General features: G+C 62.1%; 45 protein-coding genes (2 of these 45 cut by a window edge). 14 read left to right on the top strand and 31 right to left on the bottom strand.

Going from position 1 to position 57,671, the window contains the following annotated elements; genetic code table 11:
• The 3 genes in view from AC1RZR_RS30090 to AC1RZR_RS30080 are tightly spaced (at most 51 nt apart) and all read left to right on the top strand, a layout consistent with a single transcriptional unit that may run on beyond the window.
• Positions 1-1,431 carry the 3' portion of a hypothetical protein gene (locus AC1RZR_RS30090; RefSeq protein WP_481826892.1) on the top strand. Its footprint begins 1,308 nt before the window's first position, so 1,431 of the gene's 2,739 nt are visible here — the last part of the coding sequence; its start codon lies off the left edge, out of view; its stop codon occupies positions 1,429-1,431.
• Positions 1,428-2,342, top strand: coding sequence for a UbiA family prenyltransferase (locus AC1RZR_RS30085; protein WP_481826891.1), 915 nt, complete (start codon positions 1,428-1,430; stop codon positions 2,340-2,342). The genes AC1RZR_RS30090 and AC1RZR_RS30085 overlap by 4 nt, the downstream gene beginning before the upstream one ends.
• Before the next feature lie 51 nt (positions 2,343-2,393).
• Entirely contained in the window at positions 2,394-3,164 is a 771-nt protein-coding gene (locus tag AC1RZR_RS30080) for a glycosyltransferase family 2 protein (RefSeq protein ID WP_477273315.1), read from the top strand.
• A gap of 82 nt (positions 3,165-3,246) precedes the next feature.
• Here the strand turns inward: AC1RZR_RS30080 and AC1RZR_RS30075 are convergent, their stop codons facing one another.
• Entirely contained in the window at positions 3,247-5,136 is a 1,890-nt protein-coding gene (locus tag AC1RZR_RS30075) for a sulfotransferase family protein (RefSeq protein ID WP_481826890.1), read from the bottom strand.
• Between the two features lie 203 nt (positions 5,137-5,339).
• Here AC1RZR_RS30075 and AC1RZR_RS30070 point away from each other — a divergent pair, with 203 nt between their 5' ends.
• From AC1RZR_RS30070 to AC1RZR_RS30060, 3 genes are all read left to right on the top strand, one after another.
• Positions 5,340-6,053 (top strand): class I SAM-dependent methyltransferase, encoded by a 714-nt coding sequence (locus tag AC1RZR_RS30070; protein ID WP_481826889.1) that lies wholly within the window; start codon positions 5,340-5,342, stop codon positions 6,051-6,053.
• A 164-nt stretch (positions 6,054-6,217) separates the two neighbouring features.
• Entirely contained in the window at positions 6,218-7,327 is a 1,110-nt protein-coding gene (locus AC1RZR_RS30065; protein ID WP_481826888.1) for an OmpA family protein, read from the top strand.
• Positions 7,328-7,346: 19 nt separating this feature from the next.
• The gene (locus AC1RZR_RS30060; protein WP_477273323.1) at positions 7,347-8,591 is read left to right on the top strand and encodes a caspase family protein; all 1,245 of its coding nucleotides are present in this window, start codon (positions 7,347-7,349) and stop codon (positions 8,589-8,591) included.
• 66 nt (positions 8,592-8,657) lie between these two features.
• Here the strand turns inward: AC1RZR_RS30060 and AC1RZR_RS30055 are convergent, their stop codons facing one another.
• Complete coding sequence (locus AC1RZR_RS30055) at positions 8,658-9,233, bottom strand: DUF6931 family protein (protein WP_477273325.1); 576 nt, start codon at positions 9,231-9,233, stop codon at positions 8,658-8,660.
• A gap of 194 nt (positions 9,234-9,427) precedes the next feature.
• On the opposite strand from AC1RZR_RS30055, the gene AC1RZR_RS30050 reads away from it, so the two are divergent.
• A complete protein-coding gene (locus AC1RZR_RS30050) occupies positions 9,428-9,964 on the top strand; it encodes an OmpA family protein (RefSeq protein ID WP_477274103.1) in 537 nt (178 codons plus the stop codon).
• Positions 9,965-10,003: 39 nt separating this feature from the next.
• Here AC1RZR_RS30050 and AC1RZR_RS30045 read toward each other — a convergent pair whose 3' ends face one another.
• The 8 genes from AC1RZR_RS30045 to tagH (AC1RZR_RS30010) form a co-directional block, all read right to left on the bottom strand.
• Positions 10,004-11,650 (bottom strand): caspase family protein, encoded by a 1,647-nt coding sequence (locus AC1RZR_RS30045; RefSeq protein ID WP_481826887.1) that lies wholly within the window; start codon positions 11,648-11,650, stop codon positions 10,004-10,006.
• 214 nt (positions 11,651-11,864) lie between these two features.
• On the bottom strand, positions 11,865-14,195 hold the full coding sequence (locus AC1RZR_RS30040) for a M23 family metallopeptidase (RefSeq protein ID WP_481826886.1): 2,331 nt from the start codon (positions 14,193-14,195) through the stop codon (positions 11,865-11,867).
• Positions 14,192-14,602: a DUF1036 domain-containing protein gene (locus AC1RZR_RS30035; RefSeq protein WP_477273331.1), complete on the bottom strand. Its 411-nt coding sequence runs from the start codon at positions 14,600-14,602 to the stop codon at positions 14,192-14,194. Before AC1RZR_RS30035 ends, AC1RZR_RS30040 begins: the two co-directional genes overlap by 4 nt.
• A gap of 108 nt (positions 14,603-14,710) precedes the next feature.
• A complete protein-coding gene (locus tag AC1RZR_RS30030) occupies positions 14,711-17,146 on the bottom strand; it encodes a serine/threonine-protein kinase (protein ID WP_481826885.1) in 2,436 nt (811 codons plus the stop codon).
• A gap of 5 nt (positions 17,147-17,151) precedes the next feature.
• The gene (locus AC1RZR_RS30025) at positions 17,152-17,925 is read right to left on the bottom strand and encodes a PP2C family protein-serine/threonine phosphatase (protein WP_477273333.1); all 774 of its coding nucleotides are present in this window, start codon (positions 17,923-17,925) and stop codon (positions 17,152-17,154) included.
• A 156-nt stretch (positions 17,926-18,081) separates the two neighbouring features.
• On the bottom strand, positions 18,082-21,645 hold the full coding sequence (gene tssM, locus AC1RZR_RS30020) for a type VI secretion system membrane subunit TssM (RefSeq protein WP_481826884.1): 3,564 nt from the start codon (positions 21,643-21,645) through the stop codon (positions 18,082-18,084).
• A gap of 22 nt (positions 21,646-21,667) precedes the next feature.
• Positions 21,668-23,179: a type VI secretion system protein TssL, long form gene (tssL, locus tag AC1RZR_RS30015; protein ID WP_481826883.1), complete on the bottom strand. Its 1,512-nt coding sequence runs from the start codon at positions 23,177-23,179 to the stop codon at positions 21,668-21,670.
• Positions 23,180-23,482: 303 nt separating this feature from the next.
• The gene (tagH, locus tag AC1RZR_RS30010; RefSeq protein ID WP_481826882.1) at positions 23,483-24,544 is read right to left on the bottom strand and encodes a type VI secretion system-associated FHA domain protein TagH; all 1,062 of its coding nucleotides are present in this window, start codon (positions 24,542-24,544) and stop codon (positions 23,483-23,485) included.
• Between the two features lie 237 nt (positions 24,545-24,781).
• Between tagH (AC1RZR_RS30010) and AC1RZR_RS30005 the strand changes: the two genes are divergently transcribed.
• The 3 genes from AC1RZR_RS30005 to AC1RZR_RS29995 are packed head-to-tail and all read left to right on the top strand — an operon-like array spanning position 24,782 to position 27,892.
• The gene (locus AC1RZR_RS30005) at positions 24,782-27,109 is read left to right on the top strand and encodes a type VI secretion system Vgr family protein (protein ID WP_481826881.1); all 2,328 of its coding nucleotides are present in this window, start codon (positions 24,782-24,784) and stop codon (positions 27,107-27,109) included.
• A 10-nt stretch (positions 27,110-27,119) separates the two neighbouring features.
• Positions 27,120-27,545 (top strand): DUF6484 domain-containing protein, encoded by a 426-nt coding sequence (locus AC1RZR_RS30000; RefSeq protein ID WP_481826880.1) that lies wholly within the window; start codon positions 27,120-27,122, stop codon positions 27,543-27,545.
• Positions 27,542-27,892 carry a hypothetical protein gene (locus AC1RZR_RS29995; RefSeq protein WP_481829147.1) on the top strand — a complete coding sequence of 117 codons (351 nt, stop codon included), beginning with the start codon at positions 27,542-27,544 and terminating at the stop codon, positions 27,890-27,892. Before AC1RZR_RS30000 ends, AC1RZR_RS29995 begins: the two co-directional genes overlap by 4 nt.
• Here the strand turns inward: AC1RZR_RS29995 and AC1RZR_RS29990 are convergent.
• The 17 genes from AC1RZR_RS29990 to tssA are packed head-to-tail and all read right to left on the bottom strand — an operon-like array spanning position 27,885 to position 48,050.
• Positions 27,885-28,934 carry a hypothetical protein gene (locus AC1RZR_RS29990; RefSeq protein ID WP_481826879.1) on the bottom strand — a complete coding sequence of 350 codons (1,050 nt, stop codon included), beginning with the start codon at positions 28,932-28,934 and terminating at the stop codon, positions 27,885-27,887. The genes AC1RZR_RS29995 and AC1RZR_RS29990 overlap by 8 nt on opposite strands.
• A gap of 9 nt (positions 28,935-28,943) precedes the next feature.
• Positions 28,944-29,858, bottom strand: a complete 915-nt coding sequence (locus AC1RZR_RS29985) for a PAAR-like domain-containing protein (RefSeq protein WP_481826878.1) — start codon at positions 29,856-29,858, stop codon at positions 28,944-28,946.
• On the bottom strand, positions 29,855-30,880 hold the full coding sequence (locus tag AC1RZR_RS29980; protein ID WP_481826877.1) for a 3-oxoacyl-ACP synthase: 1,026 nt from the start codon (positions 30,878-30,880) through the stop codon (positions 29,855-29,857). The genes AC1RZR_RS29985 and AC1RZR_RS29980 overlap by 4 nt, the downstream gene beginning before the upstream one ends.
• Positions 30,877-31,983, bottom strand: coding sequence for a DUF2169 family type VI secretion system accessory protein (locus AC1RZR_RS29975; protein ID WP_481829146.1), 1,107 nt, complete (start codon positions 31,981-31,983; stop codon positions 30,877-30,879). Before AC1RZR_RS29975 ends, AC1RZR_RS29980 begins: the two co-directional genes overlap by 4 nt.
• Entirely contained in the window at positions 31,983-32,525 is a 543-nt protein-coding gene (tagF, locus tag AC1RZR_RS29970) for a type VI secretion system-associated protein TagF (RefSeq protein WP_477273355.1), read from the bottom strand. The genes AC1RZR_RS29975 and tagF overlap by 1 nt, the downstream gene beginning before the upstream one ends.
• Positions 32,507-36,043: a type VI secretion system membrane subunit TssM gene (gene tssM, locus AC1RZR_RS29965; RefSeq protein WP_481826876.1), complete on the bottom strand. Its 3,537-nt coding sequence runs from the start codon at positions 36,041-36,043 to the stop codon at positions 32,507-32,509. The genes tagF and tssM (AC1RZR_RS29965) overlap by 19 nt, the downstream gene beginning before the upstream one ends.
• Position 36,044: 1 nt before the next feature.
• Entirely contained in the window at positions 36,045-37,367 is a 1,323-nt protein-coding gene (gene icmH, locus AC1RZR_RS29960; RefSeq protein WP_477273359.1) for a type IVB secretion system protein IcmH/DotU, read from the bottom strand.
• A gap of 4 nt (positions 37,368-37,371) precedes the next feature.
• Complete coding sequence (gene tssK, locus AC1RZR_RS29955; RefSeq protein WP_379092472.1) at positions 37,372-38,706, bottom strand: type VI secretion system baseplate subunit TssK; 1,335 nt, start codon at positions 38,704-38,706, stop codon at positions 37,372-37,374.
• 39 nt (positions 38,707-38,745) lie between these two features.
• Positions 38,746-39,198 carry a type VI secretion system lipoprotein TssJ gene (gene tssJ, locus AC1RZR_RS29950; RefSeq protein WP_379092469.1) on the bottom strand — a complete coding sequence of 151 codons (453 nt, stop codon included), beginning with the start codon at positions 39,196-39,198 and terminating at the stop codon, positions 38,746-38,748.
• Positions 39,199-39,201: 3 nt separating this feature from the next.
• Complete coding sequence (tagH, locus tag AC1RZR_RS29945) at positions 39,202-40,674, bottom strand: type VI secretion system-associated FHA domain protein TagH (RefSeq protein WP_481826875.1); 1,473 nt, start codon at positions 40,672-40,674, stop codon at positions 39,202-39,204.
• Positions 40,671-41,738 (bottom strand): type VI secretion system baseplate subunit TssG, encoded by a 1,068-nt coding sequence (tssG, locus tag AC1RZR_RS29940; RefSeq protein WP_481826874.1) that lies wholly within the window; start codon positions 41,736-41,738, stop codon positions 40,671-40,673. The genes tagH (AC1RZR_RS29945) and tssG overlap by 4 nt, the downstream gene beginning before the upstream one ends.
• A complete protein-coding gene (tssF, locus tag AC1RZR_RS29935) occupies positions 41,702-43,576 on the bottom strand; it encodes a type VI secretion system baseplate subunit TssF (protein ID WP_477273368.1) in 1,875 nt (624 codons plus the stop codon). The genes tssG and tssF overlap by 37 nt, the downstream gene beginning before the upstream one ends.
• 1 nt (position 43,577) lies before the next feature.
• Positions 43,578-44,333, bottom strand: coding sequence for a type VI secretion system baseplate subunit TssE (gene tssE, locus AC1RZR_RS29930; RefSeq protein WP_477274105.1), 756 nt, complete (start codon positions 44,331-44,333; stop codon positions 43,578-43,580).
• On the bottom strand, positions 44,320-44,775 hold the full coding sequence (locus tag AC1RZR_RS29925) for an Hcp family type VI secretion system effector (protein ID WP_379092458.1): 456 nt from the start codon (positions 44,773-44,775) through the stop codon (positions 44,320-44,322). Before AC1RZR_RS29925 ends, tssE begins: the two co-directional genes overlap by 14 nt.
• A gap of 47 nt (positions 44,776-44,822) precedes the next feature.
• Positions 44,823-46,328 carry a type VI secretion system contractile sheath large subunit gene (gene tssC, locus AC1RZR_RS29920; protein WP_379092455.1) on the bottom strand — a complete coding sequence of 502 codons (1,506 nt, stop codon included), beginning with the start codon at positions 46,326-46,328 and terminating at the stop codon, positions 44,823-44,825.
• 3 nt (positions 46,329-46,331) lie between these two features.
• The gene (gene tssB, locus AC1RZR_RS29915; protein ID WP_379092452.1) at positions 46,332-46,871 is read right to left on the bottom strand and encodes a type VI secretion system contractile sheath small subunit; all 540 of its coding nucleotides are present in this window, start codon (positions 46,869-46,871) and stop codon (positions 46,332-46,334) included.
• Between the two features lie 6 nt (positions 46,872-46,877).
• Complete coding sequence (gene tssA, locus AC1RZR_RS29910; RefSeq protein WP_477273371.1) at positions 46,878-48,050, bottom strand: type VI secretion system protein TssA; 1,173 nt, start codon at positions 48,048-48,050, stop codon at positions 46,878-46,880.
• Between the two features lie 334 nt (positions 48,051-48,384).
• Here tssA and tssH point away from each other — a divergent pair, with 334 nt between their 5' ends.
• Positions 48,385-51,195: a type VI secretion system ATPase TssH gene (tssH, locus tag AC1RZR_RS29905; protein ID WP_481826873.1), complete on the top strand. Its 2,811-nt coding sequence runs from the start codon at positions 48,385-48,387 to the stop codon at positions 51,193-51,195.
• Positions 51,196-51,237: 42 nt separating this feature from the next.
• Here tssH and AC1RZR_RS29900 read toward each other — a convergent pair whose 3' ends face one another.
• Genes AC1RZR_RS29900 through AC1RZR_RS29885 form a run of 4 tightly spaced genes read right to left on the bottom strand, consistent with a single transcriptional unit; the run spans position 51,238 to position 53,378 of the window.
• Entirely contained in the window at positions 51,238-51,411 is a 174-nt protein-coding gene (locus AC1RZR_RS29900) for a hypothetical protein (RefSeq protein WP_256750209.1), read from the bottom strand.
• Between the two features lie 29 nt (positions 51,412-51,440).
• Positions 51,441-52,568, bottom strand: coding sequence for a WD40 repeat domain-containing protein (locus AC1RZR_RS29895; protein ID WP_477273376.1), 1,128 nt, complete (start codon positions 52,566-52,568; stop codon positions 51,441-51,443).
• 13 nt (positions 52,569-52,581) lie between these two features.
• Positions 52,582-52,905, bottom strand: coding sequence for a hypothetical protein (locus AC1RZR_RS29890; protein ID WP_481826872.1), 324 nt, complete (start codon positions 52,903-52,905; stop codon positions 52,582-52,584).
• Positions 52,902-53,378 (bottom strand): hypothetical protein, encoded by a 477-nt coding sequence (locus AC1RZR_RS29885; RefSeq protein ID WP_481826871.1) that lies wholly within the window; start codon positions 53,376-53,378, stop codon positions 52,902-52,904. The genes AC1RZR_RS29890 and AC1RZR_RS29885 overlap by 4 nt, the downstream gene beginning before the upstream one ends.
• Positions 53,379-53,933: 555 nt before the next feature.
• On the opposite strand from AC1RZR_RS29885, the gene AC1RZR_RS29880 reads away from it, so the two are divergent.
• The 3 genes in view from AC1RZR_RS29880 to AC1RZR_RS29870 are tightly spaced (at most 54 nt apart) and all read left to right on the top strand, a layout consistent with a single transcriptional unit that may run on beyond the window.
• Positions 53,934-55,607 (top strand): aromatic/alkene/methane monooxygenase hydroxylase/oxygenase subunit alpha, encoded by a 1,674-nt coding sequence (locus tag AC1RZR_RS29880; RefSeq protein WP_481826870.1) that lies wholly within the window; start codon positions 53,934-53,936, stop codon positions 55,605-55,607.
• Between the two features lie 54 nt (positions 55,608-55,661).
• The gene (locus AC1RZR_RS29875) at positions 55,662-56,723 is read left to right on the top strand and encodes an NADH:ubiquinone reductase (Na(+)-transporting) subunit F (protein WP_477273384.1); all 1,062 of its coding nucleotides are present in this window, start codon (positions 55,662-55,664) and stop codon (positions 56,721-56,723) included.
• A 48-nt stretch (positions 56,724-56,771) separates the two neighbouring features.
• On the top strand, positions 56,772-57,671 hold the 5' portion of the coding sequence (locus AC1RZR_RS29870; RefSeq protein WP_481826869.1) for an aromatic/alkene monooxygenase hydroxylase subunit beta. 159 nt of this gene lie beyond the right edge of the window; only the first 900 of its 1,059 coding nucleotides appear in the window; the start codon lies at positions 56,772-56,774; its stop codon lies off the right edge, out of view.

Below are 57,671 nucleotides of genomic sequence, written 5' to 3'. Positions count from 1 at the left end.
CACAACGCAGCCTTTATCGCCGAACTCAGTCACCCGCGTGTCCAAGCCGATCTGATTGTCGATCTGCGTGGCAACATCGATGCCGTAAATGTCCCGCCCATCGGTCAAGGGACCGGCGGCGGGCAGCTTGAGATCCTTGGATGGTCGCTCACCAACGACCACTCTCCCAGCGACGTCGCCGTGCTGATCGATGGCCGGCCGGTCGCTGGAACCAGGGAATTCTTTGCCCGTGCCGATGTCGAGAAGGCGCTCGGCCAGGCGAGCCCGGCCGGGTGGCGCGTCACCATCCCAATCGACCAGGTAAACCCGGGAGAGCATCTGTTGGCGGTGTTGGTGCGCGCCACCGAGGGTGGCGAGCCTCGTCTGCTGAAGCAGACCTCTTTCTTCCTGGCGCCGGACAATGAGGCACTTGAGCATGTGACGGATCTGCCAAGTGCGGCACGGCGCGCCGGGCAGATGCTCGCAGGCCATCAGCAGGCCGGCGGCTATTGGCTGACCTCCTATACGAGCGCAACGCGATTTGAGCAGCCGCGCCAGGAACTCAATACCTACCTCAACGCCATCATGCTTGATGTCGTCAGCCCTGTCGCCGAAGCCGCCGGCGCGAAAGACATGCTTGCAAGGGCACGACAGTTCCTGGCTGCTCAGATCGAACAAACCGGCCTTGTTCGATACCACGGCCGACCAGATGCGCCCACGATCGGCACTCTCGGCTGCGCCATCACGCCCGATTCCGATGACACCGCCCTGGCATGGCGGGTCGCGCCCAGCGAAAAGAGTGAACTGCTGCAACCCGCGCTTGCCACCATAACGCAGTTCAGGCGGCCTGACGGACTCTACCGGACCTGGCTCGCGTCACGTGACAAATATCAATGCCTCGATCCCGGACGCGACCCCAATCCGGCGGATGTCGGGATCCAGATGCATCTATTCCTGTTTCTCGAACAGGTGGACAAACCGGCCGCGCGTTCGCTGTGCGAAGCGCTCGCGAAAAAAGCGGGCGACGACGATATCTGGGTCTACTACGCCGGTGCACCGCTCATGATCACTCTGCGGTTGGCAGACCTGGAAAAGGCCGGCTGCTCGCCGCAGTTTCCCCAAGCGCGACTGCGCACCGAAATTCCTGGACAGGAGATCTGGCTGCGCGCCGCCGACCAGCTTCGGCAGGTGGAAAGCCAAGCCGGCTCATATGCTGCCTACCAGCGTACGACCGACCTGCTGACCGATATCGCCGCGGATGACTTTTCCTTGATGAGCCATACGCCTCCGCTGCTGTATCACAATGACCTCACCGCGACGGTGAAGCGATTCTATTGGTCGCAAGATTTCGGATATGCGCTCTGGTTGCGGCTCTATTTCGAGAACGAACGTATGCTATCAAAGCTTCCTTGTGGTTCCGGCGGCTCGGAACAAAAATGTGGTGAGAAGTGACGCAAATCGCGAGCGAAACAGTCGGTCAAAGTCGCCCCCGGGCGGTACAGCTACTGTTCCGTTGGTTCTCTTGTATCCGTTTCGATGAAGTCGCAGCACTTCAGGCCACTCCGATCATCGGTGCGGTTTTTTCAATCGGAGCGCTGTCGGCGAGCCATGCTCTGACCGTGGCCACGATGATAGCCGGCAATTTCTGCCTGATGGCTCATGTGTTTGTTCTCAACGACTGGTCAGGGATCGACGGAGACCTCAGAGACCCGGACCGAGCCAACCGAACATTCGCGGCAAAAGGTTTGACGCGTACGGAAGTCGGCTATCTTGCCGGCTCATTGCTGGCGATCAGTCTGCTCCTGTTTGGGCTGATAAACATTAGGGCACTCGTTGCTGCAATGGCGATCGCCGGGTTGAGCGCTCTGTATTCCAGCCCCACCCTGCATTTGAAGGGTGCGCCGCTTTTCAACTCGGCCCTGCATTTTTTCGGCGGCTGCGCACATTTCCTGCTCGGCTATGCGGCTTTTGGCGCGATCGACGCACAGGGCCTCGTCGTAAGTTGTTTCTTTGGGTTGGTATTCACCGCCGGCCATTTCACGCATGAGGCGCGCGATTATGACGTTGACCTGCTCAACGGCATACGGACGAACGCTGTGGCGTTTGGCAAGACCAGAAGTTTTGTCGCAGGTCTCGTCCTTTTTATCTCGGCATATGCGTTCGTTGCCGCGTTGGCCGCGCTCGGGTTCGTTCCGCACGTCCTCGTCTTTGCCGCTGTATTCATTCCGGTACATCTGTGGGCTTCCTGCCGCGCCATGCGGGCCGGCCTCACTGCCGACAACCTCCGTCGACTGCAACGGTGTTACCGGGCGCTCTTCGCCATCATTGGCATCGTCATGATCCTGATGGTCGCTTTGTCCTAGCCGGCAGTGTCGGTTCCACCGCAACAGCTGACCCGACGGCCTCGAGGTTCCATGCTTTCCGTAATCGTACCGGTCTTCAACGAAGCAGAGACATTGCCACACGTCTTGGCGATGGTGAGTACGGCACTTCCCGCGGTGGCGAAGGAAATCATCGTCGTCGACGACGGCTCCTCCGACGGCACCCGCGAGTGGCTCAAGGCCAATTTTCCAACCGGTTCCCGCTACGCTACGTCTCTAACCGTCGGCGTCGACGGTGGTCTCGTCTTCGCGGACGAACCGGCGATTGCCCCCGTCACGGTGCGGCTGTTCTATCACGAAAGAAATAGCGGAAAAGGCGCTGCATTGCAGACCGGGCTGGCGGAAGTCAAAGGCGACGTCATAGTCATCCAGGACGCAGACCTTGAATACGATCCCGCGGACTGGACCGTTATGTATGACCTCATTGTCAGGCGAAAAATTGCAGACGTTGTCTACGGCTCACGTTTCTACGGCCGGCCTCATCGCTCGCTCTATTTCCACCACTATCTGGCCAATCGCTTCATCTCCCTGGCGTTTAATCTCCTTTATAATCAGACGCTTACCGACATCGAGTGCTGCTACAAGATGTTCACGCGGGACGTCATGAGCCGGCTGCGCCTGACCTGCAACGACTTTGGTTGTGAAATTCAGCTCAGCGCCCAGATCGCGCGTGCTGGCCGCTGGCGTATCTACGAGATGGGCATCAGCTATTTCGGCCGCACCTACGAGGAAGGCAAGAAGATCGGATGGCGCGATGGCGTCAAGGCAATCTGGTATCTCGCCCGCTTTCGGCTCTTTTCCTGAACCGAACGGCGCCGGCTCGGCTGCGATGGTTGATTGGTCCCGGCCCAATCAAGGCGTGCGGTGAGCGCTGGCCTTTTTGCTGTCAGCTCTCTGCAGCTGAGTTGATTTTCTCCAGTTCTGCCTCAAGCGTCTTGGCATACGCCTCGATCTGGGCCCGCGACTGTTCGAGGCTTTGGGCATATTCGACCGCGGCTTTGTTCGCCTCCCGCAACTGGACCAATGTTTCTTCCAGGGAGCTCGTGTAACGCGCGGCCTCCTCGGCACTCCGCGATCGCTCTTCCAACGTGACCTGCAAGCTGTGCACGTATCGACTAACCTCGCCCTTCAAAGTATCGCCGTCGGCGGCCTCTTCGCTCTGAGCCCGCGACTGTTCGAGGCTTCTGGCGTATTCGGCCGCGGCTTCGTTCGCCTCCCGTAGTCGGACCAGTGTTTCTTCCAGGGAACTGGCGTAACGCGCGGACTCCTCGGCACTTCGCGATCGCTCTTCCAGGGTCACCTGCAAGCTGTGAACATATCGACCCACCTCGCCCTTCAGCGCATTGCTGTTGGCTGCGATGATCGCCTGGGCGGTGCTTCGCTCGAGCGCCATTTTTTCCAGATGCTCGATGCCGATTGTCACCAGGCTCGATGGGACCTCGCCATTCTGCTGCCTGATCCAGTCGGAACTCCCTGCGGCCACAACGGCCAGAGACACACCGTCGAAGGCCATTCCGGTCTGCTTTGCCACGCCGCTGGCATAGCCAAGGCCATCCTGGTTCTGAAAAAGAATGGCGTCGAAATGCTGGGCGCGGAGGTGCCTCAACAACTGGATTGTTGAGGCCAGAAGGGACGGCTGGATCAGCGGGCCGTCCACGTCGAGATATTCGACGTCGAAGGAATGGCTTTCGGCAAAGTCCACGAAGGCATTCTCGTCCGCCTCGGTAAAAGCGCCGATGTCGACGATGGACATGTCGATGTCGGCGGCCATGGCGGCGTCGACCGCCGCTCTCGCCGCGCCGTCACCCTGGACAGGTTTCCAGAACAGGTCGCCGACAAAGCACAGCTTCCGCCGGCCCGTGCCCCGCCGCATGACGCGCAGGCGAGGACGCCCTGACGATCGCTGCGGGGGAGGAGGATGCTGAATGCCGGCATGGACATCGTCGAACGACTGCTTCACCGCGTCGAATACGGCAGGATCAGGCGTACGGCCTGCGGCGGCGCCATGCAGTTCGGAAAAGATCGGCGTGATCCATGCAGACCACACGCCCTGCCGGCAATCCAGGTCCTCAGGCTCTTGATGGTGGCGCAGTTCCCGCGACAGAAAGCCGTCGATCTCGGCAGCAGCATCCGGTATGGATTTTGGCCACGCGATCTTGAGTTCATCGCTCAGCCGGCGCGCGACCGATCTCCAGTCGTCCAGCAACGTCGAATAGTCGCAGAAAACCCTGTCGACGTCGCGCGTGTGTTCCTCGACTGCCAGATTGTACCGCAACCACAGCAGGCCCCCTCGCTCCAGAGGCCAGGATTGCCAGTCGCCTCCCAGGCTCTGCCGCTTCGCCAGCGAGAGCGCGACTTCCACCGGATTGCGCGAGATGACGACTGCGACGCACCGTATTTCCAGTTTGGCCAGCGCGACGCGCCACAAGGGAAACAGCAGCGAGATCCGCGGATCCTTCAGCACGAAAAGCGGATCGTCGCCGTATTCATCGGTAATCAGATCTTTCAGCCTGTCGACAAAGGCCTGTGCCGCAGGCCGTTGCAGCCATTCGCTGGAGGGTCCGTGGACATCGTTTTCGGGCGATTCGGCCAGACCCAGGATCTCATCGTTGAGGCGAACAGCGCCTTCCGGCTCCCAATGGCCGGTCACGTTGCCCAATCCCGCCGGATTGAGGTTGCGCGGCAAGGAGGCGCCGAGGAAACTGAGCATGCGCGCCAGCGCAGAGGTGCCGCTGCGGTGCATCCCTACGACGACTATGGCGGTTCTGCTGGTCATGAGACTTCCAGGGATAGGCGCTTGGTGTTTAACCGCGATCGAACATTACGGACGGGCAGGGCCATACGGGAAACCAGTTGAGTTGTTGGCAACGATAGCACCCGCATGCATAGTCGCCGCCTGGCGCGCGTAACCGACATATGACGTCCGGGTCATACTTTCATCTCCTGATTGAAACAGGACTTGGATTGGAGATTAGAGAGATGCACTCAACAGCACCAGTATCTTCCGGTGACCGCGACAGAGCCCAGGCGATCGTTTCAACGGTGCCGCATTGGCACCACAAATTTGAAGTGTTCCCGGGTGTGGTCACTCCGGGCTCTTACGATCCCCGGTTCCTGCTCGAAAAACTGCGATTGCCTGCCGATATGACTGGCCTGCGGGCATTGGACATCGGCCCCTCGGACGGCTTCTTTTCGATGCACATGGCTCGTCGTGGAGCGCAGGTGACGGCAGTCGACTATCGGGCCAAAAATGGCCACGGATTTGAAGCCATGGAGCAACTGACCGGTTTGGAATTCGATTACAGGCAGATGAACCTGTATGACATTCCCGGCTCGGATATCGGTGAGTTCGATCTCGTGCTGTTTCTGGGCGTTCTCTATCATCTGCCCGACATGATGCGCGCGCTGAACATTGTTTCCCGGCTGTGTCGGAGCCGCCTGCTTGTTGAAACGCAGTTCGAACCGGACCTGATGCCCGGCGTGGCGGTCGCGAAGTACTACGAAGCCGGCACACTTGCCGGCGACATCACCAATTTCTGGGCCCCCAACAGGGAATGCCTCTTTGCCATGTTGCGGGACACCGGCTTTCAGATCGATCGGGATGACGATTGGGGCAAGCGCCTGATGGTGGACGCTTCCGTTAGCGGTCAAGCAAAAGGGGAAAAGACGGGGCTGGCTTATGGCCTGATTTGAAACGCGGATGGTTTCTGGCCAGGCCGTTTCCTTAGGCATTTGAAGTGATCCCGGCCATCAGCGGAGATGCTCGCCAAGCGAGAGCAAGTGTTCTATGCTCTCTGCCGGCACCGCATGGTCGTGATGTCGATACGGAAGTCTGTTGTCGTAGGCAGGGGGGTTCCATGTTCGAAGTCGTCGGGTTCTGGTGGAAAACACGCTCGAGAAGCTGGCTCGCCATAGAGGCACTTGGCTTGATCGTTGCTCTGTCCGTGTTGCTTTTGCCCGGACTGGGTACCGCGAACGCGCAACCGAACTGGACGCTTGATCCGACCGCCTCGGTGCTCACCTATCAGTCGGTCAAGAAGAACACGATCGTCGAAACCAACAAGATCAGGAATATTTCCGGCAGCCTTACCTCGACGGGTGATGCCAAGGTCACCTTCGACCTCAATTCGGTCGATACGGGGGTCGACCTTCGCAATGTCCGCATGCGGTTCCTTTTCTTCGAGACATTCAAGTTTCCGTCGGCCGAACTGACCGCCAAGGTGGATCCCGCGGCATTTGCCGACCTGGCGAGCAAGCGACGCGTGAAGGCGGTTCTTCCGTTCCGTCTCAACCTGCACGGGGTCGACAAGGATCTCGAGGCCAATATCGTCGTGACCATGATCAGCGACAACATGGTATCGGTCGCTTCGGAGGCTCCTGTCGCCGTGCATGTGGAAGACTTTGGGCTGCTGCCGAACGTCGACAAACTCCAGCAGGCGGCCAATGTGACCAACATTGTTCCGACGGCATCGGTGTCGTTCGATTTCGTGTTCACCGCTGACGGCAGCAAGTCGGCTGCTCCCCAGCCCGTCGCGGCGAGCGCGGCCGATGTCGGCCCTGTCGCCACCGATGCGGCGAAGACCAACTTCAGCGACGAGGAGTGCCTCAACAGGTTCGCGGTGCTTTCGCGCACCGGGGCTATCTACTTTCGAACCGCGAGCGCGCGGCTCGATGCCCAAAGCCGCCCGCTGCTCACGGAGGTCGTCGGTGTCGTTGGCAAGTGCCCGGGCCTGAAGGTCGAGGTTTCCGGATACACCGATTCCGATGGGTCGCCTGTCGAGAACAAGCACTTGTCGGAGCGCAGGGCCGAGGCGGTTGCCGACGCCATTGTTGCCGCGGGCATTCCTCGCACGCAGATCGCGGCGACCGGCTATGGCGAGGATCGGCCAGTTGCCGCCAACGACACGCCGAAGAACAAGGCGCTCAATCGGCGGATCGAGTTTTCCGCCACCAAGCTCGTCAACTGAGGAAGGATCCGTTGTCCCGGTGGGTGTCGATCTGATTGCCCGTTGCGGTGGCCTTATGCGCGGCATCGGGCTCGTAGCGCTGGCACTGCTTTTGACCTTGTCGGCCGCCAGTGCCGAACGCCGCGTTGCGCTGGTCCTTGGCAACTCCCAGTATGAGCATGCCCCGGCGCTGACCAATCCGGTACGCGACGCCCAGGCAATGGCCGAACGCCTGAAGAGCCTGGATTTTGAAGTCGTTTCCGGCTTCGATCTGACCAAATTGCAGACCCAGACGACGATTGCACAGTTCGCAAAGCAGGTGCGTGGCGCCGACATCGCCCTTTTCTTCTATGCCGGCCACGGGTTGCAGGTTTCAGGCAGCAACTACCTTCTTCCGGTCGATGCAGCACTCGAGGACGAGACGTCGCTGGATTTCGAGGCGGTGCCGGTGGATTTCGTCCTGCGACAAATGTCGCGCGAGACCAGCATCAGGCTGATTTTCCTCGATGCGTGTCGTGACAATCCCCTTGCCGAGGTGTTGGCAAAGGCCGCCGGCGTCAAGGGAGCAAGAAGCGGCCTTGCCGAAATCCCGATCGAGAATGGCGGCGCCGGCACGCTGGTCGCGTTCGCCACCAGCCCCAACCAGGTCGCTTATGATGGATCGGGCGAACATTCGCCGTTCGCCTCGGCGCTGCTCGCGCACATGGGCGAAACAAATGTTTCCATCACCGAAGCGATGAACCGTGTTACCGCCGATGTCTTCAAGGCGACCGCCGGCAAACAGCGGCCCTGGATCAATGTCTCGCTGACCACCGAGGTCGTCCTGCACAAGATCGATCTCAACGCGCCGCTGATCGTCGGCGAGGCGAGCGCGCCGCAACCGGAAGGCGGCTCGGATGTGCGCAATGCCACGGCAAATCCGTCGGGCTCCGGCGACGACACCCAACTTGCACTCAATGTGCTTCGTCAGAAGATCCCGAAGCTTGCCTCGGACGACCCCATCTTTTTCGACCACCCTATCGATTTCGGTGATCCGGAAATCGATGGCAAGAGCATTGCCGAGCTCATCAAGGGCAAGCCACGCTTCAGTCCGGTGGAGGGGCTCGACAAGTCGGTATGGGAAGGCAAGCACTGCGACGGCTGCCACGAATGGAACGAAGCACGGCTGTGCGAACAGGCGAAAAATTTCGCCTCCAACGATGTCTCTGTTTTGCGCTTGCAGCATCCGCTTGGGACACGCTTCAAGGTGGCACTCGCCAAGTGGGCTCAAGGTGGCTGCAAGTAGCCGGCAGAACCACAAAGACCTGAAGCGCGTCGCCCGAATCCGTTCGAACGCGACACGCCTTAAGCTCTAGTATGCATCCGCTGATTGGCGCAGCGCCTCGATCTCGGCCATCTGGATGCCCATTTCGACAAATGCAGAAAGAACGGAAAACCGGTCAGCGAGCGCGACACGTGCCAGTCCGGCCAGAATCCCCGCATTGACCGCATGGGCAGCAGGAAATGGTTGCAAGGCGGATTCCGTCGCGGCCATGGCCGAACCATTGTCACGCCATCCCGCGGCCAGGGCAATCCAGCCGACCGGCGTTGTTGGCGATGTCGCCGCGGCCGTGCTGACGGCTGCCCGATGACGGGGACTGTCCGGTTCGCCCACCCAGTCGCGAACAAGCGCCAGCAGCTCGTGATCGGCCTCATCGAACAGGTCGGTCAGGTGGCTCAAACATTCATGGGCCCACCACACCGCGGCCCGCTCGGGAAGCAGGTAGGCACAGAATGTAATCGCTTCCTCGGGAACGCGCCCGGCGAGGAGGTCGCGGCAGAACTCGATCGGGTGCTGTTCGGTTGGAAGGGTTCGCATGTCCCGGGCAATAGCGGGACAAGCCATGAAAAGATCCCGTGCCGTTTTGAATCGGAGCCCATTGGCCATGACCGCCACGCTTTCATCGAGGAGCTTTGGCCACTCAAGCCCCCGGCGGGGCGCGGGTCAAGTCTCAACCCGCGGCGCGGCAACAACTGTCGGTCGGCAGCGTCGTGCCTCAGCGTTTGGCGACAGACAATTGCCTCGGAATTTGGTATGATCGCAGCCGCTCGAAATCTGGTGCTCAAACAGGAGGAGCCGCTATGCAGTGGAGCAGTTCAGCCTTTGTGTTGGCGGTCGTGTTTTTCTCGACCCACGCTTCCGCCGACCCCGTTCAGAAATCAGAAGACATTGTGAAGTTTTTTGCCGGTGCGGCCGATCTCGGCAAGTCGCGGGGAATTTGTGTCGGCTCCGAGGAGGAGTGCAAAAGCAAGAGCAAGGCAGGTGACACAGCAGGACAAAAATCCGGCCTCGACATGCTGATCAATTTCGGGCTGAATTCGGCCGAACTCGACACGACCGCGCGCGCGGAACTCGGCGAGTTCGCCAAAGCCCTGAAGGACAACCGGCTGAGCACTTTCAACTTCGTCGTCGAGGGATACACCGACGCTTCCGGTTCGGCCCGCTACAATGAGGGGCTGTCTCAGCGACGGGCGCAATCGGTGACGGCCTTCCTGACGGCCAGCGGCATCGAGACTGCGCGCATCAACGCGATCGGCATGGGTGAAAAAAATCCGCGCAGCCCCAACCCGTACGATCCTGTGAACCGCCGTGTGGAAATGCGGATAAAGACGCAATAGCCGCCCAAAACCGCACGGCGATCCTTGGAACGCCGGCGGTCAGTCCTTGAGCACGCCGCCTACGGCCACACCGGTGCCGAAGATCAGCGCCTTGGTGAGGAAGTCATTGTTGTCCTGGGGTGGCGGAAGATCATCCTGCCGCACTATAGTCTCGCGGTTGCGCCGCTTCTGAACGACCTTCTGTTGTTTGCGGGGTTTCTGTGCCACCGGCTTCGGCGTGCGGACCTTCTGCACCACCTGCTTTTTCGGCTGCGCCGTGCGGGCTTGATCGGCAGCGTGCCTGGCCCGCACACCTTCCATCATTGGATCTGTCTGGATCACCAGGAACGCCAGTTGCTCGCGCGTCAAATAGCTGGTCTGCGGGAGACCGTTCTTCGCTTGCCAGATGCCGATCGCCTGACGGGTCTGTGGGCCTATGGTGCCGTCGATGCGCCCAAGCTCATTGCCCAACGCTTCGATGCGCAATTGCAGGTCGATGCGGCCCTGGCGATCGAGGCCGATCGCACTTTCGGTCAACTCGGTGCCCGGTATTTGCTTCACCTCGTCCGGAACGCCGACCGAGGTGCGCACGGTAGAGCCGGAACTGGCGTTCGCCTGGTCCGTATCGAGTGCCGCGACCTGCCGGTTCTGGGCTTTCGGGTCGTTCAATTCGTCGATGTTCAGCCGCGCCACGGTGGCGAAGCGACCGTTCGGAAACTGGTCGAGATAGGCCTCGTAGAACGGAATTGAATTGCGCTTCGAAGCCTCATCCCAAAGACGTTGCTCGACTTCCCAGGAAGGAGGATCACTGGCAACAGGGGCAGGAGGGGATGTCGCCGCGCCATTCGATCCGTCGGCCATGGGATTTGCAGCCGGCGCCGCTGGCGCGACGGGTTTTCCCAGGAAAACCTCGCGTCCCAGCGACGCGTTATGCCAGGGCCTCTGGCGACCTTGCGTGGTTTCGGTCACTTCGCCGCGCACGCGCGTCAGCGCACCCTGGATTTCGACACCGGGTTCGGTCAGATGCCTGGCGAGCGCCGTCGAGTAAGGACTGTCGACCCCATTGCCGTCGAAAGCGATGGCGCCAGGATCCGTTGCATAGGCAATCAGGAGGCCGCCGGTTCCGACGCCGTCAGATTTTGCTTCGACCGGCGCCAGACCGGTACCCAACGAGGTGGAGCGGCTCTTCGGCATCGCGGCGGCCAACGTTCTTGCCAGCGGATTGTCGCGGCAGGCATCGAGGATGATGACGCCAACCGCCGGGTCGGGCGGCAAAGCAGCCATGAAATCGTCGATCTGAACGGTGCGGGTCTTGAGAAAGGCCGGCGACGTCAATTCGGCGTCGACCGGTATCAGGTAGTTCTTGCCGTCGACCTGCATGCCGTGGCCGGCATAGAAAATGACCGCGAGGTCAGCGTCGTAGGATTGCTCGGTAAACCGGCTGATGAGGCTGCGCATGCCTGCATTGTCCTGGTCGACCCCTTCGATCACCTCGAACCCGGCATTGCGCAGTGTCGACGCGATGAGGCGGGCATCGTTGGCGGGATTGGGCAAGGTAACCGCATGGACGTATTTGCTGTTGCCGATCACCAGCGCGACGCGCTTGGCGTCGGGCGCGGCAGCCTCGGCGCCGGCGGCGGCCTGGGCGCCGAATGCGGCAAGGAAAAACAGGATAAACCCGCTCAGAAAGACGGCTAACGCTTTCATGGACCAGCCCTCCGCCCATCAGGGCGCGCTATTGATGTCTGCGCATGCTAAATTTCGTCGGCGACAGAGTCGCCTGTGCCAAAAAATGGCTCCTGGGCGTATGTGATCTTGACCATGATTTTGGTTCACAAACGGCCCGAAAAAACTTTGTCTATGATAACACTTGGCAGCAGGAACACCAATAGTCCGGGAGGCTCACACCGCGCGGCCGGGTTCAAAGCGTATTCTGAATCGAGCTTATGAGGGCTGTGACGGCCTGCTTGTATTTTTCGAATTCCGGCGATGTCTGGCGGATCTCCGTGGTCGTTGTCTGCGGGCCGGCGTCAGTGGCCATGCGGCTCAGCTTTTGGCCCATCTTCCTTTCGGCCCAGTCCACCACATAACTGGCTGTCTTGCCGGTGAGAAACGGGTTGGCCTGGATGACGGCCGACCCCAGCACGGCGCTCAGTTGCGCCGAACCCGCCGCCGACAGCACCTGATGCGCGCCTTCCATTCCCAGGAAATGACAGAGATACAGCCGGCCGGCTGTGATCGGGTGACCGCGCGCCCGAAGGTAGGCCTCGCCTTCGCGTGCCAGATTGCGCACCATCTCACGCGAGATCGTGGCGTCGTAGCGCAGGGCGAGCAGGTCGGCAGTTGACAGCGTGCGCGCAAGTTCCGGGCGGTAGGTATTCATCATCCTGATCCAGGTCTTCGTTATGAACTGACCGGCGCCGGTCGCTGAAGAAAGTGGGTTTTTGGCGCGAGCGCTGCCACCACTTTCGACATGAACGATACGGTCGGTGAGCGTTTCGACGGCGGAATCGTCCGAAGCGATCGCGGTAACCGTGCCCAGGGGGTCGATTGCCTCGCCGTTCTGATAAAGTTCGAAATGCAGGTGAGGCCCGGTCGAAAGGCCGGTGGTGCCGATGTAGCCAATGATGTCGCCGGCTTTCACCTTGGTGCCGACACCGGCCGCGATTGCAAATTTCTGCATATGCGCATAGCGCGTCTCGCGCCCGTTTCCATGCGAAATCTTCACCAGATTGCCATAGTTGCCTCCATCGCCCTGGAAGGTGATCTCGCCATCGAAGGCGGCTGCGATCGGCGTGCCCACTGGCGCCGCCCAGTCGACGCCCTTGTGGATGCGAACGGTCCCGAGAATTGGATGCTTGCGTGGCCCGAAGGTGGAGGTCATGACCCCGTTGACCGGCGTGACCATGCCGTTGGTGACGGTCAGCGAGCGAACCTGATCGTCACCCGAAACGCATGCAAACTGGCCGTCGCTTTGCTGGAAGACGAAACAGTCGAGGCTTTTCTCGGTGCCCTGGACGCCCACATACAGCACCCGCCCGGCACCCTCGTCCTTGCCGCGCGGCGTCTGCGAATAGATCAGCACAAGACGCTGGTCCTCGCTTGCAAAGGCGTCCAGATCCTGTCCTCTCGAGAGATACATGATCGCTTCGCCGATCACGCCGGTCGGAACATTGTTGCGGGCCGCCGTCGAGTAGATCGCGTCGAGCAGACGATATTGCCTTTTGTGCGTGCCTTCCGCCTGTGCGCCCGAATAGTTGAACAGGTCTTCGCGGACCCAGGGATCGACACCCGATACGAACGCGCCGGCGGCGTTGCGCGTCAGCGTGCCGACAAACACGTTCTTGGCGTAGACCGAAACCTGCATGAGGGACATCGTCGTCGTCTCGCGCGTCGGCCTGAACCCGCGCATGGCAACGACATAGCCGGGTTCCAGGCCGTCCCGGTTGAAAAGCGCCTTCAGGGCCTCGCCTGCCAGCTTGGCATCGTCGGCGGAGAAATGCGCATCCAGGATTACGCTGTCCAGGCTGCGGTCGTTGAGGATCTTCACGAACGTGTCTTCGGTCGCCTCGAACCGCTGATACTCATTGGTGACGACCGCGACGCTCGTGTTGTTTTCGATCTGGGTCTTCTGGAATGCAGGAAGGGCTGCATCACCTGCATCGATTGTCTCACCCCAGCCGGCTTCGGGATCGTCGACGTCGGCCTTCTGGTCCGAAGCTGCCGCCGGTTCCCCCGCTTCCGGCGATGGCTCAAGATCGTTCTGCAGATCGCCGGATGGCGCTGGAGCGGTCTTTCGTTGCGCCTGGAAGAATGCGAAATCCTCCTGCGTGGATGGAATCGTCGTCATGAATTTCTCGCTGGCGCTCAGCATGACGTCGGACAGAATTTCGATCTGGGGAGAAACGCCGGCCTGATCGAGCTCCGCCGGGCGCGGCATCGTTCGGCCCTTCGTTGCGGCACCGGCATCGGGCGCCAGCGTGATCCACATCGGATCCCCGGCGAGGTCGATGATGGCAGGCACATAGACGGATGCATCGGCCGGCACATCGTCCACTCCTTCGACCGCGTGCAACTCCTCATCTTCGTCGCCGAACGACCAGTAGTCCGCGGTGAGGTAGAACCCGGCGGCGATCGAAAGCAGGACAACCACTGCCAGACCGGCAACAAGCCTGCGCCAAAGCGTGCGCCTGCGAAGGGCCGCGCGCGCCTGCTTTTTCTGCTTGAAGCTCGTGTCGATACTGTGCGTCACGGATTGCTTCCGGTCAGGAAGAAGGTCCACCGCACCTGTTCAAGCGTATCGACTTCGAGAAATTGCGCCGCGATGTGGCCGCGCTGCCAGCATTCGTCGATGCCGCGTATCGAGAAACGGCGCCGCTCGATGCACATTTCGGTCGATCCGGTGAGGATCGCATGACCAAACACGTCCGTCGCATAGATGTAGATGTAGCGGTTCGTCAGTTCCTCGCGGATGACGTTCACGCATTGATTGGCCCCGATGGTCCACCAGCCGTCGGTCTGGTCCGCATTGTCGATCTTCTGGCCGACGGCGAGATTGACGACGTCGAGCGTCTGGTTGCAGACGGTGAATTCGGCGCGCGCTTCGCTGGATGACAGCACGGCCAGCAGTGCCACGCCCGCCATGACCGCAAGCCTCATGCGGCCCGTCAGCGCAAGCAGGGCTCGAACCGGATCACGCTGCTTTATGGGCAGGTCGGCAGACGAGTTGGGCAAACACGAGCGGCGGCGTTCCATCGGGCGCCCATGCTATCCGCCGAGCCGGAAATACTTGGCAGTGGCTGAGAACTGAGACCCGTCGGTCTCGATTTCTTCCAGGATCTTGGGCAGCAGCACTGAAGCTGGCGTGGGCGTGGAGAACGTAGCCGCCTGGATATCCTGGGGCCCCGTGATCACCAGTATGATCTGCGGCACCGCCTTTCCGGCGGCCTTGTCGGCGGCGCCGAGACCAATCGGGATGCTGAAGCTAGCCTTGCCCGATTGTGCGACAATGCGGTCGTCGAGATTGAACACCATGCCTTTGTGATCGATCAGCAGCACGCTGGAAATGAGCCCGCCACGCGTCACCAGCGTGCCGCTGATCGGCGTACCGTTCGGCACCGATGTCCGATCGAGAGCGAGCTGCGGCTTGTCGGCCGCAGTCTGCCCCACAAAGCGCAGAAAGTTGGTGACTTCGCATTGGCTTGGCTCAATGAGGCGGACGCTGATGTCCGGCTCGACATGGAACCTTGCCTGGAAATCGCCCAGCATCTGCTCGAATGGCTGGACCGCCGTTCCAAATCCTTCGATCGCGGCGGCCTTGTCGGTTGCCGACGTCATGGTGGCGTAGAAACAGTCGCCGCCGCCGAAGTCGCGAACCCAGGCGACACGTTGCGCGATGTCGTCGACGGCCGGGGGAACCTCCGGTTTGGGCACGTTCAACGCGACGACTGGTTGGTCCGGCTGTTTGGCTGCCGGCGACGCAGCCTTTTGGCTCTCGGCGTTCGCGACATCCGTCTGGCTTGCAGTGGGTTTGGGCGCCGGCGCGGGCGCTGCCGGCGGGCTGGTCTGTGGCTCGGGCTTTTGGCTCTCGACAACCTTTGGCTCAGCCGGCGGCGGCGTTGACACCGTCTCGGCTGCTGGCGGGGCTGGAGCGGTCGTGTCAGGCGGAGCCGACGTTTGACTGTCGCTGGTCATCGTATTTGGCGCGACTGCGGGCGATGGTTTTTCGGGCGTCGGCTGCGCGTCGGTTGCGGACGGCTTCGCGGGCTCCTCGGTCTGCGAGTGGACTTCGGCGGGCTTGGCCGGCTGCTGCTTTTGCGCCGCGGCGGCATCTTGCTGATTGTCAGCTGTCGGTGCGCTGGCCTCCGGCTGCGCGGGCGGAACCGCCTTTGCCGGCTCGGGGGCGTTCGCGACATTGTCCGCGGGGGCGGGCTTTGACGTTTCTGCCGCGGGCTGTGATGGCTCTGGCGCGGAAAGCGATGTCTTGCCGGCCGTCGGCGTCGCAGGCGTCATGAATCCGCCCAGATACAGGCCAGCGCCTGAGGCGACAGCCAGCGCCGCCATGGCGGCGATCGCCATGGTTCGGGTCTTTGTGGATTTTCCAGGTGCATGCGCGGTGACCGCGCGTGGCGGACCGGCGATCGCCGGAGGCCGCGCCTCGGACAAATGCGCGGGCCGCACATGCGGGACGAAGGGCTGTCCACCTGCACCCGTTGCGGGCGAGGCGTCGCGCCTCTCGACATTGGAAGGCCGGGCCTGGGTCCTGGTGTCCGGCGCAAGGGTTCCCCCGGCTCGCGGCAAACCCGTCCGGTGGGGTGTGGTGGAAGTCGGCGGCGTTGTCCCCTCGCTGTCGTCACGCGTCATCCTGGCGATTTCCGCCATGCTGATCGGCCGGTCTTGCGGATCCGGCTGCAGCATGGCTTCAACAATGTCACGAAAATCGTCGTCGATGTCGGAGAGATCAGGCACGGTCCGGCGCTTTTCGATGACCTCGAACTGCGACCCGCTCATGTCGATCGGCTTGCCGCGCAAAGCCGCAACCAGCACCAGGCCCAGGCTGTAGATGTCCGACTGTTCGCTGACGTCGCCGCCGTAGAGCCCGAGCTGTTCGGGTGAGACGTAGTTGTACTTTCCGGCGAATTTTCCGCCGATCAGTGTCTCACCACCCACTGTCGCCGATCGTGCGATACCGAAATCGATGATCTTTGCACGGTCGACCCGGCCTCCCGGCAGGATGATGTTGTCCGGGGAGAGGTCGCGGTGGATCGCTCCCGCCTGATGCACGGCGCTCAGGCCGGACGCGAGGCGATGGCAGAGCTTGCGCACCTCTTCCGTCGGCATCGCGCCGCGTCGCATGATGTCGAACAGCGACTCGCCGTCGACGAATTCCATGGCAAGGTAGGGACGGCCGATCCCGGGATCGATCGTGAAGACGTGATACCGCACGACCGCATCATGCGACAGGTGATTGAGGATCGATGCCTCCTTGCGGAACAGGGACAAGATCGTCTGGTCACGGGCGAACTCGGGCAGGACGATCTTGATCGCGACGTGATCGCCGGTCTGGATGTTGTGGCCCCGGTAGACCTCGCCCATGCCACCGAATGCGATCCGCTCGTCAAGCTCGTAGATGCCGCTGAGTTGCGTGCCCACGGCGGTGTTGGCCACGCCCGCCGATATTCGCGTCTTGTCGTCGGCGCTCATCAGCCTCAACCCTCCGCCTTGTACGGATCTGGACGGGGCGATTTCCCATCGCGCCCGTCTCCGATCTTCACAAGCACGATAGTCACGTTGTCTGTTCCGCCACGCGCCAGCACCGTTTCCAGCAGGTTTTCGCAGGCCGCCTGAGGTGTCGCGGACACGGTCGCCGCCTCGATCTCGGCGTCGGTGACATGTGCCGTCAGCCCGTCTGTGCTCAACACAAAAATGTCCCCCGGCATGATTTCGCCTTGCTGGAAATCGATGACGATCTCGTCGCTGACGCCGACCGCGTGCGTAATGACATTGCGGCGCGGCCAGGTGAGCGCTTCGGCTGGGCTGATCATGCCCCTGTCGACGAGTTCCTGAACTTCGGTGTGGTCCTTCGAGATCTGCGAGATCGAGGCGTTGCGGATCAGATAGACACGGCTGTCACCCGCCCACAGGCAGGCAAACCGCCCATCCATCGCCAGCAGGGCGGCAACGGTGGAGCCGATGGTTATGCCGCGAGATTCGGATATGCCGCGGATCTCGGCATTGGCCCTGCTCAGCCTGTCCTCGAAGCGCGCCCGAAGATCAGGTGCGGAGCTCGCTATGCCGATCGTTGCCAGATGATCGACGATACTGGCGGAAGCGACCTCTCCCGCGTCATGTCCACCCATTCCGTCAGCGACCACCCAGAGCCCGGTTTGCGGCTCGACCAGATAGTTGTCTTCATTGAGCTCACGGACACAGCCTTTGTGGCTCACGCCGAAGCTTTCAAAGGGAAGGGCGACATTGTTCAACTTGCCACCAAGCGCTTCTCAAGCGTCCTCTGCGGCGCACCTTTGGGCGCTCGCTCGCGCCACTTTGCCACAGGCTCGAACATTAAAGTATCGAAAACTAAGCTTTGGGGTGGGTGGTCTACGGACCGGCGCCATGTCGACCAGATCAACCCCATCTCAAAACGCCTTGGGACAGCTGAACCCGGAAAGCGCGGGGAGGAAGAAGGGGTTGGAGCCGGAGCCAGTCTGGACCGAATAGGTAACGTCGCGTCCACCGATGACGAAGCGTGCTTGCACGCTGCTGTCGTTGCTGGTGATGGCGGCCTTGTCCAGAAGCCGCTTCAGTGCCCACTGCCCTTCGAACTTGATGGCGGATTCGCGGCCTGGCATTTCCGGCGTCAGGCTTAGACTGGTGGACGCGGAAGCCGTACCGCTCGGCCAGGTCACCGTGCTCGGTGCGTTGTCGGTCTGGTTGCTCTGGACGATCTGACCATCGACGTCGAGTATCGCCGCATCGGCATCGCCATGCAGTGAGAACGGTGTGAAGGTGACGCTGACCGAGGGCACAGAACCGCCCGCTGGAAAGAAGGCGCTGCGGATCTCCGCAGCCAGCTGAAAGTCTTTCAGGGTCGATTTCGACAGGTCGCGTCCAAAACGCGCATCCTGTTTCCAGCTCCAGTCCTGTCCGGTCATGTCGATCAGCGATGCAAGATTTTGTGCGAAGAACCGGTCCATCAACCCGCCTGGGGCGAACAATTTCGCGAAATCCGCCATGGCAACATCCTCGGTGCCGTCGCCGGCAAAGGGATAACGGCCGTTGATCGCCGCCTCGCAGGGGGCCGTGACCGTCTGGTCGAGTAGCTGGTTCAAGTTTGCCACCGAGGTTTCGGCGACGTTGCCTTCAAACTCATCTGCCGTCGCGTTGACCATCCGGCCGAGTTGCCTGGGCAGGCGCGAGACATTGGCGCGAAGAGTGGCTATCTGCAGCTGCAGGTTCGTATTGACCCGCTCGGTCTGCGAAGGAACTTCGGCTGCCAGTTGCAGGCTCTGGAAGATATCGCTGAAGTTCTGGGTCAGTGCGTCGATCGGGCGGTGTCCGGCAGGGCCGTTCACAAGCGCCTGGAATGATCTGAACTGCGCTTCAATGTTCGCACCTGGATTCAGGTTCTGCATGGCGGCAGACCCTGTGCCGGCGCGGCTTTGCGATTTGCCCGTGGCGATTTGTATGCCGATGCGGGCCAGGCCCCTGGCGAAATCCGCGGCGTTTCCTGGCTGGTTTTGAGCCGTGCCTGCTTCAGTCTCGGCGCCGGGACCGTTGCCGTCGCCTGCGTCTCGCGTCAGGGCTGTTTCATTGGCGATCGCCGCAAACAGCTGGTTTATTGGCGAGGTTGGCGAGGCAGCGGCTGAAAGCGCGATGTAGTGCGGCTTGTCCGTCAGCATCGCCTTGAATTTCAACTGATCGAGAACGCTGTTCCACGCCGCTGCGAACTCCTTCCCGTAGCGATCGAGAAGTTCGGGTCCGAGCTTGAGCAATTGCTGATCGATGTCGCCTTGTTCGCCGCCCCCACCGAGAACCCACTGCTCGTCGACGAGCATCTGCGCCATGTGCGAAAGTTGCCGGAGATAGAAGCTGCTGAAGCCGGCATGGGTGTAGAGACCGGGAACACGAAGACCTGACAGATCGCTGCCATCGATGCGCTCGAACAGCAGCGGTGCTTCCGGGCCACCTTTCTGGGAGACGGAAAAATCGTCCAGCGCTGCCGCGTATACCGCCGACTTGATCAATGCGGTAGCTCGGTCGGCAAGGCTCATGCGCCCGAGAGAGCGTTGAGCGGCTTCAACAAGCGGCTGGTTGAGTTGGAAGACGGGATCATAAGCATCGTCCAGGGCGAGCATGGCGCGCAGATGCTTTTCGAGTTGCTCGCGTCCTTCGCGGTTGTTTTCGCCTGGATATCGGTTCTGTTCCCAATCCTGCTTCATCCAGGAAACGATCAGCGCGTCATCGACCTTCGGCGACTTGCCGCCAAGCATCAGATAGATTTTCAACGGTTCGTAGAGCGCGACGGGATCAGCCATCTTGGCCTGGATCGTCCGCTCGGCCTGGATCAGCAGGCGTGATCGGAACATTCGTTCCAGCGCTTGCCGATAAGCCGTTTTGGATGCCGAGAGAAGTCTCTCCCGCTGGCTGAGGCCGAACGTCTCCTCGATCGGTGTCGGCAAGTCACCGGTTTCGAACCCGGCCGGCAGATCACGCAACTGGTCGAGCGGGCCGATGACGTTTTCGAGGTCGACATCGGTGACCGTGGTCGCCTTGAGCAGCGGGGCCGCCGTCTCGCGATACTGGCCTATGGCCACAGTTGTGGAGGCGATCAGCGACCGGTTGGCCGCGAAGCTCAGGGCGAGCGTACCCAGTGCAGCGGCCGCGACCAATGTTATTGCGCCGAGGCCGCCGAATCTGGCGATTGCCGCACGCCTTGCAGCCGATCTGTCGTACGAAACCCATCCGGATTCGGCAAAAATGACGTCCGTCAGCAGATCGTGCAGAAAGAAACTCTTTCCGGTGCCGGAAAGGTGGGCTTTCGAACCGCTGCCGAAACTGCGGCCGATAGCGCCCAGCACCTGATCGATGGGCGTTCCCTCTTGCGTGCCTGACGAGAAGTAGAGCCCACGCAGGCTGACGTTCACCTGGCTGCGGGTCGGGTCGAACAGGCTGGCGACAAAACTGGTAATTCGCCCCCGGAGCGCGCCGAACTGTACCGGAAAGCCAAAGATGGAGATGCGGGTGACCGGATCGGCTTCTTCCTGGAGGCGGTCGGCCATCTCGTCTGCCAATCGCTTTGCCAGCGCGTCGAATTCGGCAGGGGCCTCGGCGGCCATGTTCCTGTCGCGTTCCGCGGTCTGGAATGTCGCGCCCCATACCTTGCGCCTGCGCGGCTCGTCGAAACCGCCGAAGTAATCCATGAACCCGGAAACAAGATCAGCCTTGGTGAACAGCAGATACACCGGGAACTGGATTTTCAGCGTCTCGTGGATTTCCCTGAGGCGGCTGCGTATCTCGACCACGTGCGCATCAAGCTGCTGATCGTCGAGGCTCATCAGATCGCCAAGGCTGATGGCCAGGATGACGCCATTTATCGGTTGCCTGGTGCGATATCGCTTGAGCAGCGACAAGAAGGCGAGCCAGCTCGTCTTGTCGCTCTCGGCATTGGAGTCCTGCGTCGTGTAGCGTCCGGCGGTGTCGATCAGCACGGCCTGGTCGGTGAACCACCAGTCGCAGGCGCGTGTTCCGCCTACGCCGGCCACCGGTTGGGCGGTCCCCGAACCGGCAAGTGGAAAATTCAGACCCGAATTGACCAGTGCCGTTGTCTTGCCGGCACCCGGCGGACCTATGACGACGTACCAGGGGATCTCGTAGAGGAAGTTGCGCTTGCCGCTCGACCGTTTGAGCGCCGCCACGGCCTCATTCATGCGGGCTTCGAGCACCCGCGAATCGTCGTCGCGGTCGTCGTTGTGTGCAACGATAGTTTCGAGCTTTTTTTGCGCCTTTCTCGCTTGCCAGAAACGCACCCCGTAGAAAAGCGCCAGTGCCGCCACGATCACGCCAATGATCGTCGCGCGCAGCCAGGCAGGTCCGAGCGGGCGGGTATCGGCGAAGCGGATCAAGGGCCCGGCAAACCACACTGCCGCCGCGAAACCGGCCAGCGCGGTCACGCTGAACATCCGCAGCAGCCAACGCGTCATGGGCGCTTCCACCTGGCCGTGCTCACAATGTTTCCTCTCTGGGGATCATCACATCGACACGGCGGTTCTTGGCACGGCCTTCCGGCGTCGCATTGTCGGCAATTGGCTCGTCCTCGCCCTTGCCATCGACCGTTAGTCGCGAGGGATCTTTGAATTTCGATGCCATCATCGTTTCGACAGCCTTCGCCCGGGCGACGGAAAGGTCGAAGTTGGATTTGAACGGGCTCGATTTTCGCGGTTTCACATTGTCCGTGTGGCCAACGATCCGGATTGGTCCGGGCTCGGGTTCCAGGGCCGCGGCGATGTCCGCGGCAATAGGCTGGAATTCCGGCTTCGCCTCGGCCCTGCCGGATTGGAACAGCAGGAGATTGTTGATTTCCACCACGATGAAGTCGCCCTTCGTGCCGATGGTCAGCCCACCGCCTTCGACTTCCTTGGCCAGTGCCGAGCGAATGCGATCGATCTGCGCGGTGGCTGCAGGTGGCGTGACTTTCGCCGGCTCGGCCAACGGCGCCACGCTGGCGCGCTCGATGGCGACCGGCGTCCATGGGTTGAGTGCCAGCAATTCACCGGCGGCGGCGTCGCCTTCATTGGTGATGAAGACCCGCAATGCGAAGAACGCCGCCGTCAGCAGCGCCGTCGCCGCTGCGGCTACGACCCAAAGCGGCAGGCGGGCCGACGGCTGCGCCATCGTCGCCGCCAGGCCCTGCCAGTGCGGGGAGATGTCTTCGCCGGCATGCGCCCTGAAATAGCGAAGCGTTTCGTAGACGTCGCGTCGAACGCGTTCGAGATTGCTGTCTTCGCGCGTCAGGCCTCGATACTGGCCCTCGAAACCCAGCGACAGGCAGGCATGCATCAGTTCGAGCAGATCGTAGTGCGTCTCGGGAATGGCCAGTATCGTGTTCAGGGCTTCGTAGAAGCCTGTGCCGGTGGTCTCGGTGTGAAAGAACTGCCGCAGCATGCTGTGTTGCGCCCAGTCGTCACTCTTGGGCCAGGGCAGGTTGCCGATGAGATCGTCGGCGGTTTCGCACAGAGCAAATTTCGCAATCCGCGCATCTTCTTCGGGAACGCCTGACTTCTCCATTGTGCGGTCGAATTTTTCTATCGCCTCGGCGACATGTTGCGCCAGTGGCTCGGCTTGTCTTTCGACGGACATCAGCCTGAGCTGCCCGAACAGCATCAGCAAAGGTGCCGCCGCGGCGAGTATCGGGTTTGCCGCGGAGTATTTGACCATGTCCGCGGCGCCCAGCAGGGTCTCCTGCTCGATGGCCGGCGTCGGCACGGCGGCGGAAGAGCCGGCGCCCGCCGCGGCAGCCAAAGCCGCGCCTTGATAGATCACGGTTCCGGATGTCCAGCCCGGCGGTGTATGTGGTCCGAAGCCAGGATCGAACACCGTTGCATCCTTGACCGGGGAAGGTTGGCTTCCGTCCGCGACAGGCAGATCGGGACCTGGTGGCGATTTTTGCGCGCGCCGTGGACTTGCGCGAATGACGGTCTTGCCCGCCGGGCCGAAGGGGTCGTCCTTCGAGCTCATCGCCGATCGTCCGTGCGGGCGGTGTACCCGCGATTGGGCGAGATAGGCCGGTTCAGGTAAAGAAAAGGCAGCCGCTGCCGGCCGTGGCAGTCTCCGGAGGACGATTGGCTAGAAAACGCTATCCCGCCGTAACATGACATTTGCCGCAGACCCCCAGCTCAATGAGTCTTACCCGCTTGGCGAACTGTCGTATGCGATCGTAATCTCTGAAACTGCCGATTGGAACCGGATGCCTGATGTCGAAGAGACTTTTCTTCGCCGATTGGTGTGCGATGCGTTTCTTGGCCGTGTTTCCTGGATCGCCTATTTTGGCTTGTCGGCTTTGGCGTAGGCCTCGCTGAAATAGGCCAGGAATATATCCAGCATGCCGTTTTCGTGTGCTTCCTCCATGGTCCGCCATGTCGCGACATACGCGTCCCAGGCCTGGCTCTTCTTCGACGAAAACGACGTCGGGGGGAGTTTCCTGCCGATCGCCTCGGGCGACAGGTCGTCAAGCAGCCGGGAGAGCGCAGCTTGCATGGCTGCATAGGTGGCGAATTCGTGTGTCTTGAGATCGCGGAATGCATCTTCGATGCTGCGCCTGGCATCAAGATAGCCGGCCCTGCGGCGGGCGAACATGATTTCGAGGATGTCGTCGGTTCCCGGAACGAACTTCAGGGGATTGTTGTCGGCGGCGCTGATCATCGTTCGCTGTGTGCTCTTGGCCAACATTTTCGCGGCCGCGCGTGCCTTCAGCAGCAAGGTCAGTTCCTCGACCACCGTCCGCAGGACCGCGCCGATTTCGGCAGCAACTTCATGCGGGTCGCGCAATTGGAGCAATTCCGGCGAAATACCGGCTCCGATCGCGATCTCCCGCAGCACTTCGTCCCTGGTCGAGGGCAGGGGTGTGGGGGGTGACGAGTTTGCCGGCGCCGGAACGCGCTGCCCGGACCGTTGCTGCGCAGGATCGAAGAAAGGCCCATCTCCGAATTCCAGCGACCGGCCTGCCGCGACCGGCATTTCTCGCTGCGCCGAACCGTGGCTGGTTTGGGGATAGCCTGCCGTGGCGCGCTCCTCGTCGATCGATACGAGGATGATATAGCGGCCGATCAGCATCCGGTCGCCATGGCCCAGCCGATGCGGGCCGGTCAGGCGCTGGCTCGATCCGTTGATGAAGGTCCCGTTGCGCGAGATATCGTGCAGCCAGAACGCGCCTGCCTCGTATCGAACCTCGCAGTGCCGGCCCGAGATGAACTTGTCGGGGTCCGACAAGGTCCAGTCACAAGCATCGCGTCCGATTTCGAAGCCGCGATCGCGCGCTGAGTATCCGGTCGACATTCCAGCGGGCAAGGTGTCGATATTGTTGATTTGTAGACTGATATACATCCAAGATCGCCGTCGATCGTTGATCGATACGCCACCATTCTAGCAGTTTGCGCGTAAAACAGGACAGCTGCGTTTCTAGCCGATGCCTCGACACGGTCGCCAGCCGCCTCTTTGGTCGGCGGGGCAACATGTGGTAGGCTTCAGGTGGCCTGGTGCGGCGGGTCGAAAAAGTTCCTGAACAGAGTGCGGGAACTTCAATCCTCCGCGCCGGCGGCCGCGTCCAGGAGGGGCACGACCATGCCGAACGAACGTGCCACGGTTGTACAGACACCGGTTGGCGCCGAGCTTTTGACGTTCACGCATCTTGTCGGGCGCGATGAGATCAGCCGTTGTTTTGCCTATACGGCCGGGTTCGTAGGCACGGACGCCAATATCGATCCGCTGAAGATGCTGGGGGGTGTCGTTTCGGTCGAAGGTGAATCCGATCCGAAACGCTGGTTCAGCGGCATCGTGTCCGAGTTCCGGCTCACCCGGATCGAGGACCGGCTGGCGTACTATGAAGCCGTCGCCAGGCCGTGGCTCTGGTTTCTCGGCAACACCACCGATTGCCGGATTTTCCAGAACAAGAGCGTCGTCGACATCGTCAAGGACATCTTCAAGAAATACAGCACGGCGGAATTCGATCTGCGCCTGCAGGGATCATACCCTCCGCGCGAATATTGCGTGCAGTACGACGAGACCGATCTGGATTTCGTCCAGCGACTGCTCGAGCATGAAGGCATCCTGTATTTCTTCGAGCATGACGAGGGCAAGCACACGCTTGTCCTGACCGACGCGATGAGCAAGCTGAAGCCTGCGCCGGGCTACGAGAAAGTGCCCTATCACTTCGAAGGTCAGGGCTCCCGGCGCGACGTCGAATACATCACCGAGTGGATACCAAACAGTTCGGTGCGCCCGGGCGCCTATGCCCACACCGACTATGATTTCAAGAAGCCGGGCGCCGACCTGATGGCCAAGTCGGCCCAGCCGTTCAGTCACAAACTGGCCGCGGGCGAAAACTACCGCCAGCCCGGCGCGCATCTCGAAGTGGGCCGGGGCGACAGCCTGGCCGCGATCCGGCGCGAGGAAATCCAGGCCGTGCACCAGCGCATCGCCGCCGTCGGCACCGTGCGCGGCCTCTATTCGGGCTGCACCTTCACGCTGGACGGTTTTCCGCGCGAGGACCAGAACCAGGAATATCTGGTGGTCAGCGCCGAATACAGGCTGTTCGACCCTGGCTACAGAGCCCATGCCGACGTCGACAGCGAGAACTTCAAGGTGATCCTCGGCGTGGCGCCAACCGCCTTGCCCTATCGACCGCCACGGATCACGCCACGGCCAATCATGCGCGGGCCGCAGACGGCAACTGTGGTCGGTCCGTCCGGCGAGGAAATATTCACCGACAAATATGCGCGCGTGAAGGTGCAGTTCCACTGGGATCGCCTGGGCAAGAAGGACCAGAACAGTTCCTGCTTCGTGCGGGTCTCGCAGACCTGGGCCGGCAGCGGCTGGGGGTTCATCCAAATACCGCGCATCGGCCAGGAGGTGATCGTCGACTTCATCGAGGGTGACCCGGACCTGCCGATCATCACCGGGAGGGTCTACAACGCCTCGCAGATGCCGCCTTACGGCCTGCCGGGCAGCGCCACGCAATCCGGCTGGAAGTCGGACTCCTCCAAAGGTGGCGGCGGCTACAACGAGCTGATGTTCGAGGACAAGGCCGGCTCCGAACTGGTCAATTTCCAGGCGCAGAAGGACCACAACCTTCTGATCAAGCATGACCGCACCAAGCTGGTGCAACACGACCAGTCGGACCGCATCGACCACGACGCCAAGCACTCGGTCGGCCACAACCTCGACGAGGACGTCGGCAACAACAAGACGGTCAAGGTCGGCGTCGACCAGACTACGAATATCGGCTCGAATGACACCGAGACAGTGGGCGCCAACCGTTCGCTGACGGTCATGGCCAACGAGACGATCCATGTCGTGTCGAACTCGACGGAGAACATCGACGCCAATCATTCTCAGACGGTGGGGATTGTCCAGACCGTCACGGTGGGCGCCGCTCGCATAGACACGGTGGGCGCCGCCGAGACACGCACTGTGGGCGGCGCACAGATGAACACGATCGGTGCCATACGGTCGGTCACTGTCGGCATCAGCCAGAGCCACGATATCGGGGCATCGGATAGCTGGGACATCGGTGCGGCCCAAACCGTGTCGATCGGGGCCGGCCAAGGGGTGAGCATCAGTGCGGACCAGAATGTCACCGTCGGCGGTACCCAGATCGTCAAGGTTAGCAAGGACGCGTCCCTGCAGATTGGCGGTGCCCACAAGATCCAGGTCGGTAAGGACAGCGCCATCGAGGTTGCCGCGGACGGCGCCATCAACGTCGGGAAGACGCTAATTATCGCCGCAAAGGACTCCATCACGATCCAGACTGGCAGCGCCAAACTTATCATGAAGAAGGATGGCACGATCATGCTGGAAGGGAAGGACATCACAGTTAAGGGGTCCGGCAAGATCAACATCAAGGCAAGCAGCGACCTTGCGCTGAAGGGTTCGCAGATCAAGGAAAATTGAGGACATGGCCATGGCAGAAACCTTGAATCGAATAGAAGGCGTGATCATCGGCATATTTCTCGGCTTCGACGGAGACTGTCCCTTGGTGGTGTTCCCGGGCAATCCGCGGGAAACAGCCTTGCCGGCCCGCAGCCTGGCGCAACTTTCCTCTGACATGATTGGTGCCGAGGTGGCTTTGCTTTTCCAGAATGGCGATCCAGAACAGCCTCTTATCGTTGGGCGCATCTTGGACTCGGTTCGCATGTCCAAGCCGTTGGAGGTGATACGCGATGGCGAGGTAACGCGCCTCGTGGCGCGCGAGCGCATTGAGCTGCGCTGTGGCAAGGCGACCATAATCATGGAGAAGGACGGTAGGATCACGATCCGAGGAAGCTATCTGACCAGCCATGCAAGTGCCACAAATCGCATCAGAGGCGGATCCGTGAATCTAAACTGATGGCTGCACCGATCCTAAAGGAGATCGTACGCCAGCATGCCGAAATGGCTGCTTTGCTGTGGACGATCTACGACCGGCATCTTATGTTTCCCGAGGAGAATCCGGATCTCGATGCCGAAAGGCTGGCGCGGCTGGTCGAACGCATAGAGGCTCATCTCGACGGGTTGGTGGTCGCTGGCGTAGAAGGCGAGCAGATCGCTCGCGAGCGTTTCGAGGAATATCCTGAACGGGGCGAACTCTTCGTCGTACAGGTGCTGAAGACAAAGAAGCGACCGATTCTTGTCGCCGACCTCGACATGCAACGCATTCGGCAATGGCTGGAGCAGCACCTCCCCCCATCTACCTGAGCAGCGCTCGTGGGATTGGGATCTCGTCCCACCCACCGCCATTCCAGCGGGCAAGCCCACGCCAATCCACCAACCAAACGTGATCGCCTTCGGCATGAAGGTTTTGCATCGCTTCAAAACCATCCGGTACGGGCAGGCTGTCTTCGTCTCCGCTGGCAATGTCCAGCGACACAATCTCGTCGTCGAGCAGCACAATTGTGCGACCGTCCCATTGAGTGAGTAGCGCGATGTTCTTTTGATCCGAGTGCGCGTATATGTTTTGGACCTGATCCACAGCGACAATCTCGACGGCTAATCCGAGGTTGGTTGACAATAGCAAACGTCCCTCCTGAGCCGACAGGCTCGTGATTGTTCCCGATGTCGGAAGATCCAGTTTGCTCCATTGGCCGTCGGCCAGGCGCCAGAGCGTTCCATAGATGGGACGAACATCTGTCATGATACGATTGGTGAACTCTTCGATGTCGCCGCGCAAAAGAGCCGCCGTGATATCATCAAAACTTTTGGTCTGAGGTTCCGCCGCCCCTCCGAAATACAACGCGCGTTCCTTGGGGTGCTCGGCTGCACATAGGAAATTGATGTGGTCGGTGGGGTCATCCTCTAGGGGAAAGATCGTGGATACTGCCTGCCAGTTGTTTGGTTCGACTAAACGGTAGGCCTGACCGCCTCGACCGAGCGCCGTGAGCTTGCCAGCGGGATCGTCAAAAGCGGATAGCATCCCCTTCCCCTGTTCGATGATCCTGAACGCGCCTTCCGGGTTAATCCGCATGACACGGAGCGGGTCTGACAGGACGATAGCCTCGCCGGTGCTGGCGAGCGCGATGTAGTCCACGCCATGCGGCTCCGGGTCGGGCAGCAACGCGACATCCATGACGTCGAACGGAATTTCCAACCGTCGCCAAGGCTGCGGTAAGCTCGGCGAGTAGAGGATGACGAGACTATCGGCGTCGCCGGCCTCGAAATCCTTTAGCGCGAGACAGATCGTCGGGCCGTTTGAGGCCGACGCGAAAATACGGGCTTTGTTCCTTGCGGTGATGCTCGGCATGGTGTCGGCCTATGTTCGGAGAGCGTTGAAGGCGGGAGATCCCGCCGCCGGCGGCTGGAGTGTAGTGCGTCCGGCCTGGGTCGCAATAGGGGCTGTCTGCCCGGCAACTTTATCGGACGCTTCTTTGACGCAGTCGGCAGCCAGGCCTGGTTGAAGCCGACGCAGGCCCACCACTCCGGTCGCGGCGCACGCGCCGATGAGCGACGTGCCTGCGGGGCCGCCTGGACCTGGCGGCAGCGCCGCCAAGGCCTGATTCACGCTGCTATGCAGGCCCGAGTGCTGGCCAGGCGTCAAACAGATGCACATGCCCGAATTGAGCGACGGCGCTCCCGGAACGCGATTGGAGGCATTGGTGGTCGCGCGAGTCGTCTGCCGATAAACCATATCTGGAACAATATGATGCGTTTCGCCTTTCGGCGTCCGCGAATTGCATTCATCTTTGATTTTGCTGTACTCACCGACCAAGCACTTCGGTGGCGAGCCAGTAGCCACGCCAGCACTCTGGACTTTCACTTGGGGGCCAGAGCCCGCCTGCGGCGAGGCGTGATCGTTCGTGCACAGATCGGTGAAGCGGCTTACCGGCTCCTTGTCGGCCTTTACATTGCCCGACCATGCATGCGCATATTCCTTGCCTCGATTGACAGACGTGATGACATTCTTTTTCGGCGCACAGCCCGCCTCGGTTCCTGTGGTCTTGGTGTAGTAGGATTTGTTCTTTTGCGTGATTGTCTTGCCACCAACTTTGACGGTGCCTGTCCCGCTGTCCGTGTCGGAGTCCATTCCGAAAGACGGGTAGGGTATCGGCACACCCGGAGGGGTCGCAGGTGTTTGCGGCGGGGTGAAGCAAACATCGGGGAAGGCAGCGATGACCTTGTTGCTTTGCGCCTTGCAGGCCAGATGCAGGCTGTTGGCGAAAACCGTCATCGGATCGCCCCTATACCGAATACCGCGGCGCCGCAGGCGCCCACGTCGTTCGAAGCCTCGATGAGTACCGGATTGCCCCCGGAATAGCCCTTTCGCGCGGCAGTCCATGCCATGCCGATCATCAGTGGAACGACTGACGCACCAACGTTGCCGAGCGACTCCGCGGGTGACCAGAGATCCTGAAAACCATGATGCCCGCGCACGAGGCGGATGCTGGCAAACGCCGTTTGCTTGAAGAAATAAGCTTCGCCTATGAGATCCGAGATGCGGTAGCCGAGTCCATTCATCTCGATTCCGGTTTGCAGAAGCGCACCCTTGTACGCCTCTACGATACCGTCGCCGCGGAATGGAATATCCTCCTCGTTGTAGATGAACGACTTCTCGCGAGACAGTCCGAGCCCAAACAGTCTGAAGCCGCCATGTCCGGCCCTGGTGCATAAGATCGCGGCAGCGGCCTCACCAGGAATGAAGCCGTCTGGATTGGCCAGCGTCAGCAGACGCCGCCGGAACATGTAATGCTCCACGGCATGCGTGGTGAGATAGCTGTCGACACCCACAATCAAAACGAAGGGCGCCTCGTCCGCCGCCAGGATTCGGCGCGCTTGTTCCAATGCGACATGCCCCGAAGGACGGCCATGGCTGACGCTCAAAGAGCGTGTAGATAGCGGAATCTCGGCGATTTCGAGAATGCTCCGCATAAGCGTATCGACATTCCGCAAAGGCCGGCCCGGTCGATTTTCCTCGGGCAGGCACAGAATGACGACACTTTGCCCGCGCGCTTCGGGTATTTTTTGGAGGGCTTCGCATACCGCGCCGGCCGCCAGGTGGGCGAAACGCTTTTCACCGATCCAGCCGCGAGGCAGCGGTACCGGGGCACCGATCAAGGCTTCGTCTGGTCCTGAAAGGAAACGCGTCTCCTGAAAGCCGTCTATACCGGCGCGCATCGCAGCGCAGGCCGACGGTGCGTCGAGACCAACTGACGTAACCATGCCAACGGAGGCAATTTCCAGAGCCGTCGTCATGCGGCCTCATCCTCAGGGAATGGAGGCGAAGGCTTTTGCGCGCGAGCGTAACGTTTGCCGGTTGCGCGCGCCCGCAGCATACCCCGCGTCGGCGGTCCGATCCAACACTCTGAAAATTCGAGGATATTCCGAAGAATTCGCTGAGACGTGCGCCACACTAACGAGAAGCGTCGATTTTCCGGATCGAAAAGGATCGTGTCGGGAGAGAGCCTTCCCTCGAATATCGGCGATCCGTTCCTGAAAAGCGTGACCGGCAGTATTGCGTCTGGAAGGCGAAAACCCTCGCGCCCTTGCGGTGTCAAATTGACGAGCTGAACCTCCTCGCCACCGCGCGGCGGATCGATCTGCTGGTCGGGCGGGGCCATCTGGAAGTAGCGGTCGTCGAAATCCGGCGGCAGGAACGGGAAGATGTTACTGGCCCAATTGTCATCGTAGGTGCCGCCATATTCGATACGGCCGGGCCAGCCGCGGCCCATGGGACCAAAACTCATCGGCTTGTAGTCGCCAAAGGGTGAGCGGACTTCTTCGCCGACAGCCTGCGTGTTCGGTAGCCGCAGGCCGGGTATTAGGCGCTGGTTCTTGGTACGCGACCAGCCGGTCCCAACGGTGTTGTACTTGTAGCTCGCCGGCAATTGGTCTTCCGGATCGAGCCGGTCGGTACCACCCCAGGCAACATCGTAGGAAATCGACATGCGCAGGAAGGGCTGTGGCGCGGTGGAGGTAAACACCGGTCCGATGGCGCGCCACTCACGCGTGCCCACCACCTCGAACAGTTTCGACCAATTGCCGATCTTGATGCCAACTGGCACCCGCTCCGCCGGACGTCCGCCAGGCGCGTAGGCACAGCCATTGGCGATGACATCGCAACGCGGCTTGCGGAAGGCGAAGTCGGTTTCCCAGAAAGTTGCTGAATAGCCAGGCTCACCAGTGTGCGTATCGGCAAACACCAGCGGCATTTGCTCGGTCGATTTGCGCACTGGATTGCCCGGCATATCGGGGAAGTCGAATGTGCCTTTTACCACCACCACGATCCAAACGTGGCCGGCAACGTCGGTCGCCGTGGTGAACTCATGCGGATAGCCCATCTGGTTCCAAATCTGCATCAGCTGGTCTCCAAGCTGGCAGTAAAGATCTGCTCCAGTGTCGCTTGTGGCGACAGCGGGTCGACGTCGAATATGTCCGAGCGGCTGGTCCACATGACCAGCTCACCGATGACCTCGTCGCCTGGCTCGAAAGGCGGAACCGGCAGTGCGGCCAGCGCGGCATTCAGTTCATCGGGCGTCAACTTGCCGTGTTGGGCGGCGAAGGCCGCCTCTTCGATGCTGGTAAACCACGCCTCGGCGTCGGCCAGCCGAACGGGCGCTTCAGCAAGCTGCGCAACGACGGTCAAAGGGAATTGTCGGCCAACTCTGTCGGCACTCTGCACGATGATGCCTGCCGATGCGCCGAAGGAAGCCGGGCCAGCCAGGAAGCGCAACGCGGTTGCGCTTGGCCAAAATTCCGAACCAAACAGCGGGACGAGATGCTGCGCCAGCCAGCGGTCCCAGATGCGCACAAAGTCCCCCGGCAGTCGCCGCGTGACGAAATCGCCGGTTGCGGGCATTTTTCCGTAAAAGCCTGGCAGGCTCATATCTGCGGCGGACATGTGAACTTCTTGAACATTTCCAAATTGTAGGGGTTTTCGACGCTGGCGGCCTTGAGCTCGAAATCGGCATACATGCCTTTCGTGCCCAGGCGCAGGCTGTAGACATCGGTCAGCGAGGTGCCGGCGAAGCGGCCGCTGCGCAGCATCCTCAGCCAGGCCCAGCTGCCGGTCTCGTTGAGCATGATTTCGGGCGAGCCGTCGATCGGCTGGAAGGCGAGCGAAATGACGCCGGTGCCGTCCTTGCCGGGCCACGTCATCGGTTGCGGCCGCGTCGCGTTGTTGTAGTAGACGAGGCTCTGGCCATCGAGATTGAGCGTCACACGCGTGACGTTGGGGGACAGGTCCTTCGGTTCGAGCGTGAAGCTCATCACCGGTCCGGTACCCCCGGGAAACAGATCGTCGCGGATATGCCTGGCCTGCTCGAACGCCGCCAGCGCCGAAGCATCGAGGCCGAAATCGGCGCGCCACTTCCATGGCTGGCTGGTCGTGTCGACATAGTTGATCAGGTGGTCGTTGATGAAACCGTCGATCAGCCCGGCCGGTCCGAACAGGCGGGCGAAATCGCGCACGTTGACGTCCACCGCGCTGTCGGCGCTGAAGGGATAGCGGTCGTTCAGCGCTGCCTGACAGAATGGCAGTATGTCGGCCCGCCAGATGGCGTTGAGCTCTGAAGTGACCGCCTTCTGCGTCAGATTGCTGGTGTCACCGGCAATCCCGCCCAGCCAGGTATTGATGGGGTCGGGCAGGATCTGGGCCTGCCTGGCCACCGCACCCGTCAGTTCGGCAAGGCCGCCCTGCTTCTTGATGGCATCCTGCGGATTGGGGTTCGCGGTAACCGTCTGCAGCACGTTCGAAAGCGCGGTCAGCGCGACGACGGCGGCATCCAGGGCCGGCGGCTGGCCGTCGACCTCGGCGATGGTGCTCTTGAGCGGTTTGAAATGTTCGGCCACCAGATTGCCGGTCAGGTCCACCTCGCTGGCCGACCCGGCGCGGGGAAGCAGCTTCGCACCGCTGCTCGCCAGCTTACCGAGCTTGCCAAGCTTGCCGAGCAGTTTCGAAGCGCCCTTGGCCGCCGCCTTGTTATCAGCGGGCGCCTCGTCGGAGCGCGTCAACTCGGTCTCCTGAACGACCGCCGTAAGCAGCCGCTTCAGCGCTGAATCGGCGCTCGAGAGGTCCTTCAGATTTTCGCTGGCGATATTGAGATCGGTCAAGGGCGCGAGTCTCATGTCGCGCAGGAAGCTGTCCCATTGCGCGATATAGTCGTCATAGTAGAGCTTCAGAATATCCTCCGACAACGCCGAGACCGAGGTTTCGGAGTTTTCCGAACAGCCGCCGGCGAAAACCGCACGATCGAGCGCCGCCTGGGCGGCGACATCGTCGATGCGGTCGAGAATGACGTCGTGGAAGCCGGAATAGGTGAAGGCTCCGGAAATGCCGACGCGAAGTGTCTTGCCGGAACGCCGCGCAAACACCTTGCCCCCGTTGGGGCCGGCGAAATTGGCCGGGATCCACTCCTTGAGCCCGGCCACTGCCGGATCGGCCAGCAACTGCTTGTAGCCACGCGCCGGCAGCGAAATCGTGCACACCGTTTTCAGTGCTTCGGCAACCAGCGCCTGGTCGGGCGCGATATAGCTTTCGTCGACCGTCATCCGGCGGATGGCGGCAAGCTGATGCTCTTCGGCATCGGCGGTCGGAAACGGTGCCGCGGCCGCGAATTCGGGCAGACTGTTCACCCACCAGTTCTGGGCGTAGTCGGGATCCATCTGCGACAGGCCGGTCATCATGCGATAGGTCTTCAGCGCCCCCAGCATGAAATCCGGATCGCGGATCTGCCGCCACATGGTCGCCTCGAGCAGTGCGATCATGCGCGGCTCCAGCACGTTGCGCAGCGCGTGGTCGTAGGTGTCGGTCTGGGCCCGCACCAGTTCCGCCGAGGCCGATGGCCCCAGCAGATCCTGGGCGGCGCCCGGCGGTGCTGTCCGGGCAGTTGCGACCGCGTCCATCGCGTCGAGCGCGCCGTCCATGGCGGGCTGCTCCACCGATGCCGGCGTTGCCGCAACCGAGGTCAGCGGCGTCTGCAGCGCTTCGAACTGGCTCGCTTGGGCCGTTATTGCGTTGCGGTTGTCAAAATAGGACCAGGTGAACAGCCCACCGGCCAGCAACGCCGCCGCCGCGCAGGCGGCAGCCGCACCCCGCCAGATCCAGGCGCGACGGCGTTGCGCCAGCGGGTCGAAAGTACCCAGGCCTGCTTCCTTAAAGATGACTTCGGTGAGCAGGTTCCTCAGGAAGAAGCTGCGTTTCTCGACCCTTGGTGCGGGCAGGGCCCGCCGTGGCGGAAGGCCGAAGGAAGAAGACAGCGCCGCGGTCAGCCGGTCGATGGGCGCCCCTTCCTGCGTCGCCGATGTCAGATAAAGCCCGCGCAGCCAGGCGACCTCCTCATAACGGCTTTCGCCGAACATCGCCTCGACCAGCACCTGGATCGGTTCGGACAGGCTCGCGAGCTGGGCGGGAAACCGGAAGATCTCGGCACGGGCGGCGAGTTTGTCCTCATCCTCCAGGCGCGGCACCAGCCGCCGCTCGAGTTCGGTCGCCAGCGTCGAAATTTCCCGTTCGATGGTCTTGGCATCCACCCGCGCATCCAGCGCGAAGGTCGTTCCCCAAACCTGCTCGCGCGAGGCGGTGGACAAGCCGCCGAAGAAAGCCTCGAAACCCTTGATCAGGTCGGCCTTGGTCAGCATCAGATAGACCGGGAGGCGGATTTCGAGCCGGTCGTTGAGCTCGGCCAATCGGCGGCGGATCTTGCGGCCGTGCGCCTTGATGGCTTCGTCGCCCTCCGAAAGCACGTCAATCGAAAGCGCGACGATCACGCCGTTGAGCGCGCGGCGGCCCCGGTGCTTCTTCAACAGGTCGAGGAAGCCCAGCCATTCCGCCGCATCCACGTCGGGCTGGCTCTCCTGCTGGACATAGCGGCCGGCGGTGTCGATCAGAACCGCGTTTTCGGAAAAGAACCAGTCGCAGTTGCGCGTGCCGCCGACCCCTTGCAGGTCGTCGGTGAGGTCGATCGGAAAATTCAGTCCGGACTGCCGCAGGGCCGTGGTCTTGCCGGTGGCCGGCGGCCCGACGATCACATACCATGGCATCTCGCGCAGGAACTTGCGCCCGCCCAGTTTGCGGCGCTTCAGTTCGGCCATCACCTCGGCGAACTTGGCACCCACGGCGGCGACGTTCTCTTCGCCGGGGCTGAGTGGCTTTTCCACCGCCGGCGCGGCAATCTCCGCGACGAACATGCGGTTGGCGCGGATCGCCCGGCGCTGGGCGACGATCAGCCAGATCAGCCAGAAGATGACCAGCAGCGCGATGATGACGATGCGCACATTTTCGGAGGCGAACGGTTCGTAGGGACCGACCCTGACGATCGGACCAAACACCCAGATGACAAGGGAAAGCAGCGTGATGCCGATCAGCGTCCACAGCCAGCGCGATGTCAGAACCGCCCAGAGGAAGCGCAGAATGAACATCTCACAGCCTCTTTTCGACGAGCACCTCGACGCGGCGGTTCAAGGCTCGCCCCTCGCGCGTGCTGTCGCTGGCGACTGGATCGGTGGCCGCGCGGCCCTCGGAATGGACGCGGTCCTGCGGCACTCCGTTCTGGACCAGCATGTCGGCAATCGTCTGGGCGCGCGCCTCGGACAGCCGCTGGTTGGTCGACAGCGGATTGGTCTTTTGCAGCGGAACGCTGTCGGTATGGCCGACCACCGTGATGTTTCCGATCAGCTCCTGATTGGCGACGATCACCTTGGCGATCGAACCGATCAGCGGCTCGAAGCCTTCGGTCAGTTGTGGCCGCGACGACTGGAACAGTTCGGGGTTGGAGGCCTGGATGATCAGCTTGGCCAGTGAAACGCTCTCGGTGCCGGTGAGGGCGGATTTGAGGTCGGCCGGCGCCCCGGCCTGAAATTCCGGCAACAGCGCAAAATCCACTTTCTCCGGCGGCGGCGCATCGACCTTGGGCGACACACGGGTGATGTCGCCGCGTGCAGGCGGCGGCAGCGCGCGAACAAGCGCGGAAAGCTCGACCGCCTGGCTGCTCAGTCCCATCGAGAGCCCGACATGGATTGCCGTGGCAACAACCGCCGCGCCGAGCGCCATGACCCAGATCGGAACGATGAAGCGCTGCGGCTCGTCGGATGCGATCACGCCTTTCCAGTTTGGCGACAATGGCGCGCCTTCGGCGTCGGCATCGCGCAGGAAGCGTGCCGCCGCCACGCGAACGGCATTGAGCGAGCGGTCGCCCGACCGGCCGGGCACACGATATTTGCCGCGAAAGCCGAGCGCCATGCAGTCATACTGCAGTTCCAGCAATTCGCGATCCCGGTTCGGATGGCGCTCGAGTTCGTCGAGACGGGTGAAGAACTGCGTGCCGGCATCGACATCGCCGCGCAGCATGACCACGAGCGGCTGCCGCGGCCAGGCGCTGGCCCCGCCCCATGGCGTGTTCAGAGCCAGGTCGTCGAGCAACGCCGCCACCACCCAGGCTGCCTGGTCGGCCCGTTCCATCGAGGACCCTGCCGACATTGCCGTGTCGCGGGCTCGAACCAGCTCTTCGAGCAATCGGGTACGCAATACTTCCGGATTGTCCGGCGGCAGTGCACTTTCAAGCTCGGGAGCGAACTCGAGCAAGGGCGCGAATGCGTTGACAAGTGCGTTCGGGTGCGTGCGAGACCGCTTGACGGGCGCGCCGGGCGAAAGTGGAGCCATCGGCCGCGGCATCGGCGCGCCGGTCAATCGTATGCGAGTGCGTTCGCGATCCTCCGACAGTCCGAAAGGATCATCGCGGCTCATGATCTCACCTGTTCACCGAATAGCAGTCCACCTGCGGCTCGCTTGGCAATACGCCCGAAACGCCGATGACGAAGCCGGGAGCATCGAGCAGCGATGCCCAGTACTCGCTTTTCTGGTCCAGCTCGAGGCATAGCCGATCGCCATCGTAAGGGATCTCGCGCGGCTGTGAATGAAGCGGTTTCAGCGGAATGCCGGGCAAACGCGATTTCCACAGGCCCTCGAACTGGTCGGCCGAGCCGACAGTCGCCTGATTGACGAATATCTTGCGCAGCGCGTCCTCCGACAGCTCCGAACCGACCCGGATGACGATCCGGCTGGCGACCAGCAGCTTCGGGTTGTCGATGCGGATTTTCCAGACATTGGTCGAATGCCGCATGACAGGCAGAGCACGCGATTTCGGCTCGATGTAACGCAGGCTGAGGATGAGCGAGCGCAGCGCATCGGCCAGCGCCGAATAGGCGGGGCCGGGCGCCATGTGATCGTAGGCGGGCAACTCGCCCAGCCGCCGCGCGCTCGATCCGTAGGTCGCCATCGAACCGGCGAGCCCGGCAAGTTCCAGGTAGAGCTCGGCCGGATGGAAGACATCCTGAGCCAGCATGTGGGCCAGCCGCGGACGTGCCGCATTGGCGAGATTGAGCATCAGCAGATCTTCGACGCTGCGCCCGGGCCCGCCCATGACCATCTTGCCATGCGCCTCGGCGATCTGGTCGAGGCCGGTGACAACTTCCAGCAGCAATTGCCGATACCAGGCCACCGCGCCGGTAACCAGTGTCGGTGGCAGGAAGGTCTCGTCCAGCGAGACGCCGCCATCGGCTCTAACCCCCTTGAGGTCGGCTATCGGCAGGGCCGTGTAGCCGCCGACCGACTTGCCGGGTGCAAGCAGCAGCGCCTGCGGGCGGGCGATTTCGATTTCCTCAGCGTCTGAACCGCCCTGGACGGCGTCCCGCACCGAAACGATCCGCCCATGGTATCGTGCTCCCGAGGCGGCGGCGTGCGCCGGATCGAAGCCGACACCGCCGGGAGGCTCCAGCGGCAACGCGACCAGCACCGGTCCGGCACCCGTGTCCGCAGTGACCGGCAGCGGTCGCGGCGCGTCCATCATGTCTGGAATGGAGAAAGGCGTGCCGTCCGGAAAGATGCCCCGTGCGGACAGGATCGAGATCTGGCCCGCGTCCAGCAATGCCTGGTCCAGCGTCAGCTGTTGAAAGCCGAACGTGTGGAGTTGCCCGGCCTGCAACGCGCCGCGCACCGTCGCCTCGAAGAAGCGATCCTGCTGCTGGAAATGCTGGGTCCGCAGGAAAAGCCCTTCGGACCATAGCACCCTGTTTGCATCGCTCATGCCGCTACTCTCTGCATTGAGCTCCCCTTGCCCTGGCCGCTAGGCGGAAATGCCGCCGCTGCCAAGCGTGACATTGATCGTGAATTTTGATCCCGGCGACACCGACTTGGTTGTCCGCCAGTTCCTGCCGCCAGGCTCGCGGATCAGTGCAACGAAGCCCAGCGCCGTCGCGTCCGGCTCGACGGTGATGGTTTTGGATGCGGATTTTCCCGGCGCGACGGCGATCTGGTCGGACCCGATGAGATCGCCTGCCAGCGCCGTGCCGGCGTCCCCCTGCAGCGCAAAGTAGTCGGCGGAATTGAATTTGCCGGTGCTTTTCAGCCGCATCACGAGAACCGTCACCGGCCGGTCGCCGCCACCTGGCCCCGGGTTCATGCCGGTTCCGCCGGTCACGTTGACGGTGATCACCGATGGTTTTGGCGGACCGCTCTGACAAGCCGCAAGCAACCCAGTCGCGCCCAGGGCAACGACAAATTCACGTCGATCGATCATCTCTCACTCCTCCTCATATGCATCTCGAAAATCAGTGCCGATTTCGCCAAGGAAGCTTTTTTCCGCGCTCTCGGCGATTTCACGATGACGTTTCTGGTAAAGCTCCCACAGCTTGGCGCCGCGCCCGCCCGAAAGCAGGGTGCCGATCGCCGAATTCGACTTCAGCTCCTCTTCGATCGCTGCCGGGTCAAAACGGTCGATCATCCGCCGCAAAGCCGCCTGTATACCGCGCCAGGCGCGCACGTGATGTTGCGCGAGATCACGAACCGCGTCGGCGATCGCCGCTTCGCCGGCGAGAAATCCGGGGCTGCGCTCGGCGATAAGCGTCACGATGGCGTCGTCGACCGTCGGCAGAAACTTGAGCGGATTGACTTCGGAGGCCCCGACCATGGTCTGGGCGACGCGAGCGTTTCCCTTTTCCTCGGCCCGCTTGCGCAGAAGCTGCATCAGGCCTTCCATCATCAGCCGGTATTCACGACCGAACTTCTCCATTTCCGCGATGCTGTCGCGTCCGGGGAAATCGGCTTCCTCGACGCCCATGCCGTGCAGGAATGCGGAGCGAAGCGCCGTCTCCCCCGGCTGCGCCGCTGCCGGCGGGCGCGCGGGTTTGGCGGCAGCGCCCACACGTGGCGGAGGAGGGGCCTCCGCCGGTTGCACGGGCAAATCCCAGGGATTGGTGGATTGTGGTCGTTGGGCGATGCGCTCGCGCTGTCCGGTCGAGCCGGCGCCGTTTGCCGAACTCGGCGCCGCGGCTGGTCCGAAGCCAAAATCATCGGTGAAATCGGACAGCTTTCCCGCGGCGAGTTCGGCTCCGCGGCTGGAGGACGGCACCGGGTCGAGGCTGAATGGGTCGGCTTGGCCCGCCGAGCCGCCCGGTTCGGGATAGGGGGCGGCATTTTTCGACACAGGCGTTGCCACCGGATCGAGGCTGAACGGATCATCGAAAGCAGGCGAGCTGCGCTGGCTGGAGGCGGCACGCTCGAACGCGCCGGCAACCGGTTGCTCGAACGGGTTCGGCAGGTCGGCCGGACGTGGCCGTCGCGGCTCTTCTTCGACTTTGGCGGAAAAGAAGTCATCGCGGCCGATGCTCACCGGCGCCCGAGACGCCGGCGGCAGGCGTTCCGGAACCGGCTGGCCGGCCGCGGGTGCTTGAGCGGTTGGCGTTTGCAGGTCGACGTGGACGGTATAGTCGCCCAGCCTCAGCCGCATGCCGCTTTGAAGGCGCGTCGACTTGCCGGCGCCGAGCGGGCTGTCGGAGTCGTTTATAAACAATCCGCTGCTCGACGTGTCGGTGACGAAATATCCGTCTCGCCCGCCAGAGATCCGGCAATGAGCTCGCGAAACGAACATGTCGGGGTCGTCGATCTGCCAGCCCGCGTCCGCGCTGCGGCCGATCACCAGCTCACCCTCGTCCAGCCGGGTCTGCCGTACCGCCTGGGTGCGTGGCCCTTGCTCCAGCGTCAGCAGCAGACTCATGCCGCGACCTCCGCCATTTCCGGCCGCCATCCGACGATTGCCCGCAGCCGCATGTCGTCAGCATCGCCCCTTTCAGCGGGCCGCGCAAGCCATGCGGTCCGGCCGAGCTGTACCGCTCCGACACGGGGCGGCGGCACTGCGTCACGCGCAAGCACGATGCGCAGGTCGACGTCGAGCGATTCCCCGACCATGTCGCGAACCGCCTGTTTGAACAGTTTGAGCTTCTGGCCGCCAGGCAGGAACGCCTTGAAGTCCTCATACCCCAGCGGGCCGACACGCAGTTCGATTCTGCTCTGGCGGTTGAAAACGCGCGGGCCGATCGTCGCCCCCCGGCCGAGCCCTGCATAGGCCTTTGCAAGGCGGGTCTGCAGGCCGGTTGGTATGGTCATCCAGGCGGCGATGAACTCTTTGATCTGAACCGGTACCTTGAACGCTTCCGCCAAAAACAGCGTCAGCCGTTCCGGGCCGTCGACCTGGGTGGCGAGCGAAGCCGCCTGGCGAAGCTTCACCGTATCGAGCTCGGTGTTCTGGGTGCCGGGAAGTCCGATCCCAGCCATCGCTTCAAGCATGGCGCGAACGCGCCCACCGACCGGGCGTTCGACCTGCACGGCCGGATGCGCATCCGCCCAGGCCCGATAATACAGGGCGATCATGCGGTGCTGCAAAATGTTGACGAAATCCACGAACGTCGTGTCGCTGGTCAGCTGTGCGTCGGCGCCGGCGAACCAGCGCTGCGACAGGCGGTCGAGCACCCAGCGCGTCACATGCAGCGGCATGGGCCCCTCCGGTCCCAGCAGACCGAGATTTGCAACCGTGACCCGGGCCGGCGCCTCGTCGCTGGCTTCGCGGAATTGCACCAGGTCCCGCGCCGAAAATGCGAGGCGCGCATGCTGGCCGAGCCGTGCCGGCTCACGGTTGGGGCGGCCGGAATGGCCGAACAGACCGCTCCGCTGTTCGAGACGGCGCAGCAGTTCGAAAAAGTCGAACGCTTCGGACAGACCTTCGGCCCGGTTCGGGCCGGGCCTGTCTAGATCAGGTAGCGATTGCCGGGCGTCATCGGCCATGGCACATCCTCCTGCTTCTGCAGCAGCCGCGTGCGGGTTCGCACGAAGCCGTTTATCCCGGCATGACGGGCAAACAGCCGCGCCAGCAAGGCCGAAAGCAGCAAGGTGCTTTGGCCGGCCAGGACCGATTGATCGACGTGCAACGTCACTTCGGTGCCGCGTCCGAAGCACATCGGCCCATCGATCTGCAGACGTTCGATGACCGGCTGCGAGTCGATACGCACGATCGAATGCACATTGCGGGCAAGGCTCGGATCGCCGCGGTCGGCATAAAGGTCGAGCAGCGCGTGCAGGGGGTCGATGCCGCGGCCTTCCTTGGCAAGACTGAGAAAGTTGAGCGCGAGCTGCGCCACCAGCCGCCAGGCGAGATCGTCGGCACGCGATTCACCGTCGGCCCCGGTGGGCAGTGCCGCAGGGATAGCCGGCTGCGGCGGACGCAGCGCGCCAAGCAGCCGAACGTTTTCGACCGGGTCGCCGGCCTCAAGCGTCAATGTCGGATTGTCATCGAGGATCGGCAGATCGCGATTGGTGCAAAGCGCCATGACGTCGAGACGCTTCAGCACCCGGTTCGCCGGGCTTGCGGGCGGCCGGGATATGGCCAGGAAAACATCGTCCCCGGTGTATGATGTGCGGGTCAGGCCGTCGCGCCGCTCCTCTTCCGTCGCGCGGCGAGGGCGCCGTTCGGTTGAATAGACCCAGCCACTGCCGCGATTCTGACCCAGGCTGAAGAGCTCGGGAATTTCGGCGTCGTTGCCTTCTGTGTCGGCGTCCTCGACGCGGATGACCCGATAGATTTCGAAGTCGCGCGCCCGTGTTCGGTCTGCATGCAGCACCTGCCGCGTCTTGCGCGCATCGATATCGACGACGTTGCACTCACGTTCGAACAGATTGATGATCGGCGTCGCGAAAAGTTCGAAGTCGGCCGGCGTCAGGTCCGCCAGTTCAGGCACAGGGCGTCTGAACAGGAAGATGATTTCGAGCCCGGCCCCACACCTGCGCACGACGGGCTGCAACCCCGAAACCCGCGCATAGTGAAAGCGCTCGGGCATCATGAAGTATTCGCGCAGCAGGCGGTATCCTTCGAATGTCGGACGCGTGCGCGGCATCAGGGCTTCGTCGTCGCTGATGCCGACCATTTCGGGTGCCGGCAAGGGCGCCAACGGGTTGGTCTTGCCTTCCGCGCGGGCGCCAACGGCCGAGCAAGCACCGAAAATCGCGTCGAACAGAAGCGGCGCCTTGGTGCGCCCGGCAAAATAGAGGTCGAGCCGGTCGAGCGCCAATTCGTCGAGCTTGCCTTTTCCGGTCCGGGCCAGCGTGATGCAGAGCGCCGCCGCGCCGCCGACGCCGCCGATCGGCCCTATGCCGGCCATGGCCAGCGCGCTGCGATCCTGAAAATAGCTGACCGACGTGATCGCGATCGGCCATAGGGTAATTTCTTGCGCGGTGGAGAACGTGCAGCGCGTCGACAGGCCGGGCTGCAGGCTGGAAACCAGCCGAGTGTTGCGCTTGACGACGTGGCCGGCGAGCATGGTCTGGACCTGCTGGCCGGGTTTCAGCACCACCATCGCCGTTGCCGGCGCCGGCGTGACCAGGTCGGGATAGAGAACATCGAGCACGCTGCGTGAAAATCGCGAGCGCTCGGCGTCGACCTTCAGCCTTGTGCGCGCAGCGAGGAAGGCGACGCCGTCCAGCAGCCGCTCGACATACGGGTCCGGACACGGCACCGTATCGAGGGAAAGGTTGCGCGCCACCGCCGGATGCATGTCGGCAAATTCCGCCGCGAGGCCACGGATATGGGTCAGTTCTTCCTCGTAATATTCGACGAAGACCCGATCCATCTCAGGCGTCCCTAATTTCGGTCCGCGCCAAGCCGTTATCGAGATTGATCGTGGTGCGCAGGCGCATGCGTTCGGGCGTCGGCGTCATGATCAGCACGGCGTCTATCTCGATCTTCAGGCCAACCGTCTTGTCGCCAAGAGTGACCGTAACCTTTGTTGCGCTTTCCTTGAGACGAGGCTCGAAGGTGGCGAGCACCGCGCGGATCTCACGCGCCAGCACGTCGCGATCAAAGTCGCGGGACGACCGGCCTGAGAAGGAAGGCACGCCGTAGTTGACCACGCTTCGACGGACCTCCGGAAAATCGGCGAGCGAAGGGGGATTGTCCGACAGCTGTTCATTTTCCAGGTCGGAAAGAAGCGGGGTGGCCTCGAAGCGCTCGGTGTTGAAGAGCGCCTCGATGTCACGCCGTACCGCTTCCCTGAGCACACGGGCCGATACCACCACGCCACGACTTTCGATCTCGACGCGGTGCTGGGTCTGAAAGGCCAATCGATGCAGACGGCGTTTCTGATCGGCTGTCAGTTCCGCATCGGCGTCGATGGTCCGCGCGCTGCCGGCAACAAATGTGTCGAGGCGGTCCGCGCCAAGCTCGTCAAGCAAGACATGGCGCAGCCCGTCTATTTCCGAGGTCAGGCCCGGCAGGTCATTGACGAGGCGATCCCAAAGCGACGGCTGGACCGCCTCGCTTTTTGCACGCAAGCTGCCGCTGGTTTGCTGCTTGCCCGCGCCGGGCCGCCGGGCCTCACTTGCCGACATAGACATCCATTTCGGCTTCATCGTTGCCGTCATAGACGAACTTGATCTTCTTGTAGGCGAAGCTGACCTCTTCCTGGATCAGGTCTTCCTCATCCTCGGCCTGCGACATGTCGTATTCCATGATCGAGGCGTCGGTGAGGGTAACGACCAGGTAATCCTTGGTCTCGCCATCGATGGTCCGGCGTGCCGAGAACACCACTTCATCCAGGGCCTTGTTGTCGAACAAAGCCTTTTTCAGATAGGGCGAGGATTTGTCGTAGTGTTTGATGAACTTGATCATGCCCATGGAGACACGGCCACGGCGTGAGAGCGAATTCGGATCATAAGGCGCGACCATCTTGTAGTCGACGCCATGGATTTCGATCTCGTCATCATGGCCGTCACGGGTGCTGGGGCCCTTGATATCGGGAACCTTCAGAAAACCATCAATCTTTACTGGCATTGTCTTTCTCCACCGCTTTCAACAAAACAAAGTCTGGTTGCTGGAAATCAAGTCTTCACGGACGGCAGTTCCGACACCAGTCGGAGCGAGGCATTGATGCCCTCCAGCTGGTAGTGCGGGCGCAGATAGAAGCGGGCATTGTAATAGCCCGGCCGCCCCTCCACGCTGTCCACCTGGACCTCGGCGGCGGCAAGCGGGCGCTTGGCGCGCGCCTTGTCGTCGGCAAAGGCCGGGTTGGCCAGCACGTAGCGGTTGATCCACTCGGTCAACCAGATCTGCATGTCGGAGCGCTCCTTGAACGAGCCGACCTTGTCGCGCGCAATGGCCTTGAGGTAGTGCGCAAAGCGCGAAACCGGGAAGAGATACGGCAGGTTGGCGCTCAGCCGCTCGTTCGACTGTGCATCGGGGTCGACCAGCCGGCCCGCCCGCGTCTCGTCGTCCTGCAGCGAGTGTGCGCCGATGAAGGCTGCGAGATCGGTGTTCTTTCGATGCAGGATCGGCATCAGGCCGAGCTTGGCCAGTTCCGCTTCGCGCCGGTCGTCGATGGCGACTTCCGTCGGACATTTCATCGCGATCGACCCATCGTCGGTCGGGAAGCTGTGTACCGGCAGGTTCAGCACCGTGCCGCCATTCTCGACGCCGCGGATCTGCGTGCCCCAGCCAAACAACTTGTGACTGCGGTTGATGTTGACGCCCATCGGGAAGGCGGCGTTCATCCAGACATATTTGTTGTGATCGCCCTGCACCTCTTCCTCGAAGGTGAAGCCCTTCACCGGAACGGTATCTGTGCCATATGGCAGGCGCGCCAGGACTCGCGGCATGGTCAGGCCGATGTAGCGAGCGTCCTCACTCTCGCGCAACGATTGCCACGAGGCATAGGCCGGATTGGAGACGATCTGCTGCAGGTCTTGCGGGTTCGGCAATTCCTGCCAGCTGTCCATGCGGAACAGGCGCGGCGAGGCGGCTGCGATAAACGGCGTGTGCGCCGAGGCGCAAATGCCGGAGATGTTGCGCAGCAGACCGACGTCGCGCGGGTGGTTGGAGAATTCGTAGGCGCCAACCACGCAGCCGATCGGCTCGCCGCCAAGCATCGAGTACTCGTCCGTATAGACTTTCTTGAAGATCGGGCTCTGATCCCACATCTGGCCTTCATAGTCTTCGAGCGTGTCGGCCAGCTGCTCCTTGGAGATGTTCATCACCCGGATCTTCAGCTTCTGATCCGTCTCGGTGTTGTTGACGAGATACCAGAGGCCACGCCATGTGCCTTCCATTTCGCGCACTTCCGGTGCGTGCAGGATCTCGTTGACCTGTGTCGTCAGCATCTTGTCGATGCCGGCGATCAGCGACTTGATCGACTTGATCGCATTGGATGAGATGGTCGTGGTGTCGGAACGGGACTGCGCCGCGAGCGCGAGATTGCGCACGAGTTGCTGCAGCTTCTCGCTGTCGTCCTTCTTGACCTTGAAATCCTTCTCGAGGAGCCCGCTGAATTCTCCCAGGTCTATGGCTTCCGCCTCGGCGGCGACGGCGGCGGTCTTTTGCTGTTCGGCCATGATTTACTCCCCAACCTTGTCGTCGTCGGCCAGCGCCTGGCCGGCGATCTTGCCAAGAAGCGGCTCGTTGTTCAGAAGCTGCGCAATGCGTTTTTCGGCGTCGACGCGGCCATCCATGAAGCCCAGCAATTCCTCGAGCTGACGACGCATCTTGAGGATCTCGGCCAGTTGCGGAACCTGCTCGGCGATCTTGTCCGGGGCGAAATCACCCATTTTGGTGAAGGTCAGATCGAGCGCCAGTTCCTCGTCGCGCTCCTGGCCCTCGGCCTGCGGCAGCGTGTTCTTGACCCGGGCTTTGACGCGCGGCCCGAGCGCCTCCATGAACTTGGGGAAGCGGTTCGCGTCTGTCTCGACAAAGGAGCGGTCCAGCACCGACTTCGACGCTTCCTTGGTTTGCGAAGCGCCGGAAAGGTCGGCCATCACGCCCATGACGAACGGCAGTTCGATCGTCGTCGGGCTACCGTAGGTTTCCACGTCGTAGGCGATCTGCACCCGCGGCGCGCGATTTCGTTCGATGACCTTCGCTTTGCTTTCGGCTGGCATGTGTTGTTACCTTTCATCCTTCTGAGCCGTCTTCTTGACATCGGGAACGCCGGCAAGAAGCCGGAATTCCTTCAGCCCCGACGGGGCGAGATCTTCCATCAGTTCAACGAAATCCATATGCACCATCCGGCGCACACGCCGAGCCAGGTGCGGAATCGGGCTCGAAGGTTCGGTGCGGTCATAGAAGGCGACGACGAGGTCGAGGCATTTCACCACGTCGTCGCGCGAGGAAATCCGGTCGGGAAGCCCCGTGCTCGAGTCCGCGTAGCTTGCCATACTTGCCATCGTATCGGCTCCATGACCGTTTCGGGCAGGCGTTTCCGGTTCTGCCGGCGTGGACGGCTTGGCCGCGCCATTGGCCATGACGCCGGCTGCCGAATTCCGCTCGAGGGTCGTCAGCAAACGCTGCAGAAACCGTTTTAATTCCGGAACGGGAGCGCCGCCGCCCTCGAGACGAGTGTTGAGGGCGGTCTCGACCGCATCGAGGCCCGCGATCGCTGCCTGGGCGTCGGCGATGAGCACGACCATCTCTGCGTTGGCTTGATCTATCTGCGCCGCGCATCCGGCACGCACCCGGTTCAGGAGTTGTCCGTGCGCACTGACCAATGCGGCCTTTTCTGCCGCATTCAACCCCGAGGCGGCTTCCTGGAGCATGACACGGTCGTCGAGCGCACCCTTTTCCAGGTCCTTGCCCTGGATCGGGCCGATTGCGCGCGGCGCAAAGAACGTCATTTGCCGCAGATTCGCCAACAACCCGTCCTGACCATTCTGCAGGTCGAGCAGCGCGTTGATACGGCGCAAGGCGGCATCGCGTGGCGCAGCGTTGGGCCGCAGCGCCGGATGCATGGTTTCCCAATGCTGGTCGAAGGTCTGCGCAATGAGGGTCAGACCCTGCGCGAGCCCGGCCAGTCCTTCTTCATTGGCCAGCGCGCGGGTGACGATGACGAGCAGGCGCAGGTCCCGGCCATGCGCGCGCAATTCCTCCGCCTTTGCGAGCACCGCGGGCCAGTCGACCGGAATGGTGCTTTGCGAGGTGGCCTTGTTGTTACCGTCGTGGACGACCTTGACCTGGGCTTCCGTCAGGCGCTCCAGCTCATGAAAAGCCGGATCGTTGCGCAAATCCTCCCCGGACGGATTTTCACCGTCGAGCGGAGCAAGCCAGAGTGCGAGATCAATCACACCAACCCCCAGCGACCGGCCCTAAAACCGTACGTGACGCGACGTTATCACACCGTTGCACTTTACCACAATTCAACGACTGCCTCAAAAATTAACAGAAGCTAAACGCGACCGCCCTGAGTGTCGGTATCCGTGCTGTGATTGCCGAACCGTGTATGGCAAATGCATCGCACAGCCGCGCAATTCCACGGTTGTTTGCAGCCGATGGTGCAGGACTTTCCACAAACCGAGGAAGCCGGCTGAACCGTGCATTGAGACCTCGTCCATCCTGCGCTTTGTCAAGTGGCGGCTTATGTGGCAGGTTATCGGCTGGCAGATTGCAGGAGCACGTTCGATGGAACAGCGCCGGTCGTCGCAGAGCTTCAAACGCAAGGAACTGGTCGGCAAGCTCAATCCTGTCGGTGTGCGCGCCTTCAAGGCTGCGGCCGACACCGCCAAACTGCGCGGCAATCCTTACGTCGAACTCGTCCACTTCATCGAGCAACTGGTGCTTTCCGAGCGCTCGGATGTTCAAATGATGATCGCCGATGCGGGACTGGATGCGAGCCGGCTCACGGCCGACATGACCCGCGCCGTCGACAAGCTGCCTTATGGCGCAACGTCGATCGAGGAATTTTCCGACCATATCTTCCATGCCATCCAGGAGGCCTGGAACCTGGCAACGCTCGAATTCGGCGTCGAGGAAGTCCGCAGCGCGCATATTCTCCTCGCCTGCCTGAAGACGCCGGTGCTGGAGGGCCTGCTGTCGAAGATCAGCGGCGAGTTCGACAAGATCGACGCCGGCGCGGTCATCGCGCGGTTCGCCGATGTCATGGAAGGTTCGCTCGAAGCCGGCGCTGCCATCGCGGTTCCCGCGGCCGAAACGCCGAAGCGGGCTCCGGGTGGGGACTCGGCGCTGGCGAAATACGCCACCGACCTGACCCAGCGCGCCCGCGACGGCAAGATCGATCCGGTCGTCGGCCGCGATCCGGAGATCCGGCAGATCGTCGATATCCTGATGCGACGCCGGCAAAACAACCCGATCCTGACCGGTGAGGCCGGGGTCGGCAAGACCGCGGTGGTCGAGGGCTTTGCCTTGCGTATCGCCCAGGGCGACGTGCCGCCCACGCTGCAAGGGGTCAGCGTGCGCATGCTCGATGTTGGATTGATGCAGGCGGGTGCCAGCGTGAAGGGCGAATTCGAAAAACGGCTGAAAGCTGTCATCGATGAGGTTCAATCGTCCGAAACGCCGGTCATCCTGTTCATCGACGAAGCCCACACCTTGATCGGCGCCGGCGGCGCGGCAGGAACAGGCGATGCCGCCAATCTCTTGAAACCGGCGCTGGCGCGCGGCGAACTTCGCACCATCGCGGCGACGACCTGGGCCGAATACAAGCAGCACATCGAGAAGGACCCGGCGCTGACCCGCCGTTTCCAGGTGGTGAAGATCGACGAGCCGTCGGAGGCGGTGGCCGTTCTCATGTTGCGCGGTGTGGCCGGCGTCCTGGAGCAGCACCACAAGGTGCAGATCCTGGATGAGGCGATCGAGGCGGCGGTCGGCCTGTCGCATCGCTACATCCCGGCGCGGCAACTGCCCGACAAGGCGGTAAGCCTTCTCGACACCGCTTGCGCCCGTGTCGCCATATCGCAACACGCCACGCCGGCCGAGGTCGAAGACATCATGCGTCGCCGCCAGGCGCTGGAGGTCGAGCGCGGCATCATCGGCCGCGAGGCCGCGATCGGCATCGAGGTGACCGAGCGGCAGGCGCGGGTCGAGACCGGACTTGCCGAAACCGAGGTCACGCTGGCCGCAGCCCAGCAGCGTTGGGATCGGGAAAAAGCCCTGGTTGCCGAGATACTCGAATTGCGTGCCAGGCTGCGCGGCGAAGGTGTGCCGCTCGATGCGGTGGAGACGCCGGAGCCCGATACCGAGACTGCCGGCGCGGACGCGGCCGAGACTGAGCTGCCCAAGGCCGAAACGCCAAAACCCGAAACGCCCAAGACCAAAGCGGCCAAGACCAAAACAGCCAAGACCGATGTGGAGGCACCGGCGGCTGCCAAGGCTTCGCCGCCCGATCCGGCCGCCGATCTCGCCCGGCTGCGCGAACTGATGGCCGAACTTGCCGAGGCGCAAGGCGAAACGCCGCTGATCCTGCCGTCGGTCGACCGCAACGCCGTGGCGGCGGTCGTTCAGGACTGGACGGGAATCCCGACCGGGCGGATGCTGTCGAGCCAGACCGAAAAGGCGCTGCGGCTCGCAGCGACCCTGTCCGAACGCGTGGTCGGCCAGGATCACGCCATGGAGATGATCGCAAAGCGCGTGCAGACCAGCCGCGCCGGGCTCGGCGCGCCGGAAAAACCGGTTGGCGTGTTCCTGCTCTGTGGCCCCTCGGGCGTCGGCAAGACCGAAACCGCATTGGCGTTGGCCGAAACACTCTATGGCGGCGAGCAGAACCTCATCTCGATCAACATGTCCGAGTTCCAGGAGGCTCATACGGTCTCTACCCTGAAGGGCGCTCCGCCCGGATATGTCGGCTATGGCAAGGGCGGCATCCTGACCGAGGCGGTCCGCCGCAAACCCTATTCGGTCATCCTGCTCGACGAGGTCGAGAAGGCGCATCCGGACGTGCACGAAATCTTTTTCCAGGTTTTCGACAAGGGCATGATGGACGACAGCGAGGGCCGGCGCATCGATTTCAAGAACACGCTGATCCTGCTCACATCGAATGTCGGCTCGGAGGTGATCATGGACCGGACCAGGAACGGCACGCTAAGGGCCGGGCTCGACGATCTGGACACTGCCTTGCGCAGCCCGTTGCTGAAGGTCTTCCCGGCGGCCTTTCTCGGCCGGGTGGTGACCATTCCCTACTATCCGCTCTCGGATTCGATGATCGAAGCGATCACCCGTCACCAGTTCGCCAAGATCGCGCGCCGGCTGCGTGCGACCAACGACGCGGAATTGGTGATCGGCGACGGTGTCATGGATCTGGTCAAGGCCCGCTGCACCGAGATCGAATCCGGCGGGCGGATGATCGATGCCATCCTAACCAACACGCTTCTGCCGGAATTGAGCCGCGGTGTGCTGAACCGGTCGCTCGGCGGCGAAAAGATGACCAAGGTGACCGTAGGCGCCTCCAAGGAGGGCTTCACTTATTCCTTTGAGTAGCCGCCCCCGTTCGCTTCACAACGGACAAGGTCGTTGGTTAGCCTAATTCGTCTTCAACTGGCCAACGCGGTTCTCGGCGATCCAGCGCGCGGCGAGGACCAGGGCGCCCATGCTAAAATCCTTGCCATGCTTGGCCACCATCTCTTCCGACAGTTTGGCCAGCCGTTCGAAAAATTCGTCCTTGCTCTCATCTTCGGCCGTGAGTTCGGTTTGCATTCCATCCTCCTGTTTCATGGACTTGTCCGCTACTTGAACATCTGCGCGGGAAAGGTGACGATCGCGGCGGAGCCGTCGGCACTGCCCACCGCCAGATGTCGTCCGTCGCTGGACCAGGCAAGCGCGGTGACAGTGCTCCCCAGCGCCCTGACGAGAAGCTCGTCCCGCGCGCCGATCTGGGCAACGGTGATGCGGCCATTGGCATAGCCGGCGGCAATCAGTTTCTTCTCCGGGTGGGCCGCCACCGCTTCGACCAGAACCAGTCCGGCGTGACCGGTCTCCAGCGCGCCCGAGGTTTCGCCGCCCAACGGCGGGGCGGTCATCGACCAGCCGGTTATCCGGAATGCGCCTGACGCAAAGAGTGCGTTGCCCGTCTGGCTCCAGCACACTGACCGAACCGGCGATGGGAATCCGGCGACCATTCCGACAAGGTTGTCGGCCAGGCTGACCAGGGCAAAGCCGCCTGTTTCGAGGCCGCAGGCCAGCCATCTGCCGTCGCTGCTCCAGCGGATCGACGCCGGGCGCGCCGAAAGGGAGATATCACGTATCAAGGCAGCGTCGCCTTCAACCGACCAGATCGACAGTCCCTCGCCAACGCCACAGGCGAGGTGTTTCCCGGCCGGTGAAAAAGCAAGAGCGTCCATCGACGATGTCGTTGCGTGTTCCAGCTTCACCGCATCGCCGCGGTCACGCGAGAGGAAGACATCATGCCCGTTGCTGACGGCTGTTGTGTCCGAGGGGGCGCTGTGGTCGATGGCGACGATCGGTCCGTCGATCTTGACCAGCGGCTCCGCGACTTCACCGCCGGCGGTCAGATGCAGCGCTTCGCCGCTTGCCGCGCCGACAAGGAAGCCTGAATGCGCATGGGCAACGAGCGGGACATCGCCATCTCCGAATGCCCCCGTTGCGATCAGGGGCACCGCAGGCTTCTCCCTTGGTCGGATCGTCGTCTGCCCGAGATCGTTGCTCACCCTGAGCCGCGCCTCCGGTGGCTCGTGATCCGCGACCGTGGCAATGGCGACGGTTCCGTCCACGGAGGCAAAGGCGACCGTCGAGCCATCGGCGCTGAAGCGCAGATCGGCAATCGCCGACGGCCGCCGCCAGCTGCGGGCCAGAAGGTCGAACAAGGTCAGGTTCTGCATCGTCTGCTGGTTCACGGGTGTCTCTCCATCAGTACTTGTTCATCGCTGCGGCAAGCCGGCGATCGACGTCCTCGACATCACCTTCGGCGGCGACGATGCGGTCCTCGCAGGCCGCGCAGGCCTGCATGATCGCCGCGGCACTTCGCTCTGCCTCACGCAAGTCCCGCACCAGTTGCTCGCCGGCGCCGCTTCTGCCGATTTCGAGCTCCAGGCGCAGGAGTTCCATTTCGATGCCGGCGCGCTTCTGATTGAGCCGCAACGCCTCCGCGGTGAGCGCGGAAACGCCGGCGACAAGATCGAGCCGGCGAGCCAGCAGCGCGTCCCGTTTGGCGGTACCCGATCCTCCCGTCATGTCTCGCTCCCAGCCAACGGTCCCTGCGGTTTTTCAAAAGTGGACAGCAATCTGGGCAATGTGCCGGCCTGCGACTGGAACTGTTTTTCGGCGGTCTCGATGTGGCTCTTGAGCTGATCCCAGATGTCGACGCGGATCATCGATGTCGTGTCGCCGGTCAGGCGCTCGATCTCGTCGACACGGAACTGGCGCGTCAGCGAAACGCCGGAAAACACGAAGTCGCGCAACAGGATCGCATGGCTCTCGATGAACAGATGGATCATCGGATGCGTCTCCGCGGTGACGCCGCCGGCGGCGAGTTCGCCCCGGATGAAGTCCTGGAAATGGCTCTGCAGGCGGTGCTGGCTCTCGCCCATGAAGCGCATAACGAAGACCAGGTCGCGCGGCATTAGCCTGACAAGATCGCCAGCAACGCCATCGGCCTGGCTGGACATTGGCTCTGGTGGCCCCCGGCTGTCCCTGTCGTTCGGCATGGTCTCTCTCCAGCGCCAGGCCCGTCCATGGGCCATCGCCTTCAGATAGTAGAGAAAGACGAAGAATTGAATAGATGATATTTGTTTTCGTATTTGCTGCACTTGCTAACTAAACATATTGCGTATGCGAATAAACGCTAAATATTACAGGCGTACTTTACAACTGTAAAACAACGTTACAGTCGGCCATCTGCTCGTATGCCGAAGGGGCGGCGATTTTGTTTTGAACGGCAGCCAGGGGCGATCTTTCCAAACTGGCACGACGCTTGCTTTGTACATTTCCACAAGAAGCCCATCGCGCTTTGACGCGGTGCCAAAAGAACGAAGGAACGGAGGAAGCAGGCCGCTTCGATACGCCCATCGCATATGCGGTTGGCGCCGCGGATCCTGCCAGACGCCTCCAGCACCTTTGCCGCGATCCACTTGAATGGCCGGACGATGAGTCGCGCCTGAATGCGCAACCCTTTGTCGTGCCGTTCGCACTCTCACTGGCGGTGCTGTGCGCCGCTTCATGCCGGGGTCAAGGGACCCGCGGTTCAAACCTGGTGGAGGCTTATGACCATGACGTCTCTGACGCTCAACAAGATCACCTCGCAACGCGGAATCTCCGTCGGCGAGGCAACCAAGAAGATTGCCGATCTCGGCTGGAATCCTTCCTACGTGCAGGAAGCGATGACGTTTCCGACCGACTACAAGATCAACAAGACGCCGCGCGACCCGATGAAACAGGTCTTGCGGTCGTACTTCCCGATGCAGGAAGAGAAGGACAACCGTGTCTACGGCGCGCTCGACGCGGCATTGCGCGGCGACATGTTCCGCAATGTCGAGCCGCGCTGGGTCGAGTGGATGAAGCTCTTCCTGGCCATCATTCCCTTCCCGGAAATCTCCGCTGCCCGCTCGATGGCGATGGTCGCCCGTATCGCACCCGGCGAGGAACTCCGCACCGGCTTCACCATGCAGATGATCGACGAGTTCCGTCACTCGACGATCCAGATGAATTTGAAGAAATGGTACATGGAGAACTACATCGATCCAGCCGGCTTCGACATCACCGAGGAAGCCTTCGGAAAATGCTACGCCACCACCATCGGCCGGCAGTTCGCGGAAGGCTTCATCACCGGCGACACGATGACCGCCGCCTGCATGTACCTGACCGTGGTCGCCGAGACCGCCTTCACCAACACCCTGTTCGTCGCCATGCCTTCGGAAGCGGCCCGCAACGGCGACTATGCGCTGCCGACGGTCTTCCTGTCGGTGCAGTCCGACGAGAGCCGGCACATCGGCAATGGTCACTCGCTGCTGATGGCCGCGCTCAAGGAGCCGGAAAACCACCTCTTGCTGGAACGCGACCTGCGTTACGCCTTCTGGCAGAACCACGCCATCGTCGATGCCGCCATCGGCACCTTCATCGAATACGGCACCACCAACCGCGACAAGAACAAGGAATCCTACGCGGAAATGTGGCACCGCTGGATCTATGAGGACTACTACCGCACCTACATGCTGCCGCTCGAAAAATACGGCATCAAGGTCCATCACGACGACGTCCAGGCGGCCTGGGAACGCATCACCAAGAAGAACTATGTCCACAAGGTCGGGCAGTTCTTCGCGGTCGGCTGGCCGGTCAATTTCTGGCGCATCGAAGCCCAGACCGACAAGGACTTCGAGTGGTTCGAGCACAAGTATCCGGGCTGGTACGCCGAGTTCGGCGACTTCTGGAAATGGTACGCCAAGCTCAGCCACAAGGGCGAGAAGGTGCTGCTGTTCAACAGCGACGTCGGCTACGTCTATCCGCACCGCTGCTGGTCCTGCCTCGTTCCCTGCCTGATCCGCGAGGACATGGTGGTCGGCGAAATCGACGGCCAGCTTCACACCTTTGCCCATGAACTCGACAAGTGGACCGCAACGGTCGCCTTCGCCGACGAGTACCAGGGCCGCCCGACGCCCGCGATGGGCCGCTTCAGCGGCAAGCGCGAGTGGGAGACGCTCTATGACGGCTGGGATCTGGCTGATGCGATCAAGGACCTGAACTTCGTCCGTTCCGACGGCAAGACGCTGGTTCCGCAGCCGCATCTGCGCTTCGACGACAAGGAGATGTGGACGCTCGACGATGTGCGCGGCAACACGCTCGGATCGCCGCTCAACGCGCTGCGCGCCATGTCGCCCGCGGACCGCGAGAAGCACCTGGCAGAGTACGCCAAGGGCTTCACCATCACCCCCTGCAACTGATCAGGCCAAAGGGGGGCGGGTTCGTCCCGCCCCTTCCTTTCACTGGAGGTCCGTATGTCGGAAACCCACACGGTCAGGCTCAGCCCGGTCGGCGTCGAATTCGATGTCGAGCATGGCGAAACGGTGCTCAACGCCGCGTTCCGCCAGGGCATTGCGCTGCCGCACGGCTGCAAGGAAGGGCAATGCTCGGCCTGCAAAAGCGTGTTGCTCGAAGGCGAAGTCGACATGCTGAAATACTCGACCTTCGCGCTGAACGACATGGAGAAGGAGAGCGGGCACGTGCTGTTGTGCCGCTGCATCGCCTTCTCCGACCTGGAAGTCGAGCTTCTCAACTACGACGAGGAGATTCTGGCGAAAGCGATCGCCGTGAAGACGTACAAGGGCCGGATCGCTCGGATCGAGCACCTGACCCACGACATTCGCGGCATCGAGATCGAACTCGGCTCGCCGATGAAGTTCTGGGCGGGGCAATATGTCGACATCACGGTTACCACGCAAAAAGGGGAGACGATTACGCGCTCGTTCTCCATGGCAAATACGCCGGACCAAACCGAAAAACTCTCCTTCATCATCAAAAAATACCCTGAGGGAAAGTTCTCCGGAGAACTCGATTCTGGAGGCATCGAAGCCGGAGCCGAGGTCACCGTCGTCGGACCTTACGGAACCTGTTTCCGCCGCGACGAACGGCAAGGACCCCTGATCCTGGTCGGCGCCGGGTCGGGCATGTCGCCGATCTGGTCGATCCTCAACGACCATCTCAAGAGCGGCGAGAAGCGTCCGGTCTATTTCTTCTACGGCGCCCGCACCCGCAACGACCTGTTCTATCTCGACAGGATCGCCGAGCTGGTCGGCAATCATTCCGACGTCACCTTCATTCCCGTGCTGTCGCACGCGAACGACGACGCCGAATGGCAAGGCGAACGTGGCTTCGTGCACCAGAGTGTCGACGCCATGCTCAAGCAACTGGCCGTCGACGGGCAGGGCGATGTCCATGCCTGTGGTCCGCCGCCGATGATCGATGCGCTGCAGCCGGTCCTGTTCATGAACGGCTTCGAAACCGAGCGCATCTTCTTCGACAAGTTCACCACATCGGCAGGTGCAACGCCGGCCCATTGAGGGCGGCCGACGCACAGCCATCCACAACTGCAACAAGGGAGAGAGACTATGCCTGCAACCTCGAGTTCAGTCGGATCCGGAGCCGCCGGCGCGGCGATCTTCGCCGACTCTGACAGCCGGAAATACCGGTATTTCGACCCGAAAGGCCAGCGCGCCACCCACTACGAGGACATGACGGTCGACGTTCAGCCCGACCCGGAACGCTACCTGATCCAGGACTGGATCATCTCCTTCGCCGACGGCAAGGGCGCCTATGTCAAGCAGAACACCGCCGCGCAGAGCTCCAACTGGCATGCCTTCCGCGCTCCCGACCAGGAATGGGAGCGCACGCACTACCAGCGCCAGTCGAAGATCGAGACGATGGTGCAGAGCGTCATCAACAATGCCCGCAAATCCGGCACCCCGAAGACCTTCGACAAGGCCTGGGTCAAGATCCTGCAGACCCAGCTCGGCGCCTGGAAACACGCCGAATTCGGGCTCGGCACCTCGCTGATGCAGGCGCAGCGTTACGGCTACACCCAGATGATCAACAACGCGACGCTGACCAACTCGTCCTACAAGCTGCGACTTGCCCAGGACATCACGCTCTACCTTGCCGAGATCGGCATGGACCTTCCCGACTGGGACGACGAGCTCGGCAAGAAGGCCTGGCTCGAGGACAAGAACTGGCAAGGCACCCGCGAAGCGGTCGAATCCATCATGGGCGCGACCGATTATCTCGAGCAGTATTTCGCCATCAACATCGTCTTCGAACCGCTGGTCGGCGAAGTGTTCCGCTCCGGCTTCCTGATGCAGATCGCCGCCGCCAACCACGACTTCATCACGCCGGCGGTGATCTCGGCGGCCGAGGCCGACTACGAACGCAACCTCGCCAACACGATCGACCTCATGCACCTGCTCGCCAATGACGAGAAGCATGGCGCCGCCAACAAGAAGCTCTTCCAGGGC

The organism is Mesorhizobium bavaricum, from assembly GCF_056781655.1.
The sequence above is the reverse complement of the archived record's forward strand: the minus strand, read 5'-3'. Positions and strand labels throughout refer to the sequence as shown.

Excerpts from the sequence above, each read along its gene's own strand:
- AC1RZR_RS30080 (WP_477273315.1), top strand. The coding sequence starts at position 2,394 with ATGCTTTCCGTAATCGTACCGGTCTTCAACGAAGCAGAGACATTGCCA.
- AC1RZR_RS30075 (WP_481826890.1), bottom strand. The coding sequence starts at position 5,136 with ATGACCAGCAGAACCGCCATAGTCGTCGTAGGGATGCACCGCAGCGGC.
- AC1RZR_RS30070 (WP_481826889.1), top strand. The coding sequence starts at position 5,340 with ATGCACTCAACAGCACCAGTATCTTCCGGTGACCGCGACAGAGCCCAG.
- AC1RZR_RS30065 (WP_481826888.1), top strand. The coding sequence starts at position 6,218 with ATGTTCGAAGTCGTCGGGTTCTGGTGGAAAACACGCTCGAGAAGCTGG.
- AC1RZR_RS30055 (WP_477273325.1), bottom strand. The coding sequence starts at position 9,233 with ATGGCCAATGGGCTCCGATTCAAAACGGCACGGGATCTTTTCATGGCT.
- AC1RZR_RS30050 (WP_477274103.1), top strand. The coding sequence starts at position 9,428 with ATGCAGTGGAGCAGTTCAGCCTTTGTGTTGGCGGTCGTGTTTTTCTCG.
- AC1RZR_RS30045 (WP_481826887.1), bottom strand. The coding sequence starts at position 11,650 with ATGAAAGCGTTAGCCGTCTTTCTGAGCGGGTTTATCCTGTTTTTCCTT.
- AC1RZR_RS30035 (WP_477273331.1), bottom strand. The coding sequence starts at position 14,602 with ATGAGGCTTGCGGTCATGGCGGGCGTGGCACTGCTGGCCGTGCTGTCA.
- AC1RZR_RS30030 (WP_481826885.1), bottom strand. The coding sequence starts at position 17,146 with ATGAGCGCCGACGACAAGACGCGAATATCGGCGGGCGTGGCCAACACC.
- tssM (WP_481826884.1), bottom strand. The coding sequence starts at position 21,645 with ATGACGCGTTGGCTGCTGCGGATGTTCAGCGTGACCGCGCTGGCCGGT.
- tssL (WP_481826883.1), bottom strand. The coding sequence starts at position 23,179 with ATGAGCTCGAAGGACGACCCCTTCGGCCCGGCGGGCAAGACCGTCATT.
- tagH (WP_481826882.1), bottom strand. The coding sequence starts at position 24,544 with ATGTATATCAGTCTACAAATCAACAATATCGACACCTTGCCCGCTGGA.
- AC1RZR_RS30005 (WP_481826881.1), top strand. The coding sequence starts at position 24,782 with ATGCCGAACGAACGTGCCACGGTTGTACAGACACCGGTTGGCGCCGAG.
- AC1RZR_RS30000 (WP_481826880.1), top strand. The coding sequence starts at position 27,120 with ATGGCAGAAACCTTGAATCGAATAGAAGGCGTGATCATCGGCATATTT.
- AC1RZR_RS29990 (WP_481826879.1), bottom strand. The coding sequence starts at position 28,934 with ATGCCGAGCATCACCGCAAGGAACAAAGCCCGTATTTTCGCGTCGGCC.
- AC1RZR_RS29985 (WP_481826878.1), bottom strand. The coding sequence starts at position 29,858 with ATGACGGTTTTCGCCAACAGCCTGCATCTGGCCTGCAAGGCGCAAAGC.
- AC1RZR_RS29980 (WP_481826877.1), bottom strand. The coding sequence starts at position 30,880 with ATGACGACGGCTCTGGAAATTGCCTCCGTTGGCATGGTTACGTCAGTT.
- AC1RZR_RS29975 (WP_481829146.1), bottom strand. The coding sequence starts at position 31,983 with ATGCAGATTTGGAACCAGATGGGCTATCCGCATGAGTTCACCACGGCG.
- tagF (WP_477273355.1), bottom strand. The coding sequence starts at position 32,525 with ATGTCCGCCGCAGATATGAGCCTGCCAGGCTTTTACGGAAAAATGCCC.
- tssM (WP_481826876.1), bottom strand. The coding sequence starts at position 36,043 with ATGTTCATTCTGCGCTTCCTCTGGGCGGTTCTGACATCGCGCTGGCTG.
- icmH (WP_477273359.1), bottom strand. The coding sequence starts at position 37,367 with ATGAGCCGCGATGATCCTTTCGGACTGTCGGAGGATCGCGAACGCACT.
- tssK (WP_379092472.1), bottom strand. The coding sequence starts at position 38,706 with ATGAGCGATGCAAACAGGGTGCTATGGTCCGAAGGGCTTTTCCTGCGG.
- tssJ (WP_379092469.1), bottom strand. The coding sequence starts at position 39,198 with ATGATCGATCGACGTGAATTTGTCGTTGCCCTGGGCGCGACTGGGTTG.
- tagH (WP_481826875.1), bottom strand. The coding sequence starts at position 40,674 with ATGAGTCTGCTGCTGACGCTGGAGCAAGGGCCACGCACCCAGGCGGTA.
- tssG (WP_481826874.1), bottom strand. The coding sequence starts at position 41,738 with ATGGCCGATGACGCCCGGCAATCGCTACCTGATCTAGACAGGCCCGGC.
- tssF (WP_477273368.1), bottom strand. The coding sequence starts at position 43,576 with ATGGATCGGGTCTTCGTCGAATATTACGAGGAAGAACTGACCCATATC.
- tssE (WP_477274105.1), bottom strand. The coding sequence starts at position 44,333 with ATGTCGGCAAGTGAGGCCCGGCGGCCCGGCGCGGGCAAGCAGCAAACC.
- AC1RZR_RS29925 (WP_379092458.1), bottom strand. The coding sequence starts at position 44,775 with ATGCCAGTAAAGATTGATGGTTTTCTGAAGGTTCCCGATATCAAGGGC.
- tssC (WP_379092455.1), bottom strand. The coding sequence starts at position 46,328 with ATGGCCGAACAGCAAAAGACCGCCGCCGTCGCCGCCGAGGCGGAAGCC.
- tssB (WP_379092452.1), bottom strand. The coding sequence starts at position 46,871 with ATGCCAGCCGAAAGCAAAGCGAAGGTCATCGAACGAAATCGCGCGCCG.
- tssH (WP_481826873.1), top strand. The coding sequence starts at position 48,385 with ATGGAACAGCGCCGGTCGTCGCAGAGCTTCAAACGCAAGGAACTGGTC.
- AC1RZR_RS29900 (WP_256750209.1), bottom strand. The coding sequence starts at position 51,411 with ATGCAAACCGAACTCACGGCCGAAGATGAGAGCAAGGACGAATTTTTC.
- AC1RZR_RS29890 (WP_481826872.1), bottom strand. The coding sequence starts at position 52,905 with ATGACGGGAGGATCGGGTACCGCCAAACGGGACGCGCTGCTGGCTCGC.
- AC1RZR_RS29885 (WP_481826871.1), bottom strand. The coding sequence starts at position 53,378 with ATGCCGAACGACAGGGACAGCCGGGGGCCACCAGAGCCAATGTCCAGC.
- AC1RZR_RS29880 (WP_481826870.1), top strand. The coding sequence starts at position 53,934 with ATGACCATGACGTCTCTGACGCTCAACAAGATCACCTCGCAACGCGGA.
- AC1RZR_RS29875 (WP_477273384.1), top strand. The coding sequence starts at position 55,662 with ATGTCGGAAACCCACACGGTCAGGCTCAGCCCGGTCGGCGTCGAATTC.